At 51.4% G+C, this 53,505-nt stretch carries 69 protein-coding genes, 2 tRNA genes and 4 rRNA genes (2 of these 75 running past the window's edge); 54 read left to right on the top strand and 21 right to left on the bottom strand.

Translation table 11 applies throughout. The annotated features are described in order from the left end of the window. From ACQG0S_RS20505 to bfr, 10 genes are all read left to right on the top strand, one after another. Positions 1-603 carry the 3' portion of a helix-turn-helix transcriptional regulator gene (locus ACQG0S_RS20505; RefSeq protein WP_003861697.1) on the top strand. It extends 120 nt beyond the left edge of the window, so 603 of the gene's 723 nt are visible here — the last part of the coding sequence; its start codon lies off the left edge, out of view; its stop codon occupies positions 601-603. Then, positions 603-989, top strand: coding sequence for a sulfurtransferase complex subunit TusD (gene tusD / locus ACQG0S_RS20500; protein ID WP_003861699.1), 387 nt, complete (start codon positions 603-605; stop codon positions 987-989). The genes ACQG0S_RS20505 and tusD overlap by 1 nt, the downstream gene beginning before the upstream one ends. Then, positions 989-1,348 (top strand): sulfurtransferase complex subunit TusC, encoded by a 360-nt coding sequence (gene tusC, locus ACQG0S_RS20495; RefSeq protein WP_023298759.1) that lies wholly within the window; start codon positions 989-991, stop codon positions 1,346-1,348. Before tusD ends, tusC begins: the two co-directional genes overlap by 1 nt. Before the next feature lie 7 nt (positions 1,349-1,355). After that, positions 1,356-1,643, top strand: coding sequence for a sulfurtransferase complex subunit TusB (gene tusB, locus ACQG0S_RS20490; RefSeq protein WP_022649592.1), 288 nt, complete (start codon positions 1,356-1,358; stop codon positions 1,641-1,643). A 124-nt stretch (positions 1,644-1,767) separates the two neighbouring features. Continuing rightward, on the top strand, positions 1,768-2,142 hold the full coding sequence (gene rpsL / locus ACQG0S_RS20485) for a 30S ribosomal protein S12 (protein WP_000246815.1): 375 nt from the start codon (positions 1,768-1,770) through the stop codon (positions 2,140-2,142). A 96-nt stretch (positions 2,143-2,238) separates the two neighbouring features. Next, positions 2,239-2,709: a 30S ribosomal protein S7 gene (rpsG, locus tag ACQG0S_RS20480; protein WP_003861706.1), complete on the top strand. Its 471-nt coding sequence runs from the start codon at positions 2,239-2,241 to the stop codon at positions 2,707-2,709. A gap of 96 nt (positions 2,710-2,805) precedes the next feature. After that, positions 2,806-4,920 (top strand): elongation factor G, encoded by a 2,115-nt coding sequence (gene fusA, locus ACQG0S_RS20475; protein WP_022649591.1) that lies wholly within the window; start codon positions 2,806-2,808, stop codon positions 4,918-4,920. 69 nt (positions 4,921-4,989) lie between these two features. Next, a complete protein-coding gene (gene tuf / locus ACQG0S_RS20470; RefSeq protein ID WP_017693880.1) occupies positions 4,990-6,174 on the top strand; it encodes an elongation factor Tu in 1,185 nt (394 codons plus the stop codon). 177 nt (positions 6,175-6,351) lie between these two features. Beyond that, positions 6,352-6,546 carry a bacterioferritin-associated ferredoxin gene (gene bfd, locus ACQG0S_RS20465; RefSeq protein ID WP_003863268.1) on the top strand — a complete coding sequence of 65 codons (195 nt, stop codon included), beginning with the start codon at positions 6,352-6,354 and terminating at the stop codon, positions 6,544-6,546. 72 nt (positions 6,547-6,618) lie between these two features. Continuing rightward, positions 6,619-7,095, top strand: coding sequence for a bacterioferritin (gene bfr, locus ACQG0S_RS20460; protein WP_003863270.1), 477 nt, complete (start codon positions 6,619-6,621; stop codon positions 7,093-7,095). Here bfr and ACQG0S_RS20455 read toward each other — a convergent pair. Continuing rightward, on the bottom strand, positions 7,079-7,552 hold the full coding sequence (locus tag ACQG0S_RS20455; RefSeq protein ID WP_048966381.1) for a prepilin peptidase: 474 nt from the start codon (positions 7,550-7,552) through the stop codon (positions 7,079-7,081). The genes bfr and ACQG0S_RS20455 overlap by 17 nt on opposite strands. 380 nt (positions 7,553-7,932) lie before the next feature. Between ACQG0S_RS20455 and rpsJ the strand changes: the two genes are divergently transcribed. The 31 genes from rpsJ (at position 7,933) to ACQG0S_RS20300 (ending at position 22,762) form a co-directional block, all read left to right on the top strand. Continuing rightward, positions 7,933-8,244, top strand: coding sequence for a 30S ribosomal protein S10 (rpsJ, locus tag ACQG0S_RS20450; protein ID WP_001181005.1), 312 nt, complete (start codon positions 7,933-7,935; stop codon positions 8,242-8,244). 32 nt (positions 8,245-8,276) lie between these two features. After that, the gene (gene rplC, locus ACQG0S_RS20445) at positions 8,277-8,906 is read left to right on the top strand and encodes a 50S ribosomal protein L3 (RefSeq protein ID WP_006178923.1); all 630 of its coding nucleotides are present in this window, start codon (positions 8,277-8,279) and stop codon (positions 8,904-8,906) included. A gap of 10 nt (positions 8,907-8,916) precedes the next feature. Further along, a complete protein-coding gene (rplD, locus tag ACQG0S_RS20440; RefSeq protein ID WP_000424395.1) occupies positions 8,917-9,522 on the top strand; it encodes a 50S ribosomal protein L4 in 606 nt (201 codons plus the stop codon). Continuing rightward, positions 9,519-9,821 (top strand): 50S ribosomal protein L23, encoded by a 303-nt coding sequence (gene rplW, locus ACQG0S_RS20435; RefSeq protein WP_000617546.1) that lies wholly within the window; start codon positions 9,519-9,521, stop codon positions 9,819-9,821. The genes rplD and rplW overlap by 4 nt, the downstream gene beginning before the upstream one ends. Before the next feature lie 17 nt (positions 9,822-9,838). Beyond that, positions 9,839-10,660 (top strand): 50S ribosomal protein L2, encoded by an 822-nt coding sequence (rplB, locus tag ACQG0S_RS20430; protein WP_000301859.1) that lies wholly within the window; start codon positions 9,839-9,841, stop codon positions 10,658-10,660. Positions 10,661-10,676: 16 nt separating this feature from the next. Continuing rightward, positions 10,677-10,955, top strand: a complete 279-nt coding sequence (rpsS, locus tag ACQG0S_RS20425; RefSeq protein WP_001138117.1) for a 30S ribosomal protein S19 — start codon at positions 10,677-10,679, stop codon at positions 10,953-10,955. A gap of 14 nt (positions 10,956-10,969) precedes the next feature. Next, positions 10,970-11,302 (top strand): 50S ribosomal protein L22, encoded by a 333-nt coding sequence (gene rplV, locus ACQG0S_RS20420; protein ID WP_002919773.1) that lies wholly within the window; start codon positions 10,970-10,972, stop codon positions 11,300-11,302. Between the two features lie 17 nt (positions 11,303-11,319). Beyond that, positions 11,320-12,021: a 30S ribosomal protein S3 gene (rpsC, locus tag ACQG0S_RS20415; RefSeq protein WP_000529945.1), complete on the top strand. Its 702-nt coding sequence runs from the start codon at positions 11,320-11,322 to the stop codon at positions 12,019-12,021. Positions 12,022-12,033: 12 nt separating this feature from the next. Continuing rightward, on the top strand, positions 12,034-12,444 hold the full coding sequence (rplP, locus tag ACQG0S_RS20410) for a 50S ribosomal protein L16 (RefSeq protein ID WP_002919759.1): 411 nt from the start codon (positions 12,034-12,036) through the stop codon (positions 12,442-12,444). Further along, positions 12,444-12,635, top strand: a complete 192-nt coding sequence (rpmC, locus tag ACQG0S_RS20405; protein ID WP_003863282.1) for a 50S ribosomal protein L29 — start codon at positions 12,444-12,446, stop codon at positions 12,633-12,635. Before rplP ends, rpmC begins: the two co-directional genes overlap by 1 nt. Then, complete coding sequence (gene rpsQ / locus ACQG0S_RS20400) at positions 12,635-12,889, top strand: 30S ribosomal protein S17 (protein ID WP_002438707.1); 255 nt, start codon at positions 12,635-12,637, stop codon at positions 12,887-12,889. The genes rpmC and rpsQ overlap by 1 nt, the downstream gene beginning before the upstream one ends. A 166-nt stretch (positions 12,890-13,055) precedes the next feature. Beyond that, a complete protein-coding gene (gene rplN / locus ACQG0S_RS20395) occupies positions 13,056-13,427 on the top strand; it encodes a 50S ribosomal protein L14 (RefSeq protein WP_002919748.1) in 372 nt (123 codons plus the stop codon). Positions 13,428-13,437: 10 nt separating this feature from the next. Further along, the gene (rplX, locus tag ACQG0S_RS20390; protein WP_003863287.1) at positions 13,438-13,752 is read left to right on the top strand and encodes a 50S ribosomal protein L24; all 315 of its coding nucleotides are present in this window, start codon (positions 13,438-13,440) and stop codon (positions 13,750-13,752) included. 14 nt (positions 13,753-13,766) lie between these two features. Beyond that, positions 13,767-14,306: a 50S ribosomal protein L5 gene (gene rplE / locus ACQG0S_RS20385; RefSeq protein WP_022649589.1), complete on the top strand. Its 540-nt coding sequence runs from the start codon at positions 13,767-13,769 to the stop codon at positions 14,304-14,306. 14 nt (positions 14,307-14,320) lie between these two features. Further along, a complete protein-coding gene (rpsN, locus tag ACQG0S_RS20380; protein WP_003863291.1) occupies positions 14,321-14,626 on the top strand; it encodes a 30S ribosomal protein S14 in 306 nt (101 codons plus the stop codon). Positions 14,627-14,656: 30 nt separating this feature from the next. Next, a complete protein-coding gene (gene rpsH, locus ACQG0S_RS20375; protein ID WP_006178918.1) occupies positions 14,657-15,049 on the top strand; it encodes a 30S ribosomal protein S8 in 393 nt (130 codons plus the stop codon). Positions 15,050-15,061: 12 nt separating this feature from the next. After that, the gene (rplF, locus tag ACQG0S_RS20370) at positions 15,062-15,595 is read left to right on the top strand and encodes a 50S ribosomal protein L6 (protein ID WP_003863296.1); all 534 of its coding nucleotides are present in this window, start codon (positions 15,062-15,064) and stop codon (positions 15,593-15,595) included. Between the two features lie 9 nt (positions 15,596-15,604). Next, on the top strand, positions 15,605-15,958 hold the full coding sequence (gene rplR / locus ACQG0S_RS20365) for a 50S ribosomal protein L18 (RefSeq protein WP_003863297.1): 354 nt from the start codon (positions 15,605-15,607) through the stop codon (positions 15,956-15,958). Between the two features lie 14 nt (positions 15,959-15,972). Then, complete coding sequence (gene rpsE, locus ACQG0S_RS20360; RefSeq protein ID WP_003863299.1) at positions 15,973-16,473, top strand: 30S ribosomal protein S5; 501 nt, start codon at positions 15,973-15,975, stop codon at positions 16,471-16,473. 6 nt (positions 16,474-16,479) lie between these two features. After that, a complete protein-coding gene (rpmD, locus tag ACQG0S_RS20355) occupies positions 16,480-16,659 on the top strand; it encodes a 50S ribosomal protein L30 (protein WP_003863301.1) in 180 nt (59 codons plus the stop codon). A gap of 3 nt (positions 16,660-16,662) precedes the next feature. Beyond that, entirely contained in the window at positions 16,663-17,097 is a 435-nt protein-coding gene (rplO, locus tag ACQG0S_RS20350; RefSeq protein WP_014885468.1) for a 50S ribosomal protein L15, read from the top strand. Between the two features lie 7 nt (positions 17,098-17,104). Continuing rightward, positions 17,105-18,436 carry a preprotein translocase subunit SecY gene (secY, locus tag ACQG0S_RS20345; RefSeq protein ID WP_003863305.1) on the top strand — a complete coding sequence of 444 codons (1,332 nt, stop codon included), beginning with the start codon at positions 17,105-17,107 and terminating at the stop codon, positions 18,434-18,436. Positions 18,437-18,467: 31 nt separating this feature from the next. After that, complete coding sequence (gene rpmJ / locus ACQG0S_RS20340) at positions 18,468-18,584, top strand: 50S ribosomal protein L36 (RefSeq protein ID WP_000868187.1); 117 nt, start codon at positions 18,468-18,470, stop codon at positions 18,582-18,584. Between the two features lie 146 nt (positions 18,585-18,730). Further along, entirely contained in the window at positions 18,731-19,087 is a 357-nt protein-coding gene (gene rpsM, locus ACQG0S_RS20335) for a 30S ribosomal protein S13 (RefSeq protein ID WP_003863308.1), read from the top strand. Between the two features lie 16 nt (positions 19,088-19,103). After that, the gene (gene rpsK, locus ACQG0S_RS20330; RefSeq protein WP_003863312.1) at positions 19,104-19,493 is read left to right on the top strand and encodes a 30S ribosomal protein S11; all 390 of its coding nucleotides are present in this window, start codon (positions 19,104-19,106) and stop codon (positions 19,491-19,493) included. Between the two features lie 32 nt (positions 19,494-19,525). Then, a complete protein-coding gene (gene rpsD, locus ACQG0S_RS20325) occupies positions 19,526-20,146 on the top strand; it encodes a 30S ribosomal protein S4 (protein WP_003863314.1) in 621 nt (206 codons plus the stop codon). Positions 20,147-20,171: 25 nt separating this feature from the next. After that, positions 20,172-21,161: a DNA-directed RNA polymerase subunit alpha gene (locus ACQG0S_RS20320; RefSeq protein WP_002919219.1), complete on the top strand. Its 990-nt coding sequence runs from the start codon at positions 20,172-20,174 to the stop codon at positions 21,159-21,161. A 40-nt stretch (positions 21,162-21,201) separates the two neighbouring features. Then, positions 21,202-21,585, top strand: coding sequence for a 50S ribosomal protein L17 (gene rplQ / locus ACQG0S_RS20315; protein WP_001216368.1), 384 nt, complete (start codon positions 21,202-21,204; stop codon positions 21,583-21,585). A gap of 107 nt (positions 21,586-21,692) precedes the next feature. Then, positions 21,693-22,061: a DUF1992 domain-containing protein gene (locus tag ACQG0S_RS20310; protein ID WP_032626763.1), complete on the top strand. Its 369-nt coding sequence runs from the start codon at positions 21,693-21,695 to the stop codon at positions 22,059-22,061. A 2-nt stretch (positions 22,062-22,063) separates the two neighbouring features. Next, positions 22,064-22,489, top strand: coding sequence for a Zn(2+)-responsive transcriptional regulator (gene zntR / locus ACQG0S_RS20305; RefSeq protein WP_003863328.1), 426 nt, complete (start codon positions 22,064-22,066; stop codon positions 22,487-22,489). 57 nt (positions 22,490-22,546) lie between these two features. Then, a complete protein-coding gene (locus ACQG0S_RS20300; protein WP_022649585.1) occupies positions 22,547-22,762 on the top strand; it encodes an alternative ribosome-rescue factor A in 216 nt (71 codons plus the stop codon). Here ACQG0S_RS20300 and mscL read toward each other — a convergent pair whose 3' ends face one another. The 5 genes from mscL to def form a co-directional block, all read right to left on the bottom strand. Continuing rightward, positions 22,763-23,176 carry a large-conductance mechanosensitive channel protein MscL gene (mscL, locus tag ACQG0S_RS20295; RefSeq protein ID WP_003863335.1) on the bottom strand — a complete coding sequence of 138 codons (414 nt, stop codon included), beginning with the start codon at positions 23,174-23,176 and terminating at the stop codon, positions 22,763-22,765. A 146-nt stretch (positions 23,177-23,322) separates the two neighbouring features. Then, positions 23,323-24,699, bottom strand: coding sequence for a Trk system potassium transporter TrkA (trkA, locus tag ACQG0S_RS20290; RefSeq protein ID WP_003863337.1), 1,377 nt, complete (start codon positions 24,697-24,699; stop codon positions 23,323-23,325). 22 nt (positions 24,700-24,721) lie between these two features. After that, complete coding sequence (rsmB, locus tag ACQG0S_RS20285; protein WP_026080642.1) at positions 24,722-26,008, bottom strand: 16S rRNA (cytosine(967)-C(5))-methyltransferase RsmB; 1,287 nt, start codon at positions 26,006-26,008, stop codon at positions 24,722-24,724. A gap of 52 nt (positions 26,009-26,060) precedes the next feature. Beyond that, positions 26,061-27,008: a methionyl-tRNA formyltransferase gene (gene fmt / locus ACQG0S_RS20280; protein ID WP_048966152.1), complete on the bottom strand. Its 948-nt coding sequence runs from the start codon at positions 27,006-27,008 to the stop codon at positions 26,061-26,063. A 23-nt stretch (positions 27,009-27,031) separates the two neighbouring features. Next, a complete protein-coding gene (def, locus tag ACQG0S_RS20275; RefSeq protein WP_006812188.1) occupies positions 27,032-27,541 on the bottom strand; it encodes a peptide deformylase in 510 nt (169 codons plus the stop codon). A 127-nt stretch (positions 27,542-27,668) separates the two neighbouring features. Between def and dprA the strand changes: the two genes are divergently transcribed. The 6 genes from dprA to ACQG0S_RS20245 are packed head-to-tail and all read left to right on the top strand — an operon-like array spanning position 27,669 to position 31,452. After that, entirely contained in the window at positions 27,669-28,793 is a 1,125-nt protein-coding gene (gene dprA / locus ACQG0S_RS20270; protein ID WP_032626756.1) for a DNA-protecting protein DprA, read from the top strand. Further along, positions 28,765-29,238 (top strand): DUF494 family protein Smg, encoded by a 474-nt coding sequence (gene smg, locus ACQG0S_RS20265; RefSeq protein WP_000460665.1) that lies wholly within the window; start codon positions 28,765-28,767, stop codon positions 29,236-29,238. The genes dprA and smg overlap by 29 nt, the downstream gene beginning before the upstream one ends. A 26-nt stretch (positions 29,239-29,264) precedes the next feature. Further along, positions 29,265-29,819 (top strand): DNA topoisomerase family protein, encoded by a 555-nt coding sequence (locus ACQG0S_RS20260; protein ID WP_023298754.1) that lies wholly within the window; start codon positions 29,265-29,267, stop codon positions 29,817-29,819. Further along, entirely contained in the window at positions 29,812-30,384 is a 573-nt protein-coding gene (tsaC, locus tag ACQG0S_RS20255; protein WP_022649580.1) for an L-threonylcarbamoyladenylate synthase type 1 TsaC, read from the top strand. Before ACQG0S_RS20260 ends, tsaC begins: the two co-directional genes overlap by 8 nt. Positions 30,385-30,388: 4 nt before the next feature. After that, positions 30,389-31,207: a shikimate dehydrogenase gene (gene aroE / locus ACQG0S_RS20250; protein WP_023307090.1), complete on the top strand. Its 819-nt coding sequence runs from the start codon at positions 30,389-30,391 to the stop codon at positions 31,205-31,207. Continuing rightward, the gene (locus tag ACQG0S_RS20245) at positions 31,204-31,452 is read left to right on the top strand and encodes a DUF1488 domain-containing protein (protein ID WP_032626752.1); all 249 of its coding nucleotides are present in this window, start codon (positions 31,204-31,206) and stop codon (positions 31,450-31,452) included. Before aroE ends, ACQG0S_RS20245 begins: the two co-directional genes overlap by 4 nt. On the opposite strand, the gene ACQG0S_RS20240 is transcribed toward ACQG0S_RS20245, so the two are convergent. Next, entirely contained in the window at positions 31,428-31,982 is a 555-nt protein-coding gene (locus ACQG0S_RS20240; RefSeq protein ID WP_032626749.1) for a gamma carbonic anhydrase family protein, read from the bottom strand. The genes ACQG0S_RS20245 and ACQG0S_RS20240 overlap by 25 nt on opposite strands. A gap of 474 nt (positions 31,983-32,456) precedes the next feature. On the opposite strand from ACQG0S_RS20240, the gene ACQG0S_RS20235 reads away from it, so the two are divergent. From ACQG0S_RS20235 to rrf (ACQG0S_RS20210), 6 genes are all read left to right on the top strand, one after another. Then, positions 32,457-33,998, top strand: a 16S ribosomal RNA gene (locus tag ACQG0S_RS20235). 84 nt (positions 33,999-34,082) lie between these two features. Further along, positions 34,083-34,158, top strand: a tRNA-Glu gene (locus ACQG0S_RS20230). 184 nt (positions 34,159-34,342) lie between these two features. Next, a 23S ribosomal RNA gene (locus ACQG0S_RS20225) occupies positions 34,343-37,248 on the top strand. A 72-nt stretch (positions 37,249-37,320) separates the two neighbouring features. Next, positions 37,321-37,436, top strand: a 5S ribosomal RNA gene (gene rrf / locus ACQG0S_RS20220). Positions 37,437-37,450: 14 nt separating this feature from the next. Continuing rightward, positions 37,451-37,526: transfer RNA gene (locus ACQG0S_RS20215), tRNA-Thr, on the top strand. A gap of 43 nt (positions 37,527-37,569) precedes the next feature. Next, positions 37,570-37,685 (top strand): 5S ribosomal RNA (gene rrf / locus ACQG0S_RS20210). Together the 16S, 23S and 5S rRNA genes with 2 tRNA genes alongside form the textbook arrangement of a ribosomal RNA operon. A 348-nt stretch (positions 37,686-38,033) precedes the next feature. Here the strand turns inward: rrf (ACQG0S_RS20210) and ACQG0S_RS20205 are convergent. The 3 genes from ACQG0S_RS20205 to ACQG0S_RS20195 form a co-directional block, all read right to left on the bottom strand. Next, the gene (locus ACQG0S_RS20205) at positions 38,034-38,255 is read right to left on the bottom strand and encodes a lipoprotein (RefSeq protein ID WP_003860364.1); all 222 of its coding nucleotides are present in this window, start codon (positions 38,253-38,255) and stop codon (positions 38,034-38,036) included. A gap of 247 nt (positions 38,256-38,502) precedes the next feature. After that, entirely contained in the window at positions 38,503-41,616 is a 3,114-nt protein-coding gene (locus ACQG0S_RS20200) for an efflux RND transporter permease subunit (protein ID WP_022649576.1), read from the bottom strand. 11 nt (positions 41,617-41,627) lie between these two features. Continuing rightward, complete coding sequence (locus ACQG0S_RS20195; RefSeq protein ID WP_048966792.1) at positions 41,628-42,767, bottom strand: efflux RND transporter periplasmic adaptor subunit; 1,140 nt, start codon at positions 42,765-42,767, stop codon at positions 41,628-41,630. 396 nt (positions 42,768-43,163) lie between these two features. On the opposite strand from ACQG0S_RS20195, the gene envR reads away from it, so the two are divergent. Then, positions 43,164-43,811 carry an acrEF/envCD operon transcriptional regulator gene (gene envR / locus ACQG0S_RS20190; protein WP_048966791.1) on the top strand — a complete coding sequence of 216 codons (648 nt, stop codon included), beginning with the start codon at positions 43,164-43,166 and terminating at the stop codon, positions 43,809-43,811. Here envR and ACQG0S_RS20185 read toward each other — a convergent pair. The 11 genes from ACQG0S_RS20185 to aroQ form a co-directional block, all read right to left on the bottom strand. After that, a complete protein-coding gene (locus tag ACQG0S_RS20185; protein ID WP_426750729.1) occupies positions 43,806-45,890 on the bottom strand; it encodes a putative bifunctional diguanylate cyclase/phosphodiesterase in 2,085 nt (694 codons plus the stop codon). The genes envR and ACQG0S_RS20185 overlap by 6 nt on opposite strands. 139 nt (positions 45,891-46,029) lie before the next feature. After that, complete coding sequence (locus ACQG0S_RS20180) at positions 46,030-46,194, bottom strand: DUF2556 family protein (RefSeq protein ID WP_003860373.1); 165 nt, start codon at positions 46,192-46,194, stop codon at positions 46,030-46,032. A gap of 178 nt (positions 46,195-46,372) precedes the next feature. After that, positions 46,373-46,669: a DNA-binding transcriptional regulator Fis gene (fis, locus tag ACQG0S_RS20175; RefSeq protein ID WP_000462905.1), complete on the bottom strand. Its 297-nt coding sequence runs from the start codon at positions 46,667-46,669 to the stop codon at positions 46,373-46,375. Between the two features lie 23 nt (positions 46,670-46,692). Next, positions 46,693-47,658, bottom strand: coding sequence for a tRNA dihydrouridine synthase DusB (gene dusB / locus ACQG0S_RS20170; protein WP_426750727.1), 966 nt, complete (start codon positions 47,656-47,658; stop codon positions 46,693-46,695). 329 nt (positions 47,659-47,987) lie between these two features. Beyond that, positions 47,988-48,728: a carbonic anhydrase gene (locus ACQG0S_RS20165; protein ID WP_048966789.1), complete on the bottom strand. Its 741-nt coding sequence runs from the start codon at positions 48,726-48,728 to the stop codon at positions 47,988-47,990. A gap of 137 nt (positions 48,729-48,865) precedes the next feature. Continuing rightward, positions 48,866-49,747 (bottom strand): 50S ribosomal protein L11 methyltransferase, encoded by an 882-nt coding sequence (gene prmA / locus ACQG0S_RS20160; RefSeq protein ID WP_022649571.1) that lies wholly within the window; start codon positions 49,745-49,747, stop codon positions 48,866-48,868. 11 nt (positions 49,748-49,758) lie between these two features. Then, positions 49,759-51,210 (bottom strand): sodium/pantothenate symporter, encoded by a 1,452-nt coding sequence (gene panF / locus ACQG0S_RS20155; RefSeq protein ID WP_022649570.1) that lies wholly within the window; start codon positions 51,208-51,210, stop codon positions 49,759-49,761. Then, positions 51,200-51,442, bottom strand: coding sequence for a YhdT family protein (locus ACQG0S_RS20150; RefSeq protein ID WP_022649569.1), 243 nt, complete (start codon positions 51,440-51,442; stop codon positions 51,200-51,202). Before ACQG0S_RS20150 ends, panF begins: the two co-directional genes overlap by 11 nt. Before the next feature lie 108 nt (positions 51,443-51,550). After that, a complete protein-coding gene (gene accC / locus ACQG0S_RS20145; RefSeq protein ID WP_003860388.1) occupies positions 51,551-52,900 on the bottom strand; it encodes an acetyl-CoA carboxylase biotin carboxylase subunit in 1,350 nt (449 codons plus the stop codon). Positions 52,901-52,910: 10 nt separating this feature from the next. Beyond that, complete coding sequence (accB, locus tag ACQG0S_RS20140) at positions 52,911-53,372, bottom strand: acetyl-CoA carboxylase biotin carboxyl carrier protein (protein WP_010436174.1); 462 nt, start codon at positions 53,370-53,372, stop codon at positions 52,911-52,913. 21 nt (positions 53,373-53,393) lie between these two features. Continuing rightward, positions 53,394-53,505, bottom strand: partial view of a type II 3-dehydroquinate dehydratase gene (gene aroQ / locus ACQG0S_RS20135; protein ID WP_022649568.1) — the final stretch only. The gene runs 341 nt beyond the window's last position; 112 of the gene's 453 nt are visible here — the last part of the coding sequence; the start codon falls outside the window, past its right edge; it ends in the stop codon at positions 53,394-53,396.

Below are 53,505 nucleotides of genomic sequence, written 5' to 3'. Positions count from 1 at the left end.
ATGCTCATTGGTTCCCACTGCGAAATCGTATTGCATTCCCTGCAAGATCTTAAGTGTTCCGCTATCCGCATTGCGAATGGTGAGCACACTGGCCGTAAAATTGGTTCGCCAATCACCGACCTTGCATTGCGTATGTTGCATGACATGACCGGCGCGGACAGCAGCGTCTCAAAATGCTATTTCACCCGCGCCAAAAGCGGCGTGCTGATGAAATCAGAAACGATCGCGATTCGAAACCGCGAACACCGGGTGATCGGTCTGCTGTGCATCAACATGAACCTTGATGTGCCATTCTCGCAAATCATGAGCACTTTCATTCCGCCAGAAACGCCGGACGTGGGCTCATCGGTGAACTTTGCCTCTTCTGTTGAGGATCTCGTGACACAGACGCTGGAGTTCACCATTGAAGAGGTGAATGCCGATCGCAACGTATCCAACAACGCCAAGAATCGTCAGATCGTCCTGAACCTCTATGAGAAAGGGATTTTTGATATCAAAGATGCCATCAACCAGGTGGCCGATCGCCTGAATATCTCCAAACACACGGTTTACCTCTATATTCGCCAGTTCAAAAGCGGCGACTTCCTGGGGCAAGACAAGTAATGCGTTTTGCGTTAATGGTGACGGGCCCGGCGTACGGTACCCAGCAGGCCAGCAGCGCGCTACAGTTTGCCCATGCGCTGCTTGATGCCGGTCATGAACTGGCAAGCGTCTTCTTCTATCGTGAAGGGGTCTATAACGCGAACCAGTTTACGTCCCCGGCGAGCGATGAGTTTGACCTTGTGCGCGCCTGGCAAAAATTAAACGAAACGCAGGGCGTCGACCTGCATATCTGCGTCGCGGCGGCACTGCGTCGCGGCGTGACGGATGCGACTGAAGCCGAACGCCTTGGTCTGGCAGGGGCTAACCTGCAACCGGGCTTTTCGCTCAGCGGATTAGGCGCATTAGCACAGGCGGCGTTGACCTGCGACAGAGTGGTGCAATTTTGATGAAGCGCGTAGCGTTTGTTTTTACTTCTGCCCCGCATGGCAGCGCTTCAGGCCGGGAAGGGCTGGATGCATTGCTCGCGACCTCGGCTTTAACCGAAGATATTGGCGTCTTCTTTTTAGGCGATGGCGTATTCCAGCTTCTGGCAGGCCAACAACCGCAGGCCATTCTTGCGCGCGACTACATTGCGACCTTTAAAGTTCTGCCGCTCTATGACATTGAAACCTTCTATGTGTGCGCCGACTCGCTGGCCGCTCGTGGGTTAAATGAGAAAATACCGTTCGTGCTGGACGTGACGATCCTGACATCTTCTGCGCTGCGCGAACAACTTTCTCACTACGATACCGTTCTGACTTTCTGAGGCTATCATGCTCCATACCCTGAGCCGTTCACCGTGGCAATGCGATATCGACACGTTACTGAGCATGCTGCGCGAAGGCGATGATCTGCTGCTGATTCAGGATGGCGTGCTCGCGGCGCTTGATGGCAGCCGTTTTGTTGAAATCCTCGCTAATGCCCCCATAACAGTCTCTGCGCTTAAAGAGGATCTGGATGCGCGGGGTCTTTCTGGTCAAATTTCAGCCAAAATTGACGTGGTTGGCTATACTGATTTCGTCAATCTTACTGTGACGCACGCCAGTCAAATGAACTGGTGATTTGAGATCGCTGTATATTTCTTGACACCTTTTCGACGTAGCCCTAAAATTTCGCGTCCTCATATTGTATGAGGTCGTTTTATTACGTGTTTACGAAGCAAAAGCTAAAACCAGGAGCTATTTAATGGCAACAGTTAACCAGCTGGTACGCAAACCACGTGCACGCAAAGTTGCAAAAAGCAACGTGCCTGCGCTGGAAGCCTGCCCGCAGAAACGTGGCGTATGTACTCGTGTATATACCACCACTCCTAAAAAACCAAACTCCGCACTGCGTAAAGTATGCCGTGTGCGTTTGACTAACGGTTTCGAAGTGACTTCCTACATCGGTGGTGAAGGTCACAACCTTCAGGAGCACTCCGTGATCCTGATCCGTGGCGGTCGTGTTAAAGACCTTCCGGGTGTTCGTTACCACACCGTTCGTGGTGCGCTGGACTGCTCAGGTGTTAAAGACCGTAAGCAGGCTCGCTCCAAGTACGGCGTGAAGCGTCCTAAGGCTTAATGGTTCTCCGTTAAGTAAGGCCAAACTGATTTATCTTAATGTCAAACTAAACTCGTAGAGTTTTGGACAATCCTGAATTAACAACGGAGTAATCCCATGCCACGTCGTCGCGTCATTGGTCAGCGTAAAATTCTTCCAGATCCGAAATTCGGATCAGAACTGCTGGCAAAATTTGTAAATATCCTGATGGTAGATGGTAAAAAATCTACTGCAGAAGCAATCGTATACAGCGCGCTGGAGACCCTGGCTCAGCGTTCTGGTAAAAATGAACTGGAAGCTTTCGAAGTCGCTCTCGACAACGTGCGCCCGACTGTAGAAGTTAAGTCTCGCCGCGTTGGTGGTTCTACTTATCAGGTTCCAGTTGAAGTTCGTCCGGTTCGTCGTAATGCTCTGGCAATGCGTTGGATCGTTGAAGCTGCTCGTAAACGCGGTGATAAATCCATGGCTCTGCGTCTGGCGAACGAACTTTCTGATGCTGCAGAAAACAAAGGTACTGCAGTTAAGAAACGTGAAGACGTTCACCGTATGGCAGAAGCCAACAAGGCGTTCGCACACTACCGTTGGTAATCCCTTCGGAGTCGTAGTCACCAGGCGGGCGCTTCAGAGAAGCCGCCCGCTCTGGGTAACTTAACTGAACGCCTAAAGATATAAACGAGGAATCAAATGGCTCGTACAACACCCATCGCACGCTACCGTAACATCGGTATCAGTGCGCACATCGACGCCGGTAAAACCACTACTACCGAACGTATTCTGTTCTACACCGGTGTAAACCATAAAATCGGTGAAGTTCATGACGGCGCAGCCACCATGGACTGGATGGAACAGGAGCAGGAGCGTGGTATTACTATCACCTCCGCAGCGACTACTGCTTTCTGGTCAGGTATGGCTAAGCAGTACGAACCGCATCGCGTAAACATCATCGACACCCCAGGGCACGTTGACTTCACCATCGAAGTAGAACGTTCCATGCGTGTTCTTGACGGCGCGGTAATGGTTTATTGCGCAGTTGGTGGTGTTCAGCCACAGTCTGAAACCGTATGGCGTCAGGCTAACAAATATAAAGTTCCACGCATCGCGTTCGTTAACAAAATGGACCGTATGGGTGCTAACTTCCTGAAAGTTGTTGGCCAGATCAAAACCCGTCTGGGCGCGAACCCTGTTCCGCTTCAGTTGGCAATTGGTGCTGAAGAAGGCTTCACCGGTGTTATCGACCTGGTGAAAATGAAAGCCATCAACTGGAACGAAGCAGATGCGGGCGTTACCTTCGAATACGAAGATATCCCGGCAGAGATGCAGGACCTGGCTGACGAATGGCACCAGAACCTGATCGAATCCGCAGCAGAAGCTTCTGAAGAGCTGATGGAGAAATACCTGGGTGGTGAAGAACTGACTGAGCAAGAGATCAAATCTGCTCTGCGTCAGCGTGTTCTGAACAACGAAATCATCCTGGTAACCTGTGGTTCTGCGTTCAAGAACAAAGGTGTTCAGGCAATGCTGGATGCGGTAGTTGACTACCTGCCATCCCCGGTTGACGTTCCTGCGATCAACGGCATCCTGGACGACGGTAAAGATACTCCGGCTGAGCGTCACGCAAGTGATGACGAGCCGTTCTCTGCGCTGGCGTTCAAAATTGCTACCGACCCATTCGTGGGTAACCTGACCTTCTTCCGCGTTTACTCTGGTGTGGTTAACTCCGGTGACACCATCCTGAACTCCGTGAAATCGGCGCGTGAACGTTTTGGCCGTATCGTACAGATGCACGCTAACAAACGTGAAGAGATCAAAGAAGTTCGTGCGGGCGACATCGCTGCTGCTATCGGTCTGAAAGACGTGACTACTGGTGACACCCTGTGTGACCCGGATCACCCGATCATTCTGGAGCGTATGGAATTCCCTGAGCCGGTAATCTCCATCGCGGTTGAACCAAAAACCAAAGCTGACCAGGAAAAAATGGGTCTGGCTCTGGGCCGTCTGGCGAAAGAAGACCCATCATTCCGCGTATGGACTGATGAAGAATCTAACCAGACCATCATCGCTGGTATGGGTGAACTGCACCTGGACATCATCGTTGACCGTATGAAGCGTGAATTCAACGTTGAAGCGAACGTGGGTAAACCTCAGGTTGCTTACCGCGAAGCGATTCGCGCGAAAGTTACCGATGTTGAAGGTAAACACGCTAAGCAGTCTGGTGGTCGCGGTCAGTACGGTCACGTTGTGATCGACATGTACCCACTGGAGCCGGGCTCTAACCCTAAAGGTTACGAGTTCATCAACGACATCAAAGGTGGTGTAATTCCTGGCGAATACATCCCTGCCGTTGATAAAGGTATCCAGGAGCAGCTGAAAGCTGGTCCTCTGGCTGGTTACCCGGTTGTAGACATGGGTGTTCGTCTGCACTTCGGTTCTTACCACGACGTTGACTCCTCTGAACTGGCGTTTAAACTGGCTGCGTCTATTGCCTTTAAAGAAGGCTTTAAGAAAGCAAAACCAGTTCTGCTTGAGCCAATCATGAAGGTTGAAGTAGAAACTCCGGAAGAGAACACCGGTGACGTTATCGGTGACTTGAGCCGTCGTCGCGGTATGCTGCGTGGTCAGGAATCCGAAGTAACTGGCGTTAAGATCCACGCTGAAGTTCCGCTGTCTGAAATGTTCGGATATGCAACTCAGCTGCGTTCTCTGACCAAAGGTCGTGCATCATACACTATGGAATTCCTGAAGTATGATGATGCGCCGAACAACGTTGCTCAGGCCGTTATCGAAGCCCGTGGTAAGTAATCCACAGGATTAAAACCTAAGTCCCGTGCTCTCTCCGAAGGGGAGAGCACTATAGTAAGGAATATAGCCGTGTCTAAAGAAAAATTTGAACGTACAAAACCGCACGTCAACGTTGGTACTATCGGCCACGTTGACCATGGTAAAACTACCCTGACTGCTGCAATCACTACCGTACTGGCTAAAACCTACGGCGGTGCTGCTCGTGCTTTCGACCAGATCGATAACGCACCAGAAGAAAAAGCTCGTGGTATCACCATCAACACCTCTCACGTTGAGTATGACACCCCGACTCGCCACTACGCACACGTAGACTGCCCAGGCCACGCCGACTATGTTAAAAACATGATCACCGGTGCTGCGCAGATGGACGGCGCGATCCTGGTTGTTGCTGCGACTGACGGCCCTATGCCTCAGACTCGTGAGCACATCCTGCTGGGTCGTCAGGTAGGCGTTCCTTTCATCATCGTGTTCCTGAACAAATGCGACATGGTTGATGACGAAGAGCTGCTGGAACTGGTAGAGATGGAAGTTCGTGAACTGCTGTCTCAGTACGATTTCCCAGGCGACGATACCCCAATCGTTCGTGGTTCCGCGCTGAAAGCGCTGGAAGGCGAAGCAGAGTGGGAAGAGAAAATCATCGAACTGGCTGGCTACCTGGATTCTTACATCCCAGAACCAGAGCGTGCGATTGACAAGCCATTCCTGCTGCCAATTGAAGACGTATTCTCCATCTCCGGTCGTGGTACCGTTGTTACCGGTCGTGTAGAGCGCGGTATCATCAAAGTTGGTGAAGAAGTTGAAATCGTTGGTATCAAAGAGACTGCGAAGTCTACCTGTACTGGCGTTGAAATGTTCCGCAAACTGCTGGACGAAGGCCGTGCTGGTGAGAACGTTGGTGTTCTGCTGCGTGGTATCAAACGTGAAGAAATCGAACGTGGTCAGGTTCTGGCGAAGCCAGGCTCAATCAAGCCACACACCAAGTTCGAATCTGAAGTGTACATTCTGTCCAAAGACGAAGGCGGCCGTCATACTCCGTTCTTCAAAGGCTACCGTCCACAGTTCTACTTCCGTACAACTGACGTGACCGGTACCATCGAACTGCCAGAAGGCGTAGAGATGGTAATGCCAGGCGACAACATCAAGATGGTTGTGACTCTGATCCACCCAATCGCGATGGACGACGGTCTGCGTTTCGCAATCCGTGAAGGCGGCCGTACCGTTGGCGCGGGCGTTGTTGCTAAAGTTCTGGGCTAATTAATTATCCCTGAAATAAAAAGGACGCTTCGGCGTCCTTTTTTGTTTTCTGCCGTTGGGCATTGTCATAAAAATTCGCATTTTTTGCTTTCTCCCGCCACGTATTCCGACGCCCGTGCTATTGTAATCATAACCATTCTCACTTACACTTTGCGCATATTTTGAACGGGAGTCTTTATGTACGTTTGTTTATGTAATGGTGTAAGCGACAAAAAAATTCGTCAGGCCGTTCGCCAGTTTCAACCACAATCTTTCCAGCAGCTTCGTAAGTTTGTTCCGGTGGGAAATCAATGCGGTAAATGCGTTCGCGCAGCGCGTGAGATCATGCAGGACGAACTGATGCAGATCCCGGAATTCAAAGAGATCGCGTAAGCCTCCATCTTTTTTTTGACATCCCCGTAGCCCGATCTACGCTTCAATGAGTGGAAGCGGAGGGACTATATAATGAAAGGTGATGTTAAAATCATAAGTTATCTCAATAAATTATTGGGAAATGAGCTTGTCGCAATCAATCAGTATTTTCTCCATGCAAGAATGTTCAAAAACTGGGGACTGACTCGCCTCAACGATGTTGAATACCATGAGTCCATTGATGAAATGAAACACGCCGATAAATATATTGAGCGTATTTTATTCCTCGAAGGCATTCCTAACCTACAGGATCTCGGAAAACTGGGCATCGGAGAAGATGTTGAAGAGATGCTGCGTTCTGATCTCCGGCTAGAGCTGGAGGGTGCAAAAGACCTGCGTGAAGCCATTGCCTATGCGGACAGCGTACATGACTACGTCAGCCGGGATATGATGATCCAGATCCTGGCCGATGAAGAAGGGCACATCGACTGGCTTGAGACCGAACTGGATCTCATTAGCAAAATTGGCCTACAGAACTACCTTCAGTCTCAGATCAAAGTGGAAAGTTAATCAGGCTTTCCCAGCCAACGCATAAACCCGCTGCCGCCAGAAATGGCCCAAAAGGCAGTGGGTTTTTTAATGCCTGCTTATCAGGGTTGAACAACGAGAAACCAACCAGATACAGCAGAGCCATTAACGCGGCCACTAATGCCAGTACTGGCAGTACACACCAGCCATGCCATGCTCCCAGCGCCGCAAGATATTTTATGTCGCCATACCCCATCCCTTCACGTCGGCAGATGAGTCGATATCCCCAATAGATAACGGCGAATCCGGCGTATCCTGCCGTCGCACCCACTACCGCGCTCGGCAAAAAATCAGGATGAAGACAAAGCTGGTAGAGCAGGCCCGTCCATAGCAGCGGGCAAAGGAATTTATCGGGAAGCAGCCCCGTGCGAATATCGGTGCGTACAAGCAAGGCCGATAACGCAAAATAGATCAGCAGAAAGGGGAGGGACATTAGCATAGCGAGAGCCTCAAAATGGTTTGAGCGCATACTCGTAACAATCTGCATGCCCGGCAATGTGTAAAAACAACAATTGCATAGCGGCTTCAGACAAAGAGTTGAGAAGGGATACTTTGCATAAAAAATTGCGAGGCCTTACGCAGAGTACGACTTTGGCGCTTAATTTCTAAACGGCACTTGCGTCTTTCGCTGATTTACGTATAATGCGCGGGCTTGTCGTAATTGACGGCGGGTTCAATCTGAACCAGAGTAGCTCACTTTGTTACTCAACAATGCTCCCAATTGGGGAGCTACGTAAGAACGGTTACACTCTCCCATCAATCGTAATGGGTTTGAGGAGTAATCATTTTCGTTTATAAAATAATTGGAGCTCTGGTCTCATGCAGAACCAAAGAATCCGTATCCGCCTTAAAGCGTTTGATCATCGTCTGATCGATCAATCAACCGCGGAAATCGTCGAGACTGCTAAGCGCACTGGTGCGCAAGTCCGTGGTCCGATCCCGCTGCCGACCCGCAAAGAGCGCTTTACCGTTCTGATCTCTCCGCACGTTAACAAAGATGCGCGTGATCAGTACGAGATCCGCACTCACAAGCGTCTGGTTGACATCGTTGAGCCAACTGAGAAAACCGTTGATGCTCTGATGCGTCTGGATCTGGCTGCCGGTGTAGACGTGCAGATCAGCCTGGGTTAATCAGGTCATCGAGCGATTGAGAGGTTGATACAATGATTGGTTTAGTCGGTAAAAAAGTGGGCATGACCCGCATCTTCACTGAAGATGGCGTTTCAATCCCAGTAACCGTAATCGAAGTTGAAGCAAACCGCGTTACCCAGGTTAAAGATCTGGCTAACGATGGCTACCGCGCTGTTCAGGTGACCACTGGTGCTAAAAAAGCTAACCGTGTAACCAAACCAGAAGCGGGTCACTTCGCTAAAGCTGGCGTAGAAGCTGGCCGTGGTCTGTGGGAATTCCGTCTTGCTGAAGGCGAAGAGTTCACCGTAGGTCAGGACATTAGCGTTGAGCTGTTTGCTGACGTTAAAAAAGTTGACGTAACCGGTACCTCTAAAGGTAAAGGTTTTGCTGGTACCGTTAAGCGCTGGAACTTCCGTACCCAGGACGCTACTCACGGTAACTCCTTGTCTCACCGCGTTCCGGGTTCTATCGGTCAGAACCAGACTCCGGGCAAAGTGTTCAAAGGCAAGAAAATGGCAGGTCAGCTGGGCAACGAACGTGTAACCGTTCAGAGCCTGGACGTAGTACGTGTTGACGCTGAGCGCAACCTGCTGCTGGTTAAAGGTGCGGTCCCGGGTGCAACCGGTAGCGACCTGATCGTTAAACCAGCTGTGAAGGCGTAAGGGGATAGCAATGGAATTAGTATTGAAAGACGCGCAGAGCGCGCTGACTGTTTCCGAAACTACCTTCGGTCGTGATTTCAACGAAGCGCTGGTTCACCAGGTTGTTGTTGCTTATGCAGCTGGTGCTCGTCAGGGTACTCGTGCTCAGAAGACTCGTGCTGAAGTAACTGGTTCAGGCAAAAAGCCATGGCGCCAGAAAGGTACCGGCCGTGCGCGTTCAGGTTCTATCAAGAGCCCGATCTGGCGTTCAGGTGGCGTGACCTTCGCTGCGCGTCCACAGGACCACAGTCAAAAAGTTAACAAAAAGATGTACCGCGGCGCGCTGAAAAGCATCCTGTCCGAACTGGTACGTCAGGATCGTCTGATCGTTGTCGAGAAGTTCTCTGTTGAAGCGCCTAAAACTAAGCTGCTGGCACAGAAACTGAAAGACATGGCTCTGGAAGATGTGCTGATCATCACCGGTGAGCTGGACGAGAACCTGTTCCTGGCCGCGCGTAACCTGCACAAGGTTGACGTACGCGACGCGACTGGTATCGACCCGGTTAGCCTGATCGCCTTCGACAAAGTCGTAATGACTGCTGATGCTGTTAAGCAAGTTGAGGAGATGCTGGCATGATTCGTGAAGAACGTCTGCTGAAGGTGCTGCGCGCACCGCACGTTTCTGAAAAAGCGTCTACTGCGATGGAAAAAACAAACACCATCGTTCTCAAAGTTGCTAAAGACGCGACCAAAGCAGAGATCAAAGCTGCTGTGCAGAAACTGTTTGAAGTCGAAGTCGAAGTCGTTAACACCCTGGTAGTTAAAGGGAAAGTTAAACGTCACGGACAGCGTATCGGTCGTCGTAGCGACTGGAAAAAAGCTTACGTCACCCTGAAAGAAGGCCAGAACCTGGACTTCGTTGGCGGCGCTGAGTAAGTCGGAGGAGTAATACAATGGCAGTTGTTAAATGTAAACCGACATCTCCGGGTCGTCGCCACGTAGTTAAAGTGGTTAACCCTGAGCTGCACAAGGGCAAACCTTTTGCTCCGTTGCTGGAAAAAAACAGCAAATCCGGTGGTCGTAACAACAATGGCCGTATCACCACTCGTCACATCGGTGGTGGCCACAAGCAGGCTTATCGTATTGTTGACTTCAAACGCAACAAAGACGGTATCCCAGCAGTTGTTGAGCGTCTTGAGTACGATCCGAACCGTTCCGCGAACATCGCGCTGGTTCTGTACAAAGATGGCGAACGCCGTTACATCCTGGCCCCTAAAGGCCTGAAAGCTGGCGACCAGATTCAGTCTGGCGTTGATGCTGCAATCAAAGCAGGCAACACCCTGCCGATGCGCAATATCCCGGTTGGTTCTACCGTTCATAACGTAGAAATGAAACCAGGTAAAGGCGGTCAGCTGGCGCGTTCCGCGGGTACTTACGTTCAGATCGTTGCGCGTGACGGTGCTTATGTCACCCTGCGTCTGCGTTCTGGTGAAATGCGTAAAGTCGAAGCAGACTGCCGCGCTACTCTGGGCGAAGTTGGCAATGCTGAGCATATGCTGCGCGTTCTGGGTAAAGCTGGTGCTGCACGCTGGCGTGGTGTTCGTCCTACCGTTCGCGGTACTGCGATGAACCCAGTCGATCACCCACATGGTGGTGGTGAAGGTCGTAACTTTGGTAAGCACCCGGTAACTCCGTGGGGCGTTCAGACCAAAGGTAAGAAGACCCGCAGCAACAAGCGTACTGATAAATTTATCGTACGTCGCCGTAGCAAATAATTTTAGAGGATAAGCCATGCCACGTTCTCTCAAGAAAGGTCCTTTTATTGACCTGCACTTGCTGAAGAAGGTAGAGAAAGCGGTGGAAAGCGGAGACAAGAAGCCCCTGCGCACTTGGTCCCGTCGTTCAACGATCTTTCCTAACATGATCGGTTTGACCATCGCTGTCCATAATGGTCGTCAGCACGTTCCAGTCTTTGTTACCGACGAAATGGTTGGTCACAAACTGGGTGAATTCGCACCGACTCGTACTTATCGCGGCCACGCTGCTGATAAAAAAGCGAAGAAGAAATAAGGTAGGAGGAAGAGATGGAAACTTTAGCTCAACATCGCCATGCTCGTTCTTCTGCACAGAAGGTTCGCCTTGTTGCTGACCTGATTCGCGGTAAGAAAGTGTCGCAGGCCCTGGACATCCTGACCTATACCAACAAGAAAGCTGCGGTATTGGTCAAGAAAGTACTGGAATCTGCCATTGCTAACGCTGAACACAACGATGGCGCTGACATCGACGATCTGAAAGTCGCGAAAATTTTCGTAGATGAAGGCCCAAGCATGAAGCGCATTATGCCGCGTGCGAAAGGTCGTGCAGATCGCATCCTGAAGCGCACCAGCCACATTACTGTGGTTGTGTCCGATCGCTGAGACTCTGGAGACTAGCAATGGGTCAGAAAGTACATCCTAATGGTATTCGCCTGGGTATTGTAAAACCATGGAACTCTACCTGGTTTGCGAACACCAAAGAATTCGCTGACAACCTGGACAGCGATTTTAAAGTACGTCAGTACCTGACTAAGGAACTGGCTAAAGCGTCTGTATCTCGTATCGTTATCGAGCGTCCAGCTAAGAGCATCCGTGTGACTATTCACACTGCTCGCCCTGGCATCGTTATCGGTAAGAAAGGCGAAGACGTAGAAAAACTGCGCAAGGTCGTAGCGGATATCGCTGGCGTTCCTGCACAGATCAATATCGCTGAAGTTCGTAAGCCTGAACTGGACGCTAAATTGGTTGCTGACAGCATCACTTCTCAGCTGGAACGTCGTGTTATGTTCCGTCGTGCTATGAAGCGTGCTGTACAGAACGCAATGCGTCTGGGCGCTAAGGGTATCAAAGTTGAAGTTAGCGGCCGTCTGGGCGGCGCGGAAATCGCACGTACCGAATGGTACCGCGAAGGTCGCGTACCGCTGCACACTCTGCGTGCTGACATCGACTACAACACCTCTGAAGCGCACACCACTTACGGTGTAATCGGCGTTAAGGTATGGATCTTCAAAGGTGAGATCCTGGGTGGTATGGCTGCTGTTGAACAACCGGAAAAACCGGCTGCTCAACCTAAAAAGCAGCAGCGTAAAGGCCGTAAATAAGGAGCGTCGCTGATGTTACAACCAAAGCGTACAAAATTCCGTAAAGTGCACAAAGGCCGCAACCGTGGTCTGGCGCAGGGTACGGATGTTAGCTTCGGCACTTTCGGTCTGAAAGCTGTTGGCCGTGGTCGTCTGACTGCACGTCAGATCGAAGCAGCACGTCGTGCAATGACCCGTGCAGTTAAGCGTCAAGGTAAGATCTGGATCCGTGTATTCCCGGACAAACCGATCACCGAGAAGCCACTGGAAGTTCGTATGGGTAAAGGTAAAGGTAACGTGGAGTACTGGGTTGCCTTGATCCAACCGGGCAAAGTCCTTTATGAAATGGACGGTGTTCCGGAAGAGCTGGCCCGTGAAGCCTTCGGCCTGGCAGCAGCGAAACTGCCTATCAAAACCACCTTTGTAACTAAGACGGTGATGTAATGAAAGCAAAAGAGCTGCGTGAAAAAAGCGTTGAAGAGCTGAACGCTGAGCTGCTGAACCTGCTGCGTGAGCAGTTCAACCTGCGTATGCAGGCTGCAAGTGGCCAGCTGCAACAGACTCACCTGCTGAAGCAAGTGCGTCGCAATGTTGCGCGCGTTAAGACTTTACTGACTCAGAAGGCGGGTGCGTAATGACCGATAAAATCCGTACTCTGCAAGGTCGTGTTGTTAGCGATAAAATGGAGAAATCCATTGTTGTAGCTATCGAACGTTTTGTGAAACACCCGATCTACGGTAAATTCATCAAGCGTACGACCAAACTGCACGTACATGACGAGAACAACGAATGTGGTATCGGCGACAAGGTTGAAATCCGTGAATGCCGTCCACTGTCCAAGACTAAGTCCTGGACGCTGGTTCGCGTTGTAGAGAAAGCGGTTCTGTAATAGAGTACGCATTCTCAATACGAATAAACGGCTCAGCAATGAGCCGTTTATTTTTTCTACCCATATTGCAGAAGCGGTGTTATAATGCCGCGCCCTCGATATGGGGCTTTTTAACGGCTCTGATTTTAGAGTCTCAGGTAGTAGTTGACATTAGCGGAGCACTAAAATGATCCAAGAACAGACTATGCTGAACGTCGCCGACAACTCCGGTGCACGTCGCGTAATGTGTATCAAGGTTCTGGGTGGCTCGCACCGTCGCTACGCAGGCGTAGGCGACATCATCAAGATCACCATCAAGGAAGCAATTCCACGTGGTAAGGTCAAAAAAGGTGATGTGCTGAAGGCGGTAGTGGTGCGCACCAAGAAGGGTGTTCGTCGCCCTGACGGTTCTGTCATTCGCTTCGATGGTAATGCATGCGTTATTTTAAACAATAACAGCGAGCAGCCTATCGGCACGCGTATCTTTGGGCCGGTAACTCGTGAACTTCGTACTGAGAAGTTCATGAAAATTATCTCTCTGGCACCAGAAGTACTCTAAGGAGCGAATCATGGCAGCGAAAATCCGTCGTGATGACGAAGTTATCGTGTTAACCGGTAAAGATAAAGGTAAACGCGGTAAAGTAAAAAATGTTCTGTCTTCCGGCAAACTCGTCGTTGAAGGTATCAACCTGGTTAAGAAACATCAGAAGCCGGTTCCGGCCCTGAACCAACCAGGCGGCATCGTTGAAAAAGAAGCTGCTATTCAGGTTTCTAACGTTGCAATCTTCAATGCGGCTACCGGTAAGGCTGACCGTGTAGGCTTTAGATTCGAAGACGGCAAAAAAGTCCGTTTCTTCAAGTCTAACAGCGAAACTATCAAGTAATTTGGAGTAGTACGATGGCGAAACTGCATGATTACTACAAAGACGAAGTAGTTAACAAACTCATGACTGAGTTTAGCTACAATTCTGTCATGCAAGTCCCTCGGGTCGAGAAGATCACCCTGAACATGGGTGTTGGTGAAGCGATCGCTGACAAAAAACTGCTGGATAACGCAGCAGCTGACCTGACAGCAATCTCCGGTCAAAAACCGCTGATCACCAAAGCACGCAAATCTGTTGCAGGCTTCAAAATCCGTCAGGGCTATCCGATCGGCTGTAAAGTAACTCTGCGTGGCGAACGCATGTGGGAGTTCCTTGAGCGCCTGATCACTATTGCTGTTCCACGTATCCGTGACTTCCGTGGCTTGTCCGCTAAGTCTTTCGACGGTCGTGGTAACTACAGCATGGGTGTCCGTGAGCAGATCATCTTCCCAGAAATCGACTACGATAAAGTCGACCGCGTGCGTGGTTTGGATATTACCATTACCACTACTGCGAAATCTGATGAAGAAGGCCGTGCTCTGCTGGCTGCCTTTGACTTCCCGTTCCGCAAGTAAGGTAGGGTTACTGAATGGCTAAGCAATCAATGAAAGCACGCGAAGTAAAGCGCGTAGCTTTAGCTGATAAATTCTTCGCTAAACGCGCTGAACTGAAAGCGATCATTTCTGATGTGAACGCTTCCGACGAAGATCGTTGGAATGCGGTTCTCAAGCTGCAGTCTCTGCCGCGTGATTCCAGCCCGTCTCGTCAGCGTAACCGCTGTCGTCAAACAGGTCGTCCACATGGTTATGTGGGCAAGTTTGGGTTGAGCCGTATCAAACTGCGTGAAGCCGCCATGCGCGGTGAAGTACCAGGCTTGAAAAAGGCTAGCTGGTAATTACCAATTGAATCACGGGAGTAAAGACAGATGAGCATGCAAGATCCGATCGCGGATATGCTGACCCGTATCCGTAACGGTCAGGCCGCGAACAAAGTTGCGGTCACCATGCCTTCCGCCAAGCTGAAAGTGGCAATTGCCAACGTGCTGAAGGAAGAAGGTTTTATCGAAGATTTTAAAGTTGAAGGCGACACCAAGCCGGAACTGGAACTTACTCTCAAGTATTTCCAGGGTAAAGCTGTTGTAGAAAGCATTCAGCGTGTCAGCCGCCCAGGCCTGCGCATCTATAAGAAAAAAGATGAGCTGCCAAAAGTAATGGCTGGTCTTGGTATCGCAGTTGTTTCTACCTCTAAAGGTGTTATGACTGATCGTGCAGCGCGCCAGGCTGGTCTTGGTGGCGAAATTATCTGCTACGTAGCCTAATCGGAGGAAAGAATGTCTCGTGTTGCTAAAGCACCGGTCGTTATTCCTGCCGGCGTTGATGTCAAAATCGACGGTCAGGTTATTACGATCAAAGGTAAAAACGGCGAGCTGACTCGTACCCTCAACAAAGCTGTTGAAGTTAAACATGCAGATAACGCTCTGACCTTCGGTCCACGTGATGGTTTCGTGGATGGATGGGCTCAGGCTGGTACCGCGCGTGCCCTGCTGAACTCAATGGTTGTTGGTGTTACCGAAGGCTTCACTAAAAAGCTTCAGCTGGTTGGTGTAGGTTATCGTGCAGCTATCAAAGGGAATGCAGTAGGCCTGTCTCTGGGCTTCTCACACCCTGTTGAGCATCCGCTGCCGGCCGGAATCACTGCAGAATGCCCGACTCAGACTGAAATCGTGCTGAAAGGCGCTGATAAACAGCTGATCGGTCAGGTTGCAGCAGATCTGCGCGCCTACCGTCGTCCTGAGCCTTATAAAGGCAAGGGTGTTCGTTACGCCGACGAAGTCGTGCGTACCAAAGAGGCTAAGAAGAAGTAAGGTAACACTATGGATAAGAAATCTGCTCGTATCCGTCGTGCGACCCGCGCACGCCGCAAGCTCAAAGAGCTGGGTGCAACTCGCCTGGTGGTACATCGTACCCCGCGTCATATTTACGCACAGGTAATTGCACCGAACGGTTCTGAAGTTCTGGTAGCTGCTTCTACTGTAGAAAAAGCTATCTCAGAACAATTGAAGTATACCGGTAACAAAGACGCCGCTGCAGCTGTAGGTAAAGCTGTTGCAGAACGCGCTCTGGAAAAAGGCATCAGCAATGTTTCCTTTGACCGTTCCGGGTTCCAATATCATGGTCGTGTCCAGGCACTGGCAGATGCTGCCCGTGAAGCTGGCCTTCAGTTCTAAGGTAGAGGTGTAAGATGGCTCACATCGAAAAACAGGCTGGCGAACTGCAGGAAAAGCTGATCGCGGTAAACCGCGTATCTAAAACCGTTAAAGGTGGTCGTATTTTCTCCTTCACAGCTCTGACTGTAGTGGGTGATGGTAACGGTCGCGTTGGTTTTGGTTACGGTAAAGCGCGTGAAGTTCCAGCAGCGATCCAGAAAGCGATGGAAAAAGCCCGTCGCAATATGATTAACGTCGCGCTGAACAACGGTACCCTGCAACACCCAGTTAAAGGTGTTCACACGGGTTCTCGTGTATTCATGCAGCCAGCTTCCGAAGGTACCGGTATCATCGCCGGTGGTGCAATGCGCGCCGTTCTGGAAGTTGCTGGAGTTCATAACGTTCTGGCTAAAGCATATGGTTCCACCAACCCGATCAACGTGGTTCGTGCAACTATTGATGGCCTGGAAAATATGAATTCTCCAGAAATGGTCGCTGCCAAGCGTGGTAAATCCGTTGAAGAAATTCTGGGGTAATTGACCATGGCAAAGACTATTAAAATCACTCAAACCCGCAGTGCAATCGGTCGTCTGCCGAAACACAAGGCAACGCTGCTTGGCCTGGGTCTGCGTCGTATTGGTCATACCGTTGAGCGCGAGGATACTCCTGCTGTTCGTGGTATGGTCAACGCGGTTTACTTCATGGTTAAAGTTGAGGAGTAAGAGATGCGTTTAAATACTCTGTCTCCGGCCGAAGGCTCTAAAAAGGCGGGTAAACGCCTGGGTCGTGGTATCGGTTCTGGCCTCGGCAAAACCGGTGGTCGTGGTCACAAAGGTCAGAACTCTCGTTCTGGCGGTGGCGTACGTCGCGGTTTCGAGGGTGGCCAGATGCCACTGTACCGTCGTCTGCCGAAGTTCGGCTTCACCTCTCGCAAAGCAGCGATTACAGCGGAAATCCGTCTGTCTGACCTGGCGAAAGTTGAAGGCGGCGTTGTAGACCTGAATACGCTGAAAGCGGCTAACATTATCGGCATCCAGATCGAGTTCGCGAAAGTGATCCTGTCTGGTGAAGTTTCTACTCCGGTAACTGTTCGTGGCCTGCGTGTTACTAAAGGTGCTCGTGCTGCTATCGAAGCTGCTGGCGGTAAAATTGAGGAATAAGTAGCAGATGGCTAAGCAACCGGGATTAGATTTTCAAAGTGCCAAAGGTGGATTTGGCGAGCTGAAACGCAGACTGCTGTTTGTAATCGGCGCGCTGATTGTGTTCCGTATTGGCTCTTTTATTCCGATCCCTGGTATTGATGCCGCTGTACTTGCCAAACTGCTTGAGCAACAGCGAGGCACCATCATTGAAATGTTCAACATGTTCTCTGGTGGTGCTCTCAGCCGTGCTTCTATTTTCGCACTGGGTATTATGCCGTACATTTCGGCATCGATTATTATCCAACTGCTGACGGTCGTTCATCCGGCCCTGGCAGAGTTGAAGAAAGAAGGGGAGTCTGGACGTCGTAAGATTAGCCAGTACACCCGTTACGGCACTCTGGTGCTGGCAATATTCCAGTCGATCGGTATTGCTACCGGTCTTCCGAATATGCCTGGTATGCAGGGCCTGGTATTAAACCCAGGCTTTGCATTCTATTTCACCGCTGTTGTAAGTCTGGTCACAGGGACCATGTTCCTGATGTGGCTCGGCGAACAGATTACTGAACGAGGTATCGGTAACGGTATCTCAATCATTATCTTCGCCGGTATCGTTGCGGGTCTCCCGCCGGCCATCGCCCATACTATCGAGCAAGCGCGTCAAGGCGACCTGCACTTCCTCCTGTTGCTGTTGGTTGCAGTATTAGTATTTGCAGTGACGTTCTTTGTTGTCTTCGTTGAACGTGGTCAACGCCGCATTGTGGTGAACTACGCTAAACGTCAGCAGGGTCGTCGTGTCTATGCTGCACAGAGCACACATTTACCGCTGAAAGTGAATATGGCGGGGGTTATCCCGGCTATCTTCGCTTCCAGTATTATTCTGTTCCCGGCAACCATCGCGTCATGGTTCGGGGGCGGTACTGGTTGGAACTGGCTGACAACAATTTCGCTGTATTTGCAGCCTGGGCAACCACTTTATGTGTTACTCTATGCGTCTGCGATCATCTTCTTCTGTTTCTTCTACACGGCGTTGGTCTTCAACCCGCGTGAAACAGCAGATAACCTGAAGAAGTCCGGTGCATTTGTACCAGGAATTCGTCCGGGAGAGCAAACGGCGAAGTATATCGATAAAGTAATGACTCGCCTGACTTTGGTTGGTGCGCTTTATATTACTTTTATCTGCCTGATCCCGGAGTTCATGCGTGATGCAATGAAAGTACCGTTCTACTTCGGTGGGACCTCACTGCTTATCGTTGTTGTCGTGATTATGGACTTTATGGCTCAAGTGCAAACTCTGATGATGTCCAGTCAGTATGAGTCTGCATTGAAGAAGGCGAACCTGAAAGGCTACGGCCGCTAAATGGTCGTCTGAGAAGTTACGGAGAGTAAAAATGAAAGTTCGTGCTTCCGTCAAGAAATTATGCCGTAACTGCAAAATCGTTAAGCGTGATGGTGTCATCCGTGTGATTTGCAGTGCCGAGCCGAAGCATAAACAGCGCCAAGGCTGATTATTTCGCATATTTTTCTTGCAAAGTTGGGTTGAGCTGGCTAGATTAGCCAGCCAATCTTTTGTATGTCTGTACGTTTCCATTTGAGTATCCTGAAAACGGGCTTTTCAGCATGGTGCGTACATATTAAATAGTAGGAGTGCATAGTGGCCCGTATAGCAGGCATTAACATTCCTGATCAGAAACATGCTGTGATCGCATTAACTTCGATCTACGGCGTCGGCAAGACCCGTTCCAAAGCCATTCTGGCTGCAGCGGGTATCGCTGAAGATGTTAAGATCAGTGAGCTGTCTGAAGAACAAATCGACACGCTGCGTGACGAAGTTGCCAAATTTGTCGTTGAAGGTGATCTGCGCCGTGAAATCAGCATGAGCATCAAGCGCCTGATGGATCTTGGTTGCTATCGCGGTTTGCGTCATCGTCGTGGTCTGCCAGTGCGCGGTCAGCGTACTAAGACCAACGCACGTACCCGTAAGGGTCCGCGCAAACCGATCAAGAAATAATCGGGGTGATTGAATAATGGCAAAGGCACCAGTTCGTGCACGTAAACGTGTAAGAAAACAAGTCTCTGACGGCGTGGCTCATATCCATGCTTCTTTCAACAACACCATCGTTACTATTACTGATCGTCAGGGTAACGCATTGGGTTGGGCAACAGCCGGTGGTTCCGGTTTCCGTGGTTCTCGCAAATCCACTCCGTTCGCAGCTCAGGTTGCAGCAGAGCGTTGCGCTGAAGCCGTAAAAGAATACGGCATCAAGAATCTGGAAGTTATGGTTAAAGGTCCGGGTCCGGGTCGTGAATCTACTGTTCGCGCTCTGAACGCCGCTGGTTTCCGCATCACGAATATTACTGATGTGACTCCGATCCCTCATAACGGTTGTCGTCCGCCGAAAAAACGTCGCGTATAACGCTCGTTTTTTAGGTTAGTTGGAGATAGAAAATGGCAAGATATTTGGGTCCTAAGCTCAAGCTGAGCCGTCGTGAGGGCACCGACTTATTCCTTAAGTCTGGCGTTCGCGCGATCGATACCAAGTGTAAAATTGAACAAGCTCCTGGCCAGCACGGTGCGCGTAAACCGCGTCTGTCTGACTATGGTGTGCAGTTGCGTGAAAAGCAAAAAGTTCGCCGTATCTACGGTGTGCTGGAGCGTCAGTTCCGTAACTACTATAAAGAAGCAGCACGTCTGAAAGGCAACACAGGTGAAAACCTGCTGGCTCTGCTGGAAGGTCGTCTGGACAACGTTGTATACCGTATGGGCTTCGGCGCGACTCGTGCTGAATCACGCCAGTTGGTTAGCCATAAAGCAATCATGGTAAACGGTCGTGTTGTTAACATCGCTTCTTATCAGGTTAAAGCGAATGACGTTGTTAGCATTCGTGAGAAAGCGAAAAAGCAATCTCGCGTGAAAGCCGCTCTGGAGCTGGCTGAGCAGCGTGAAAAGCCAACCTGGCTGGAAGTTGATGCTGGCAAGATGGAAGGTACGTTCAAGCGTCAGCCTGAGCGTTCTGATCTGTCTGCGGACATTAACGAACACCTGATCGTCGAGCTTTACTCCAAGTAAAGCTTAGTACCAAAGAGAGGACACAATGCAGGGTTCTGTGACAGAGTTTCTAAAACCGCGCCTGGTAGATATCGAGCAAGTGAGTTCGACGCACGCCAAGGTGACCCTTGAGCCTTTAGAGCGTGGCTTTGGCCATACTCTGGGTAACGCACTGCGCCGTATTCTGCTCTCATCGATGCCGGGTTGCGCGGTGACCGAGGTTGAGATTGATGGTGTACTTCATGAGTACAGCACCAAAGAAGGCGTTCAGGAAGATATCCTTGAAATCCTGCTCAACCTGAAAGGGCTGGCGGTGAGAGTTCAGGGTAAAGATGAAGTTATTCTTACTCTGAATAAATCTGGCATTGGCCCTGTGACTGCAGCCGACATCACCCACGACGGTGATGTTGAAATCGTCAAGCCGCAGCACGTGATCTGCCACCTGACCGATGAGAACGCAGCTATTAGCATGCGTATCAAAGTTCAGCGCGGTCGTGGTTATGTGCCGGCTTCTGCCCGAATTCATTCGGAAGAAGATGAGCGCCCAATCGGCCGTCTGCTGGTCGACGCATGCTACAGCCCTGTAGAGCGTATTGCCTACAATGTTGAAGCAGCGCGTGTAGAACAGCGTACCGACCTGGACAAGCTGGTCATCGAAATGGAAACCAATGGCACAATCGATCCTGAAGAGGCGATTCGTCGTGCGGCAACCATCCTGGCAGAACAACTGGAAGCTTTCGTTGACTTACGTGATGTACGTCAGCCGGAAGTGAAAGAAGAGAAACCAGAATTCGATCCGATCCTGCTGCGCCCTGTTGACGATCTGGAATTGACTGTCCGCTCTGCTAACTGCCTCAAGGCAGAAGCTATCCACTATATCGGTGATCTGGTACAGCGTACCGAGGTTGAGTTGCTGAAAACGCCGAACCTGGGTAAAAAATCTCTTACCGAGATTAAAGACGTGCTGGCTTCACGTGGTCTGTCTCTGGGCATGCGCCTGGAAAACTGGCCACCAGCAAGCATTGCTGACGAGTAACCGGATCACAGGTTAAGGTTTTACTGAGAAGGATAAGGTCATGCGCCATCGTAAGAGTGGTCGTCAACTGAACCGCAACAGCAGCCATCGCCAGGCTATGTTCCGCAACATGGCAGGTTCACTGGTTCGTCATGAAATCATCAAGACGACCCTGCCTAAAGCGAAAGAGCTGCGTCGCGTAGTTGAGCCGCTGATTACTCTTGCCAAGACTGACAGCGTTGCTAATCGTCGTCTGGCATTCGCCCGTACTCGTGATAACGAGATCGTGGCAAAACTGTTTAACGAACTGGGCCCGCGTTTCGCGAGCCGTGCCGGTGGTTACACTCGCATTCTGAAGTGTGGCTTCCGTGCAGGCGACAACGCGCCGATGGCTTACATCGAGCTGGTTGATCGTTCAGAGAAAGCAGAAGCTGCTGCAGAGTAATCTGTAGTAACGTAAAAAAACCCGCCTCGGCGGGTTTTTTTATATCCGCAGAATCTCCACTTATCTACAATGTCTGTATCTTTTCTGCTCATCCCCTGGAGTTCATTATGTGGTTGCTCGATCAGTGGGCTGAACGCCATATTAGCGATGCCCAAAACAAAGGCGAGTTTGAAAATCTCCCCGGTAGCGGTGAGCCACTGGTGCTGGACGATAATTCACACATTCCCCCTGAATTACGGGCCGGTTATCGCTTACTGAAAAACGCAGGTTGTTTACCCCCTGAACTTCAGCAACGCAATGAAGCCGTCGAGCTTGCCGATCTGCTTAAAGGCATTCATAAGAATGACCCGCGGTACTCCGAAATCAGCCGTCGATTAGCGCTCATCGAAATAAAACTGCGCCAGACGGGAATGAATACTGACTTTTTGCATGGTGAGTACAGTGAAAGGTTAATGCAAAAAATAAACAAGGAGTAGCCATGTACCGCATAGGTGAACTTGCGAAGCTTGCTAACGTAACGCCGGATACTATCCGCTACTACGAAAAGCAGCAGATGATCGATCATGAGGTCAGAACAGAAGGTGGATTTCGCCTTTATACGGATAACGACTTGCAACGCCTTCGTTTTATCCGCTATGCCCGGCAACTCGGCTTCACGCTGGAGTCGATCCGTGAACTGCTGTCGATCCGTATCGATCCTGAACATCATACGTGTCAGGAATCTAAAAGCATCGTTCAGGCCCGGCTGGATGAAGTTGAAGGACGAATTCAGGAGCTGCAGGCCATGCAACGATCTCTACAAAGGCTGAATGACGCGTGCTGCGGTACTGCTCACAGCAGTGTTTATTGCTCAATACTGGAAGCCCTTGAACAGGGCGCCAGTAGTGAAACTCAGGGTTGTTGATTTTTTATCAGCCACGGACTAGACTCCCGCCGACATTAACTATGCTCAGGAGAAATGATGAGCCGCTATCAGCATACTAAGGGACAAATTAAGGATAACGCCATTGAAGCATTGCTTCACGACCCGCTTTTTAGACAGCGTGTTGAGAAGAACAAGAAGGGAAAAGGGAGTTATTTGCGTAAAGGTAAACATGCACAACGTGGTAACTGGGAGGCCAGTGGCAAGCAAGCTAATCGCTTTTTTACCACTGGCCTTTCTGTTTCTCTCGCCTGATTAAACGCGGTTATTCTGCTCTTTTAACAGATCGCGAATTTCAGTCAGTAAGACTTCTTCTTTAGTTGGTGCTGGCGGGGCAGCAGCCGGTTCTTCTTTTTTACGGTTAAGTCTGTTGATAAGTTTGATCGCCATGAAAATGGCAAATGCCACGATCACGAAATCAAATACGTTCTGAATGAATACGCCGTAGTGCATTACAACCGCAGGGATATCGCCCTGAGCTTCCCGAAGGGTGAAGGCGAATTGTTTGAAATCAATGCCTCCAATCAACAGTCCTAACGGCGGCATAATAATGTCGGCGACTAATGATGAAACGATCTTACCGAACGCCGCACCAATAATGACACCCACAGCCAAATCCACCACATTCCCGCGCATCGCAAATTCGCGAAATTCTTTAATAAAACTCATTATGTTCTCCTTGTGCCAGCTGACGCCTATAAGTTTAACAAATGATTAGCTAATTGCCATTGGGGATAAATAATCGTTATGAAAAATAAAAGGCATGAAAATTAGAAGGTTAATATTTGGGTGCCCTCGTCTGAGCACCCAAATCATTACAGGAAGAACGGGCTTGGCTGGAATAAACGCTCGACGTCGGTAATAAATTTTTTATCGGTCAGGAACATAATAACGTGGTCACCCTGCTCAATACGTAAATTATCATTGGCGATCATCACATCATTACCTCGCACTACTGCGCCGATAATGGTGCCTGGTGGAAGTTTAATTTCATCGATTGCGCGACCAACAACGCGTGACGTCGTTTCATCCCCGTGAGCGACGGCTTCAATGGCTTCAGCAACACCACGACGAAGAGATGACACGCCGACAATATCCGCTTTACGCACATGGCTTAGCAGGGCAGAGATGGTGGCTTGCTGGGGTGAAATAGCAATATCAATTACGCTACCCTGTACCAGATCGACATAAGCCTTACGCTGGATAAGCACCATAACTTTTTTCGCCCCCATACGTTTAGCGAGCATGGCGGACATAATATTCGCTTCGTCGTCGTTGGTGACGGCAATAAAAAGATCAACCTGATCGATATGCTCTTCGGCCAGCAATTCCTGATCCGAAGCATCGCCATAAAACACGATGGTATTCTGAAGTTTTTCAGCCAGCTCTGACGCGCGTTGTTGATCCCGTTCGATCAGCTTCACGCTGTAGTCTTTTTCCAGCCGTCTCGCCAGACCTGCGCCAATATTACCGCCGCCAACCAGCATAATACGTTTATACGGTTTTTCGAGACGCTGTAGTTCACTCATCACCGCACGGATATGCTGAGAAGCCGCAATAAAGAAGACTTCATCCCCGGCTTCTACAATGGTGGAACCTTGCGGACGAATAGGTCTGTCGTGACGGAAAATCGCCGCAACACGCGTATCGATATGTGGCATATGCTCGCGCATTGTCGACAGGGCATTACCTATCAGCGGGCCCCCGTAATAAGCCTTCACGACCGCCAGGCTTACTTTCCCTTCAGCAAAGTTCACAACCTGCAACGCGCCCGGGTACTCAATCAGACGATAAATACTGTCGATAACCAGCTGTTCAGGCGCAATAAGATGGTCGATAGGTACTGCTTCGGAATTAAACAGCTTTTCCGCATCCCGGACATAGTCCGGGGAGCGAATGCGGGCGATGCGGTTTGGGGTGTTGAAAAGCGAGTAGGCCACCTGACATGCAACCATGTTGGTTTCATCAGAACTGGTTACTGCAACCAGCATGTCGGCATCGTCCGCGCCCGCTTCCCGAAGCACACGTGGATGAGAGCCGTGCCCCTGAACAACGCGGAGGTCGAACTTGTCCTGCAAAACGCGCAGGCGATCGCCATTGGTATCCACAATGGTGATATCGTTGTTTTCGCCCACGAGATTTTCCGCCAGCGTTCCGCCAACTTGCCCTGCGCCCAGAATGATAATTTTCATCTTTCGTGACCTGTTCTCAACATCACTCTTTGATTAGCTTAGCGTAAAAGAAGCCATCACCCTCTTCTGCGCCCGGCAGGTTTTGCAGACCCGGGTGCTCAGGCGTTCCCGTATCGTGCAGCGTAGCGTCCGGGGTGCGTTTCAGGAAAGCCGCAATTTGCTGACTGTTCTCTTCCGGGAGAACAGAGCAGGTTGCATACACCAGGGTTCCGCCGGGTTTGAGATGCGGCCAGATGGCATCCAGAATTTCGGATTGCAACTGGGCAAGCTCCTTGATATCACGATCGCGACGCAGCCATTTGATATCGGGATGACGACGAATCACGCCGGTTGCTGAGCAGGGGGCGTCCAGCAAAATGCGATCGAACCGGGTATCACCACACCAGTCAGCGGGTTTGCGTCCATCGCCTTGCTTAACCTGTGCTTTCATACCCAGACGCTTAAGGTTGTCATAGACGCGTGAAAGGCGCTGCTCATCAACATCCACGGCCATCACGCTGGCCTGCGGCGCCACTTCCAGGATGTGCGTTGTTTTCCCCCCTGGCGCCGCACAGAGATCGAGGATCTGCTCCCCGTCTTTCGGCTCAAGCCAGGTCATGCAGCCCTGAGCAGATGCGTCCTGTACCGTTACCCAGCCCTCTTCAAAACCGGGTAATGCATGTACCGGTGCAGGGGAGGCTAAACGAACCGCATCAGGATAAGCAGCGTGTGTGAAGCCGCTCATTCCGGCCTCTTCCAGCAGGGCCAGCCATGCGTCGCGTGTATGATGGTTACGATTGACGCGTAACCACATCGGCGGACGTTGATTATTGGCATCCACAATGTCTTGCCATTGTTGTGGGTAGGCTTTTTTAAGGCGATTCAGCAGCCATTCAGGGTGAAGGAAGCGCGCTTCGCTTTGCGCAAATTCTGCCAGCAGTTCGTCCTGCTGACGCTGGAACTGACGCAGCACGCCGTTGATCAATCCTTTTAGCTGAGGACGTTTAATCGCAACGGCACCCTCCACTGTCTCGGCCAGCGCAGCATGAGGTGGAATGCGGGTATGAAGAAGCTGGTAGAAACCGACCATGATCAAATAATGCACGGTACGCTGCTTGCCGCTCATCGGGCGTGACATCAGCTTGTTAATCAACCACTCAAGCTGAGAGAGGGTGCGCAACACGCCAAAGCACAGCTCCTGAAGCAGGGCTTTGTCTTTATCGGAAACCTTTTGTTGCAGTGGAGGCAGGACATTACTCAGTGACTGGCCCTGCTCGATAACCTGCTCAACGGCCTGAGCCGCCATAGTGCGTAGATTTTGTCTTTTCATAACCGTAAAAATAAAAATGCCCGGAAACACCGGGCCTTAAGAATAAATTTGTTCAGGCAAGGCGATTGCCAGGGATGAACCATTCACGACGAGAATTTAATAGATCCTGCGCGCTCATTGCCTTTTTACCGGCCGGTTGCAGCGATTCAAGATTCAGTACCCCTTCTCCGGTCGCAACCTGGATACCGTTTTTGCTGGCGTCGATAATCGTACCGGGCTCTGCCGATGCATTGCCGTTAATAACTGAAGCTTTCCAGACTTTCACTGGCTGCTCATCAATCATCAACCAGCTCATCGGCCATGGATTAAAGGCGCGGATGCAGCGTTCGAGTTGAGCTGCTGACAGGGACCAGTCGATCCGGGCTTCTTCTTTACTCAGTTTCTCAGCATAGGTCACCTGTGCCTCATCCTGCACTTCAGGTGTCGCTGTATTGTCAGCAAGCTGTTGCAGCGTCTCAATCAGCCCCTGCGGGCCGAGATCCGCCAGCTTGTCATACAGCGTGGCGCTGGTATCTTCTGCGGTGATGGGACACGCCAGTTTATACAGCATGTCGCCCGTGTCTAAACCTACGTCCATCTTCATGATTGTCACGCCAGTTTCAGCATCGCCTGCCCACAGAGCACGCTGAATAGGAGCTGCACCACGCCAGCGTGGGAGCAAAGAACCATGAACGTTCACACAGCCCAGGCGGGGCATATCGAGTACCGCTTTCGGCAGAATGAGGCCGTAAGCCACAACTACCATCACGTCCGCGTTCAGGTCTGCCACTAACTTCTGGTTTTCCTCAGGTCGTAATGACGCAGGCTGGAAAACCGGTAAACCATGTGTTTCTGCCAGTACCTTAACCGGGCCAGGCATCAGTTTTTTACCGCGGCCAGCCGGACGGTCCGGCTGAGTAAATACGCCAACAATCTGATGGCCAGACGTTAACAGCGCGTCGAGATGACGCGCTGCAAAATCAGGGGTACCCGCGAAGATTATACGTAGTGATGTAGACACGTTATTCCTTGTATCCGGGGGCGTTAAGCGCGAGAACGCAAACGATCCAGTTTCTCAACTTTCTGACGAATACGCTGTTGCTTCAGAGGTGAGAGGTAATCGATAAACAGTTTACCGACCAGGTGATCCATCTCATGCTGAATGCAAATTGCCAGCAGATCGTCGGCTTCCAGCTCAAACGGATTGCCGTCACGATCCAGTGCGCGGATTTTAACTTTTTCGGCACGTGGCACCAAAGCGCGCTGTTCAGGGATAGACAGACAGCCTTCCTCAATACCTGTTTCGCCGCTTTTTTCCAGCAGCTCAGGGTTGATCAGCACCAGGCGCTCATCACGATTTTCAGAAACGTCGATCACAATAATACGTTTGTGAATGTCTACCTGGGTCGCGGCAAGGCCAATGCCTTCTTCAGCGTACATGGTATCGAACATATCATCGACGATACGCTGAATTTCTGCATTCACTTCTTTAACCGGTTCCGCGACGATGCGAAGGCGCTCGTCAGGAATATGTAACACTTGCAAAACTGCCATAAATTTCCAGAGTCGTGTTCAGGAGTTGATAAGAATATTACTTCTATTCTAGACAAATCCCCGGTCGATTGACAGCATCAGTGACCAATCGCAAAGATTGCTGAGGCTGCTTATGGCAGGGAAAAGGATGACGTCCACAGAGATATGGTTACGGCTTATAAACATCGGGTCGTTATACGGTGATGCGATGCTGGAGATTGCGCAGAGGCTGCTTCGCCAGGCAACCGTCGATGCTGAAGCTGTCAACGCGTCAGGGCTTTCGCCCAAACATGCCGTAAAGTTTTTTTCGTTCAGTGAGAGTGAGCTTGAACGTAGTCTGGAATGGCTGGAACACGCCGACAACCACCTTCTCACGGCGGATGATCCTCGCTTCCCGCCATTGTTGCGTTCTATCCCTGATTTTCCCGGGGCGCTATTTGTGCGAGGCCGCGTTGACGTGCTTAATAGCATGCAGCTTGCGGTTGTGGGCAGCCGTGCGCCCTCGTGGTATGGCGAGCGTTGGGGGAAAATGCTGAGCGAACAGCTGTCCCAATGTGGCTTTACGATCACCAGTGGTCTGGCTTGCGGCATCGACGGTGTAGCACATCATGCGGCGTTGTCTGCAAAAGGGCGAAGTGTCGCCGTGCTTGGCAATGGTCTTTTTAGTCTCTATCCGCGTCGTCATCATATTCTGGCTGAGCAACTTATTGCTTCAGAGGGGGCAATAGTGTCTGAGTTTTCACTCTCAACACCGCCCAGACCGGGTAACTTTCCACGGCGTAACCGGATCATTAGTGGGTTAAGCCAGGGCGTGCTGGTGGTCGAAGCTGCGATTCGGAGTGGGTCGCTGGTTACCGCAAGGTGCGCACTGGAGCAGGGGCGTGAAGTTTTTGCGCTGCCCGGCCCGTTGGGGAACCCCGGCTGCGAAGGCCCTCACTGGCTGATAAAACAGGGGGCGACGCTGGTGACCTGCAAAGAAGATATCCTTGAAAATTTGCAGTATGGACTGCATTGGTTGCAGGATGATCTCCAAAAGCGACATATTTCATCGGATCAGGAGGCAGTAGCATTGCCATTTCCCAAGCTCCTGGCTAACGTAGGAGATGAGGTAACACCTGTTGACGTTGTCGCTGAACGTGCCGGCCAACCTGTGCCAGTAACGGTAGCACAGCTACTCGAACTGGAGTTAGCAGGGTGGATCGCAGCTGTACCCGGCGGCTATGTCCGATTAAGGAGGGCATGCCATGTTCGACGTACTGATGTATTTGTTTGAGACTTACATCCACAACGAAGCAGAAATGCAGGTGGATCAGGACAAATTAACACGGGATCTGACCGACGCAGGTTTTGAGCGGGAAGATATATATAATGCGTTGATGTGGCTGGATAAGTTGGCTGATTATCAGGACGGCCTCGCCGAACCGATGCAGCTTGCTTCTGACCCATTGTCTGTGCGCATCTATACAGCTGAAGAGTGTGAAAGGCTGGATGCCAGCTGCCGGGGATTCATTTTATTCCTCGAGCAGATTCAGGTGCTAAACCTCGAAACGAGAGAGATGGTGATAGAGCGCGTCATGGCGCTGGATACTGCTGAGTTTGAATTGGAAGATCTGAAATGGGTGATCCTGATGGTTCTGTTCAACATTCCAGGCTGTGAAAATGCCTATCAGCAAATGGAAGAATTACTCTTTGAAGTGAATGAAGGTATGCTGCATTAATTCTATGTGCAGCAACAAGAGTTGTTATGGCCAAATCAGCACTCTTCACGGTGCATAAAAACGAGCCCTGCCCACAGTGCGGGGCAGAACTTGTTATTCGGTCCGGGAAACACGGTCCGTTTCTCGGTTGTTCACACTATCCGGAATGTGATTATGTCCGTCCCCTGAAAAGCCAGGCGGATGGACATATCGTCAAAATTCTGGAGGGACAGCTTTGTCCTCTCTGTGGCGGTGAACTGGCGCTGCGGCAGGGGCGGTTCGGGATGTTTATCGGATGCAGCCGCTACCCGGAGTGTGAACATACGGAACAAATTGATAAGCCAGATGAAACAGCAATTGCCTGCCCTCAGTGCCAGCGTGGCCAATTGGTGCAGCGGCGCTCTCGTTATGGCAAGACCTTCCATTCGTGCGATCGCTATCCTGAATGCCAGTTCGTCATCAATTTCAAACCAGTAGCGGGCGTCTGCTCTCATTGCGATTATCCGTTACTTATAGAGAAGAAAACCGCGCAAGGCTTGAAACGCTTTTGCGCCAGTAAACAATGTGGAAAGCCGGTTTCGGCGGATCAAATCAGTGAATAATAACCTGCCATCAGGCTCCATCGCGCAGGCGGTGGAAATCCTGAAAAAAGAAGAAGTCATCGCCTATCCAACAGAAGCCGTTTTCGGGGTCGGGTGTGATCCTGACAGCGAAGTCGCCGTTAACCGTCTGCTGGCGCTAAAACAGCGGCCTGTCGAAAAAGGATTGATTTTGATCGCTGCGAACTACGAGCAGCTTAAGCCTTATATTGATGATTCCATGCTGACACCTGCACAGCGGGAAACCATTTTCTCTGCGTGGCCTGGTCCCGTGACGTTTGTTTTTCCTGCACAGCCGACAACGCCGCGCTGGTTAACCGGGCGTTTCGATTCACTCGCGGTACGTGTCACCGACCATCCGCTGGTGGTGGAGTTATGCCAGGCATTTGGTAAACCTCTGGTTTCAACCAGCGCCAACCTGACCGGGCTTCCCCCTTGTCGGACAACCGAAGAAGTTCTGGCGCAGTTCGGGAATGATTTCCCTGTTGCCGTGGGTGAAACCGGTGGTCGTCTTAACCCGTCAGAAATTCGCGATGCCTTGACCGGCGAACGTTTTCGCCAGGGATAATGTGATGGAAACCTATGCTGTTTTTGGTAACCCGATCGCGCACAGCAAGTCGCCTCTGATCCATCGGCTGTTTGCGGAGCAATTGCATATAGATCACCCATATGGTCGGGTTCTTGCGCCTGTTGATGCATTTATACCGACGCTGAATAGCTTTTTTGATGCGGGTGGTAAAGGTGCGAACGTCACGGTGCCTTTTAAAGAAGAGGCTTTCGGGCGCGCGGATGAACTGACCGAACGTGCGTCGCTCGCTGGCGCCGTCAATACTCTTAAGCGGCTTGAAGATGGTCGCCTTCTGGGCGATAACACCGATGGGATTGGTTTACTCAGCGATCTGGAGCGATTGTCGTTTATTAAACCAGGCTTTCGGATCCTGCTGATCGGCGCGGGTGGCGCCTCGCGCGGCGTATTGCTTCCTCTTCTTTCGCTGGATTGTGCGGTGACAATCACCAACCGTACTTTCTCCAGAGCAGAAGAGCTGGCGGCGTTGTTCGCACACACAGGCAGCGTAGCTGCGGTAGCACCTGACGATCTCGCGCGTCACGAATTTGATCTTGTGATTAATGCCACCTCAAGCGGTATTAATGGAGAGATCCCGGCGATTCCTGCATCCCTGATTCATTCCCACATCTACGCCTATGACATGTTTTATCAAAAAGGGAAAACGCCCTTTCTGACCTGGTGCGAGCAACAGGGGGCAAAACACGTGGCTGATGGTCTGGGAATGCTGGTGGGGCAGGCGGCTCATGCGGTGCTACTCTGGCATGGCCTGTTACCCGCTGTAGAACCGGTGATTGAAAAGCTCAAACAGGAACTGACGGCGTGAATCAGGCGATTCATTTTCCCGACAGAGAAATCTGGGATGAAAACAAGCAAGCGGTTTGTTTCCCGGTGCTGGTGCATGGTATGCAGCTTACCTGTGCGATTAAAGGGGAAACGTTGCTTCAGCGCTTTGGGGGGGCAGATCCGTTAGCGGTCTTTTGCGAAAATCGCTGGGACCTGGAAGAGGATGCCAGCGATTTGATCCGCGATCAGCAGGAAGACGATCAGGGTTGGGTCTGGTTATCCTGATCCAGATAGTCATTTTTCCATTTAACGTAATTGTTCGCTGAGTATTTCAATCCTTCGATCTCCGTCTCTTTTAGGGGGCGGATCTGTTTAACCGGGCTGCCTAAATAGAGATACCCACTTTCAAGACGCTTGTTTTGCGGAACAAGACTCCCTGCGCCAATCATTACGTCATCTTCTACAATGACGCCATCCAGCAAAATCGATCCCATCCCAACGAGAACCCTGTTACCGATCGTGCAGCCGTGGAGCATCACTTTATGGCCGACGGTAACATCTTCCCCAATAATGAGCGGGTTGCCCTCAGGGTTATAAGATGACTTATGAGTCACATGCAACACGCTGCCGTCCTGAATATTGGTGCGTGCACCGATTGCAACGTAGTTAACATCGCCCCGGATCGCGACAAGTGGCCAGATGCTGACATCATCGGCCATGCGAACATCACCAATGACCACGCTGCTGGCATCGATCATCACGCGATCGCCTTTTTGGGGGAACAGATGTTTATAAGGACGTAATACTGCAAACATATCTACCTCGATACAGATGAGCGTTATTAAAGAAGACTTTGATCGTATTCCTGGAGCGAGGCAAGGCAAAATGCGTCAATTTTTAAGCGGATCGGGTGGGTTTTCAGCGAAAAGCACGGAAAATCATCAGTTGGAAAAAAAGATCTAAAAAATACTTGTGCTAAAAACTGGGATCCCTATAATGCGCCTCCATCGACACGGCAGATGTGAATCACTTCACAGACAACCCGGTCGGTTGAAGAGAAAAAATCCTGAAATAACGGGTTGACTCTGAAAGAGGAAAGCGTAATATACGCCACCTCGCGACAGAGCGCTGAAGCGCGTCGCAACTGCTCTTTAACAATTTATCAGACAATCTGTGTGGGCACTCAAAGTGACATGGATTCTTAACGTCCTCGGACGAAAAATGAATACCAAGTCTCTGAGTGAACATACGTAATTCATTACGAAGTTTAATTCACGAGCATCAAACTTAAATTGAAGAGTTTGATCATGGCTCAGATTGAACGCTGGCGGCAGGCCTAACACATGCAAGTCGAACGGTAACAGGAAGCAGCTTGCTGCTTCGCTGACGAGTGGCGGACGGGTGAGTAATGTCTGGGAAACTGCCTGATGGAGGGGGATAACTACTGGAAACGGTAGCTAATACCGCATAACGTCGCAAGACCAAAGAGGGGGACCTTCGGGCCTCTTGCCATCGGATGTGCCCAGATGGGATTAGCTAGTAGGTGGGGTAACGGCTCACCTAGGCGACGATCCCTAGCTGGTCTGAGAGGATGACCAGCCACACTGGAACTGAGACACGGTCCAGACTCCTACGGGAGGCAGCAGTGGGGAATATTGCACAATGGGCGCAAGCCTGATGCAGCCATGCCGCGTGTATGAAGAAGGCCTTCGGGTTGTAAAGTACTTTCAGCGGGGAGGAAGGCGACAGGGTTAATAACCCTGTCGATTGACGTTACCCGCAGAAGAAGCACCGGCTAACTCCGTGCCAGCAGCCGCGGTAATACGGAGGGTGCAAGCGTTAATCGGAATTACTGGGCGTAAAGCGCACGCAGGCGGTCTGTCAAGTCGGATGTGAAATCCCCGGGCTCAACCTGGGAACTGCATTCGAAACTGGCAGGCTAGAGTCTTGTAGAGGGGGGTAGAATTCCAGGTGTAGCGGTGAAATGCGTAGAGATCTGGAGGAATACCGGTGGCGAAGGCGGCCCCCTGGACAAAGACTGACGCTCAGGTGCGAAAGCGTGGGGAGCAAACAGGATTAGATACCCTGGTAGTCCACGCCGTAAACGATGTCGACTTGGAGGTTGTGCCCTTGAGGCGTGGCTTCCGGAGCTAACGCGTTAAGTCGACCGCCTGGGGAGTACGGCCGCAAGGTTAAAACTCAAATGAATTGACGGGGGCCCGCACAAGCGGTGGAGCATGTGGTTTAATTCGATGCAACGCGAAGAACCTTACCTACTCTTGACATCCAGAGAACTTTCCAGAGATGGATTGGTGCCTTCGGGAACTCTGAGACAGGTGCTGCATGGCTGTCGTCAGCTCGTGTTGTGAAATGTTGGGTTAAGTCCCGCAACGAGCGCAACCCTTATCCTTTGTTGCCAGCGGTTAGGCCGGGAACTCAAAGGAGACTGCCAGTGATAAACTGGAGGAAGGTGGGGATGACGTCAAGTCATCATGGCCCTTACGAGTAGGGCTACACACGTGCTACAATGGCGCATACAAAGAGAAGCGACCTCGCGAGAGCAAGCGGACCTCATAAAGTGCGTCGTAGTCCGGATTGGAGTCTGCAACTCGACTCCATGAAGTCGGAATCGCTAGTAATCGTGGATCAGAATGCCACGGTGAATACGTTCCCGGGCCTTGTACACACCGCCCGTCACACCATGGGAGTGGGTTGCAAAAGAAGTAGGTAGCTTAACCTTCGGGAGGGCGCTTACCACTTTGTGATTCATGACTGGGGTGAAGTCGTAACAAGGTAACCGTAGGGGAACCTGCGGTTGGATCACCTCCTTACCTTAAAGAACCTGCCTTTGTAGTGTCCACACAGATTGTCTGATGAAAAGTAAATAGCAAGGCGTCTTGCGATTGAGACTGTACGTCCCCTTCGTCTAGAGGCCCAGGACACCGCCCTTTCACGGCGGTAACAGGGGTTCGAATCCCCTAGGGGACGCCACTTGCTGGTTCGTGAGTGAAAGTCACCTGCCGTCATATCTCAAAACTGACTTGCGAGTCATGTTTGAGATATTTGCTCTTTAAAAATCTGGATCAAGCTGAAAATTGAAACGACACATCTTTAATGGTGTGTTCGAGTCTCTCAAATTTTCGCAATCATGAAGTGAAACATCTTCGGGTTGTGAGGTTAAGCGACTAAGCGTACACGGTGGATGCCCTGGCAGTCAGAGGCGATGAAGGACGTGCTAATCTGCGAAAAGCGCCGGCGAGGTGATATGAACCTTTGACCCGGCGATGTCCGAATGGGGAAACCCAGTGCAATCCGTTGCACTATCGTTAACTGAATACATAGGTTAACGAGGCGAACCGGGGGAACTGAAACATCTAAGTACCCCGAGGAAAAGAAATCAACCGAGATTCCCCCAGTAGCGGCGAGCGAACGGGGAGCAGCCCGGAGTCTGAATCAGCTTGTGTGTTAGTGGAACGGTCTGGAAAGTCCGACGGTACAGGGTGATAGTCCCGTACACGAAAATGCACAGGTTGTGAACTCGAAGAGTAGGGCGGGACACGTGGTATCCTGTCTGAATATGGGGGGACCATCCTCCAAGGCTAAATACTCCTGACTGACCGATAGTGAACCAGTACCGTGAGGGAAAGGCGAAAAGAACCCCGGCGAGGGGAGTGAAAAAGAACCTGAAACCGTGTACGTACAAGCAGTGGGAGCCTCTTTATGGGGTGACTGCGTACCTTTTGTATAATGGGTCAGCGACTTATATTCTGTAGCAAGGTTAACCGTATAGGGGAGCCGAAGGGAAACCGAGTCTTAACTGGGCGTTAAGTTGCAGGGTATAGACCCGAAACCCGGTGATCTAGCCATGGGCAGGTTGAAGGTTGGGTAACACTAACTGGAGGACCGAACCGACTAATGTTGAAAAATTAGCGGATGACCTGTGGCTGGGGGTGAAAGGCCAATCAAACCGGGAGATAGCTGGTTCTCCCCGAAAGCTATTTAGGTAGCGCCTCGTGAACTCATCTTCGGGGGTAGAGCACTGTTTCGGCTAGGGGGCCATCCCGGCTTACCAACCCGATGCAAACTACGAATACCGAAGAATGTTATCACGGGAGACACACGGCGGGTGCTAACGTCCGTCGTGAAGAGGGAAACAACCCAGACCGCCAGCTAAGGTCCCAAAGTCATGGTTAAGTGGGAAACGATGTGGGAAGGCACAGACAGCCAGGATGTTGGCTTAGAAGCAGCCATCATTTAAAGAAAGCGTAATAGCTCACTGGTCGAGTCGGCCTGCGCGGAAGATGTAACGGGGCTAAACCATGCACCGAAGCTGCGGCAGCGACGCTTAGGCGTTGTTGGGTAGGGGAGCGTTCTGTAAGCCGTTGAAGGTGTGCTGTGAGGCATGCTGGAGGTATCAGAAGTGCGAATGCTGACATAAGTAACGATAAAGCGGGTGAAAAGCCCGCTCGCCGGAAGACCAAGGGTTCCTGTCCAACGTTAATCGGGGCAGGGTGAGTCGACCCCTAAGGCGAGGCCGAAAGGCGTAGTCGATGGGAAACAGGTTAATATTCCTGTACTTGGTGTTACTGCGAAGGGGGGACGGAGAAGGCTATGTCAGCCGGGCGACGGTTGTCCCGGTTTAAGCATGTAGGCGGAGGTTCCAGGTAAATCCGGTACCTTGTTAACGCTGAGGTGTGATGACGAGGCACTACGGTGCTGAAGTGATAAATGCCCTGCTTCCAGGAAAAGCCTCTAAGCATCAGGTAACACGAAATCGTACCCCAAACCGACACAGGTGGTCAGGTAGAGAATACCAAGGCGCTTGAGAGAACTCGGGTGAAGGAACTAGGCAAAATGGTGCCGTAACTTCGGGAGAAGGCACGCTGATGTGTAGGTGAAGTCCCTGCGGACGGAGCTGAAATCAGTCGAAGATACCAGCTGGCTGCAACTGTTTATTAAAAACACAGCACTGTGCAAACACGAAAGTGGACGTATACGGTGTGACGCCTGCCCGGTGCCGGAAGGTTAATTGATGGGGTTAGCGGCAACGCGAAGCTCTTGATCGAAGCCCCGGTAAACGGCGGCCGTAACTATAACGGTCCTAAGGTAGCGAAATTCCTTGTCGGGTAAGTTCCGACCTGCACGAATGGCGTAATGATGGCCAGGCTGTCTCCACCCGAGACTCAGTGAAATTGAACTCGCTGTGAAGATGCAGTGTACCCGCGGCAAGACGGAAAGACCCCGTGAACCTTTACTATAGCTTGACACTGAACACTGGTCCTTGATGTGTAGGATAGGTGGGAGGCTTAGAAGCGTGGACGCCAGTCTGCGTGGAGCCAACCTTGAAATACCACCCTTTAATGGCTGGTGTTCTAACGTAGACCCGTAATCCGGGTTGCGGACAGTGTCTGGTGGGTAGTTTGACTGGGGCGGTCTCCTCCCAAAGAGTAACGGAGGAGCACGAAGGTTGGCTAATCCTGGTCGGACATCAGGAGGTTAGTGCAATGGCATAAGCCAGCTTGACTGCGAGCGTGACGGCGCGAGCAGGTGCGAAAGCAGGTCATAGTGATCCGGTGGTTCTGAATGGAAGGGCCATCGCTCAACGGATAAAAGGTACTCCGGGGATAACAGGCTGATACCGCCCAAGAGTTCATATCGACGGCGGTGTTTGGCACCTCGATGTCGGCTCATCACATCCTGGGGCTGAAGTAGGTCCCAAGGGTATGGCTGTTCGCCATTTAAAGTGGTACGCGAGCTGGGTTTAGAACGTCGTGAGACAGTTCGGTCCCTATCTGCCGTGGGCGCTGGAGAATTGAGGGGGGCTGCTCCTAGTACGAGAGGACCGGAGTGGACGCATCACTGGTGTTCGGGTTGTCATGCCAATGGCACTGCCCGGTAGCTAAATGCGGAAAAGATAAGTGCTGAAAGCATCTAAGCACGAAACTTGCCCCGAGATGAGTTCTCCCTGAGACCTTGAGTCTCCTGAAGGAACGTTGAAGACTACGACGTTGATAGGTCGGGTGTGTAAGCGCAGCGATGCGTTGAGCTAACCGATACTAATGAACCGTGAGGCTTAACCTTACAACGCCGAAGCTGTTTTGGCGAACGAGAGACAGACACGATTTTCAGCCTGATACAGATTAACAGAATTTGCCTGGCGGCTTTAGCGCGGTGGTCCCACCTGACCCCATGCCGAACTCAGAAGTGAAACGCCGTAGCGCCGATGGTAGTGTGGGGTCTCCCCATGTGAGAGTAGGGAACTGCCAGGCATCAAATTTAGCGTGCTGATATGGCTCAGTTGGTAGAGCGCACCCTTGGTAAGGGTGAGGTCCCCAGTTCGACTCTGGGTATCAGCACCACTTTATACTTAGGTTAAAGTTCGGCAAGAAGTAAAAGAATTTGTCTGGCGGCTTTAGCGCGGTGGTCCCACCTGACCCCATGCCGAACTCAGAAGTGAAACGCCGTAGCGCCGATGGTAGTGTGGGGTCTCCCCATGTGAGAGTAGGGAACTGCCAGACATCAAACAAGTAGAAAGGCCATCCGAAAGGATGGCCTTTTTGCGTTATGCCCTCAGCTAAACCAATTTCCTTATCAGATATTCCAACGAGTGCCGTTAATACCTTACTTGACGTATTAAAGCGTCTTAACCCAGCTATAAATGAATTCACGGAATGCATAATGCTTACTCGCAGCAGCGTTAAATCAATTCAGTGATTCAGACTGAGGTTGTATAGGTAAGGAAATAGGGCTATAAAAAAAACAGGATACTGAATCTAAAAATTATCTGATGATATCTGAGAGGGGAAATATACATCCCTTTGATTAGATAAAATAAAAGCGCGGCGATGGCCGCGCTTTTAAAAGTATTATTTAGTCAGGGCGACAATACCGAGAGTCAGGCCAGCTATTGCTGCGGCGCCACCGGCAATCGCACCTGCTGTTTCCCAGTTATCCTGGGTAGTCCCCTTCATACAGGTATTGGTGTGAACCAGTCGCCCCTGATCGTCGTATACCGGTACACAGGGAGAGTCGTGCGCGCAACCAGCAAGCAGCGCAGCGAGAAGTGCAACGGAAAGGAATCTTTTCATGATGTTACCTCAATATGATCGCTTATTCGCTAAAGAGCCGATGCGGCAATTTACGAATTGATGATTATTTTACCACCGCACTAATACCATACAGCACGGGGAATAATCTCAAATTGTGTGAATTGTAAAAATCATGGATAAAAAAGAGGGGCGTTGATTATTTATGGAGGAAATGTGAAGAGATGTCTTTTTATTAGAATGCTGACAGGAAATAAAAAAGGCACCAGAGGTGCCTTTATGATTTTCATTAATCCTTATGCTTTGTAAACCGTCTCCGGACAACAACGAAGAAAACAGGAACAAAGAAAATAGCCAGCAGAGTGGCTGACAGCATCCCGCCCATCACGCCCGTCCCGACAGCGTTTTGTGCCCCACTACCTGCGCCACTACTGATGACCAGAGGCATAACACCAAGAATAAATGCCAGGGAGGTCATCAGGATAGGGCGCAGACGCATACGTGAGGCTTCCAGCGTGGCTTCAATAATCCCTTTGCCTTCTTTATCCATAAGATCCTTGGCGAACTCAACGATCAGTATGGCGTTTTTGGCTGATAAACCAATTGTCGTAAGCAGACCAACCTGGAAGTAAACGTCATTGTTCAGCCCACGTATTGATGCAGCCAGAAGCGCGCCGATCACCCCCAGGGGGACAACCAGCATGACCGAGAATGGAATTGACCAGCTTTCATAGAGAGCCGCCAGACACAGGAACACCACAATCAGTGAAATGGCATACAGTGCTGGAGCCTGATTTCCGGAAAGACGTTCCTGATAAGACATCCCCGTCCAGTCGTAGCCAATTCCGGAAGGCAGTTTCGACGCAAGGCTTTCCATCATCTCCATTGCCTCACCGGTACTTTTGCCTGGCGCAGACTCACCGAGGATCTCCATTGATGGCATCCCATTGTAACGTTCCAGACGAGGTGAGCCGTACACCCAGTGAGAGCTGCTAAAGGCAGAGAAAGGCACCATTTCGCCGTTAGCACTACGCACATACAGGTCGTTAATATCTCCTGGTAACATACGGAAGCGAGCATCAGCCTGGACATAAACTTTTTTCACGCGTCCATGATCGATAAAGTCGTTCACATAAGTGCCACCCAATGCTGTTGAGATGGTCTGATTGACATCAGATATGCTCACACCCAGCGCCTGGGCCTTCTCCTGGTCGACATCCAGTTTGTACTGTGGCGTATCTTCCAGTCCGTTAGGACGCACGCGGACCAGTAAGTCAGGATGTTCCCTTACCATGCCAAGCAGTTGGTTACGTGCCTGCGTGAGCTGCGTATGTCCCAGGTTTGCCTGGTCAATCAGTTCAAAGTCAAAGCCTGTTGCGGTACCCAGTTCAATAATGGCAGGGAGGTTAAACGGAAATACAAGACCATCTTTGATCTGGCTAAACGCTTTCGTTGCGCGGCTGACAATCGCCTCAACGCCGTTTTCCTTGCCCGGGCGTTCTTCCCATGGCTTCAGGCTGACGAAAGCGATACCGGAGTTCTGCCCCTGCCCGCTAAAGCTAAATCCGTTTACGGTAAAGACCGATTCAACGTTCGCTTTCTCTTTCGTCAGATAATAGTCCTGAACCTGATCGAGTACCTGCTGGGTACGCATCTGCGTCGCCCCTGCCGGCAGCTGAACCATCGTCATAAACACCCCCTGATCCTCTTCCGGCAGGAAGGAGGAAGGCAGGCGCAGGAACAGTACTGCCATGCCGCCGACGATGATGACGTAAACCAGCAGATAGCGTCCGGTCTTACGTAAAATGCCGCTCACGCTGTTGCTGTAGTGCTCCACGCTCTTATCAAAAAGCGCGTTAAACCAGCCGAAGAATCCACCTTTCTTTTCATGATGGTCGCTGGAAACCGGTTTGAGCAGCGTTGCACATAAAGCAGGCGTTAATATCAACGCCACCAGCACCGATAAGGCCATCGCGGAGACAATGGTCAGCGAGAACTGGCGATAGATAGCCCCGGTTGAACCTCCAAAAAATGCCATCGGAATAAACACCGCTGAAAGCACCATGGCAATGCCCACCAGAGCGCCCTGGATTTGCTCCATCGACTTCTGGGTCGCCTCTTTTGGCGGCAGCTTGTCCTCAACCATGACGCGTTCTACGTTCTCAACCACCACGATGGCATCATCGACGAGCAAACCTATCGCCAATACCATCCCGAACATCGTCAGGGTGTTAATGGAGAAACCAAACGCAGCCAGTACCGCGAAGGTACCCAGTAGCACCACGGGCACGGCAATAGTCGGAATAAGGGTTGCCCGCAGGTTTTGCAGGAACAAGTACATCACCAGGAACACGAGAACGATCGCTTCAAACAGCGTCTTCACCACTTCATGGATTGAGATCTTCACGAAAGGTGTGGTGTCGTACGGATAAACGACTTTCAGGCCCTGAGGGAAGAAGGGCTGCAACTGCGCCAGTTTACTCTTAATGGCGGCAGCGGTATCCAGCGCGTTTGCGCCAGTCGCCAGCTTGATCCCGAGCCCCGTTGCTGCCTGGCCATTGATTTTGGTGACCATGTTGTAGTTTTCGCCACCCAGCTCAATGCGGGCCACATCTTTCAGGTGGACCATTGAACCGTCCTGGTTCACCTTCAGCGTCACACGGCCAAACTCCTCCGGCGATTTCAGGCGCGTTTGAGCAATAATTGAGGCGTTCAGTTGCTGCCCTGGTACGGACGGCGTACCTCCCAACTGGCCCGCAGCAATCTGGTCGTTCTGCGTTTTCAGTTGGTTAATGACATCCAACGGCGTGAGCTGATATTTATTCATCGCGTTGCTGTCCAGCCAGATGCGCATTGCATACTGCGCACCGAACAGCTGCACATCACCGACGCCGGAAGTACGGCTGATCGCATCTTTTACGTTAGAAGCGACATAGTCGGAGATATCATCCTGAGTGAGGTTTTTATTATCCGACACAAATCCCGCGACCAGCAGGAAGCTGCTGCTGGATTTTTCCACGCCGATCCCCTGTTGCTGTACTTCTTGCGGTAGCAGCGGCATAGCGAGCTGGAGTTTGTTCTGAACCTGCACCTGCGCGATATCAGGATCCGTACCCGACTCGAACGTCAGGGTGATGGTGACGTTACCGGCAGAATCACTGGTGGACGACATGTACATCAGATTGTCGATTCCGTTCATGTTCTGTTCGATAACCTGCGTCACGGTATCCTGGACCGTCTGGGCATCAGCGCCAGGGTAGGTCGCTGTCACCGCAACTGCTGGCGGCGCAATGGTTGGATATTGCGCCACCGGCAGTTTTAAAATGGCCAGCCCGCCCGCAATCATCAGAATGATGGAGAGCACCCAGGCGAAAACAGGCCGTTGAATAAAGAAATTAGCCATCTCGTTATCCCTTAACTGGCTGGAGTCGCGGCGGTATCAGGAATAGCCACGACGGTGACGCCAGGGCGAACTTTTTGCAGGCCGCTGATAATGACGCGGTCGCCATTTTTCAGACCTTCCGTGATCAACCACCGATCGCCAATCGCCTGCGGTGCAACGACAGTGCGAGATTCCACCTGGTTTTTATCGTTTACCACAAGCACGGTTGCATCACCGCGAGGTGTACGGGTTACCCCCTGCTGGGGAACAAGGATGGCATCAGGCTGTGTGCCTTCGTCAATGCGTGCACGGACAAACATACCCGGTAACAGCATATGCTGAGGGTTAGGGAAGAGAGCGCGAAGGGTGATTGAGCCGGTACTTTCATCTACCGTGACATCAGAGAACTGGAGCGTTCCTTTCAGCGGATAAGGCTGGCCATTTTCCATCAGCAACTCAACGCTGCTGGTGTCTCCCTTTTGCAGGCTCGTCTGCTGCTTCAGACGCATAAAATCGCTGCTGGATTGCGTTACATCGACATAAATGGGATCGAGCTGCTGAACTGTCGCCAGTGCGGTTGACTGACCATTAGTGACTAACGCCCCTTCAGTGACGCTGGATTTGCCAATGCGCCCGTTGATTGGCGATGTGACTTTCGTATAAGCAAGATTGATCCGCGCGCTCTCAACGCCAGCTTTCGCGGCAACGACGCTTGCATCCGCCTGCTGGGCGGTTGCCACCGCCTGATCATACTCCTGCTTGCTCACATATTGCGTACCGACCAGCGGAAGGTAACGTTTTACCGTCAGATGGGCTATGTTTGCCGCCGCCTGCGCTTTTACCAGTTCACCTTTCGCATTGTCGTAGGCTGCCTGATAGGTGGCCGGATCGATCTGATAAAGTGATTCACCCGCTTTGACGTCGCTGCCTTCGGTAAAATTACGGTGCAGAATGATACCACTTACCTGGGGACGAACCTCCGCTACACGATAAGCGTCAGTTCTGCCTGGCAATTCCGTCGTTACGGCCAGTGGCGCGCTTTTGACTATATGAACACTGACCTGAGGAGCTTGCCCATGCTGCTGTGGGTTTTTTTGTCCATCGCACCCGGCGAGCAGTGCAGCACAGACAATGAAACCGGATAAGGGTAAGCGTCTGAAGTGATTCGTCATTACTGTTCCTTAAACTACCCTTGAACCGATATATGCCATAAGTCGGTGAAAGGGTGTGAGGCAAAAAAAGAAATGTAGCTGCGTATAATAATGAGGGTATTCAAGGTTTTTTAATTTATAAGTGCTGATGGAGGCAATAAAAAGCAAAATCAGATTCTGAACCAGTGTATTCGAAATCCGGCTTCTGTCAGGATAATCAACGGAATACTTATGAGTAAATACAAACTATTTATTTAATGAATTTGATTCGCTCAATTTATTCGTATGAATTATAAATTAAATGAATTGACTTTTTTTGTGCAAAACTAAAACGGGTTATGGTGAATACTTTGACTTACACGACCCTTTAATAACGTTTGATGTCGTATCAACCGTATAAGTAATGAGTAGCAGGCTATGGCGCGTAAAAAGAAAGAAGAGGCTCAAAAGACCCGGCAGCAGCTGATTGAAGCCGCTATCGGGCTATTCGCGACACGTGGCGTGGCTAATACCACGCTTACCGACATCGCCGATGCTGCTCAACTTACTCGCGGGGCGGTTTACTGGCATTTTTCGAGTAAAGCGGAAATATTTAACGCCATCTGGGAACAGCAATTGCCGCTGCGTGAAATGATTCGTGACTGGTTAATACTTTCTGAAAAAGATGACCCTTTGTTAATGCTTCGTGAACAGTTTATTGTCGCGCTGCAATATATTGCGAGCGAGCCACGTCAGTATGCTCTTTTACAAATTCTGTATCATAAGTGTGAATTTCATGACGATGTGATTTCAGAATGTGAAATACGCAAGCGGATCGGTTTAAACGATACTTATCTTCGCAGGACGTTGAGACAATGCGTTGCGCGTAGCATTATTTCTTCCCAAACTAATATTGAACTGGCGCTGATTGTTTTCCACGCATTTTTTAGCGGAGTCATTAAAAACTGGTTAATGGATAGCAACAGTTTTAATCTGTACAAACAGGCGCCGGCGCTGGTGGATAATATTCTTGCGACACTAAATATCACTCGAGTGGCGCCAGTGTTCTACGATACAGCCTCATGATTGCATACGGGATGGTGACATCTCCCCGTGCTGGCACTGTTCCATAATAGCCTGCGCGGTAATCGGTTTGCCCAGCAGATAACCCTGTAGCGTATTGCATCCCAGTTCTGTCAGAAAGGTCTGCTGCGCTGCGGTTTCGACCCCTTCTGCCACGACCTTCAGATTCAGCGTTTTTGCCAGGGCAATAATCGCCGAGACGATCGTCGCATCTTCACTCTCTCCACTTAACTCTTTTACAAAAGCACGATCGATTTTCAACTCGCAGGCAGGGAGTCGCTTAAGATAAAGAAGGCTTGAATAACCTGTACCAAAATCGTCTATCGAGGCTTTTACGCCCGCATCCGTCAGCGCTGTCAGGACACGAACGCTTTCGTCCGGATTGCTCATCGCCGTGGTTTCGGTCACCTCCAGGATCAACATGCCGGGCGGTACGCTATGGCGCGTCAGACAATCGAGAACCGTTTTAACCAGCGACGGCTGTTCGAACTGCAACGTAGAAAGATTCACCGCCATTGACCAGTCCGTGTGGCCCTGAAGGTGCCATTCTCGCAGCTGGTGGCAGGCCTCGTCGATTACCCAGTTTCCAATTGGAATAATCAGCCCGGTTTTCTCTGCAAGCGGTAGAAACAGGTCGGGGGGCAGTAATCCCTGTTTGGGATGCTGCCAGCGTAACAGCGCTTCAAACCCGAGAACGGGCCCGGCAGGGGCGTGGAATTTAGGTTGATAAAGCAGACGTAACTCATCACGGTCGATGGCCTGCCACAGATCATTCATCAGCTGTAGATGCGTCTGCGCCAGCGTATTCATTGACGGCTGAAAGAAGTGATAACCGTTGCGACCCATATGTTTCGTGTGGTATATCGCAGCATCAGCGTTAAACATCAGTTCACGATCGGTTTTGCCATCGTGTGGATAGAGCGCAATGCCAATGCTCAGGGTGACCATCAGTTCGTAAGGATCGAGATGGAACGGGCTATCAATGACGCGTACCAGTGAATTTGCCAGTGAGGCAGCATCATCCGGGGTAGTGGTTTCGGCCAGCAGGACGAATTCATCCCCACCGATACGCGCCAGCGTGTACTGACCTTTCAACTGCAACAGCAAACGCTGAGTCACCGCAACCAGAAGATTGTCACCGACATCATGACCATAGGCATCGTTGACGGTTTTAAAGCCATCAAGATCCATAAACATCAGCGCGAAAGGGCTTCCTTCGCGATCGGCCTTGCTGATGGCCTGATCGAGGCGATCCTCAAGCAGAATACGATTGGGTAAGCGCGTCAGCGTATCATGCAACGCCAGCTGAGCGAGTTCACGGTTAGCTTCTGCCAGTGATGAGGCCAGCAGCGAGGTACGAGCCTGAAGGCGGGCATCGAACATCGATACCAGCAGCGTAATCCCCAGAATAGCGAGCGCGACCACGCTAACCAGTATCGCCAGCCAGCTCCCGTTAATACCATGATGATGGACCATCGTCGACATCGGAAATTGTGCTGCTTCCATGCCGGCGTAATGCATGCCAGCGATAGCGATGCCCATGGTGATCGCCGCCCCCAGACGCATCAACGCCATTCGTGCAGCTTCCTGACGTAAACGGAACGTCAGCCAAAGAGCGGCCAGTGAAGCGGCAAGGGCTATGCCCACAGAGATAGCCATCCACGTTTTATCCCAGACAATACCCGGTGTGACCTCCAGGGCAGCCATACCGGTGTAGTGCATGGCAACTATGCCTGTACCCATCACGACGGCGCCAGGCAGCAGTCGGCGCAAATGTAGCTGCTCGCCGCTAACGAGCCACAGGGCGAACATTGACGAGCTGATGGCGATAATCATCGAAAGCACGGTCAGGGTCGCGTTGTAACTCATGCTCATGGAAAGATCCATCGCCAGCATACCGATGAAATGCATCGCCCACACGCCAATCCCCATCGAAACACCGCCACCTGCCAGCCAGACGCGTGCAGCGACGCCCTGGCTTCCGGCAACGCGCGCAGCCATATTCAGCGCGGTATAGGCGGCAAGAATGGCGACAATAAAGGAGATGACGACGAGGATTTGGTTGTATTGGCTAACCAGCATGGTCTGTTCACTCGTTGTGAGACGTTAAGCAAGAGCGGTTGGAAAGGGCACAGACATTATCATCGTCAGGAAATGACGAAAAGTGATTTAAGCCCCTGTTTTTATTGGGTGATAACAGAGGGGCACAGGATGGAAGAGGCTAGTCCAGCTCTGAGCAGTTGACCAGTTTTAGCGGGTTCACGGAATTCATATTGCGACATTTATCGGTTTCGGTGCTCATCAGTTCAATCCACTGCATCAGCAGCGCATCGAAAATGAAAACAGAGACAGCAAAAACGACCAGCCACCAGTATTTACGAATCATGTGTCATTCCGCGAAAAGAGAGCCTGTAAGGTGGTGGAAATATACACGAAAAGCGGGCGTTGAAAAGTGGGGAAGGAGAAGGTTTACAAAGCGTTGACGGTCGCTCATCCGGGCAATAAAAAAGGCGCTTCCCCATGCCGAAGAGCGCCTTTTTAAACAAGCAGTTAGCTAATCGAAATTAGTTCATGCCGTATTTTTTCAATTTCTTACGCAGGGTACCACGGTTGATGCCCATCATCAGGGCAGCGCGGGTTTGATTACCACGGGTGTATTGCATCACCATGTCCAACAGTGGCTGTTCAACTTCAGCCAGTACCAGCTCATACAGGTCATTAACATCCTGACCGTTCAGTTGAGCAAAATAGTTCTTCAGTGCCTGTTTAACCGAGTCACGCAGGGGCTTTTGAGTCACCTGATCCTGAGAGTTAACGGTAGAAACGGTCAGTACGTCAGAATTTACGCGTTGTTCGAACATAGTTCTGTCAGCTCTTTATTTCATTACGCAAGATTTTCGAAGTATGCCTCCAACGCCTCCAGCTGTTCGCTGGCATCCTCAATGGCGTTGAATGTGCGCCGAAACTGGTCATTTGGAGCGTGCTCCTGGAGATACCAGGATACGTGTTTACGCGCAATTCGGTACCCTTTTGCCTGGCCGTAGTGGTCATGCAGTTCCCGAACATGCGAACAAAGCAAGCGCTTAACCTCTGCCAGAGGCAGCGGGGCAAGCAGCTCCCCAGTGTCCAGATAATGCTGGATTTCCCGAAAGATCCAGGGTCTTCCCTGAGCGGCACGTCCTATCATCAGAGCATCAGCTCCCGTATAGTCGAGCACAGCTCTGGCTTTAAGCGGGTCAGTTATGTCGCCATTCGCGATAATCGGAATGGAAACTTTCTGCTTAACTGCCCGAATGCTGTCGTATTCAGCTTCACCGTTGAACAAACAGGCGCGAGTGCGTCCATGAATGGTCAGGGCCTGAATGCCACAGTCTTCGGCCAGTTGGGCAATCTCTACACAGTTACGGTGTTCCGGCGACCAACCCGTGCGAATCTTCAACGTAACAGGAACGTCCACTGCGCTGACAACCGCCGTCAGGATTGACTTCACCTGGTCGGGGTATTGCAGAAGGGCTGAACCTGCAAGCTTGCGATTCACCTTTTTGGCCGGGCAACCCATATTGATATCAATAATCTGGGGGCCACTTTCCACGTTAATACGCGCGGCATCTGCCATCTCTTCAGGCACGCTTCCGGCAATTTGCACGGTGCGGATACCTGGCTCATCCACGTGCACCATCCGAAGGCGGGACTTGTCGCTTTCCCAAACCTGCGGGTTAGACGACATCATCTCGGAAACGGTTAATCCTGCTCCCATCTCGTAGCACAGCGTCCTGAACGGCCGGTCGGTAATACCTGCCATTGGGGCTGCGATCAGGCGATTTCTAAGCTGGTGGTGTCCGATGCGCATGAGTTAAGAAATGACCATACTGTGACTGCAAGGCGGCGTATATTACGCATTTTTTGCACGAGATGAAAGGCCAAACTTTGAACAATCCTCTGTTGTAGATCAAGGAATCGCCAGTCATTCTTTTCGGATAAGATTATTCGCTATTTAAATCATTGTGTTATGAAGAAATGAACATTTTGTGGGCGCTTACAATTTCCCGTAACTTCTCATCATTTCTGAATAAATGAATCAATTGGCCGGGATAATCTGCTGCGATATGCAGCAGATTATGGCGCTTCTTTGCGATCTGCGTCGCATTTCAGCACAGGATATCAGCGCAAAAAATCGGCTTATTCAACAACCAGACGGCCATGAAGCGGCTGAACCGGGCGGCTGTTTTCGTGGTGCATAGTGTGAGTTAATTTTTGCAGCTGTTCAGCAGAGACGGTCAGCGGATGCTTGAGCACCAACCATGTCACCCCTTCTGAGCACGGTGGTGTGGTCAGGGAGCCGCTAAAACGCCAGTAGGTTTTATCCGCAGGCAGTAATTTATTCATATCGAGGGTTGGCTTAATTGTAACGTTCTGGTCAACCTGCCCTGGCATCACGCCCCAGAGTTTATCCAGTGCAGCGTTTGCCGCGCCCTGATCGAACATAACGGCAACGACCGTCAGTTCGCCGTCAGCGTTTTTATGGACCAGATGCATTTCCATTGCGTATTTTTTACCGTGCACCGTGTTTTCGGATGGCGCATGGAAATGGAACTGCTGTAATGTCCAGGTCTGTTTATCAAGCGTGATGCTGTCGCGTGTATCGGCATTTTCACTCGCCTGGATAGTATGGCCGTTGTTTGTCAGGGTGACCGGGCCGTCGATATAGTGCGTTTCCAGCGGAGAGATGTGAGCTTTGACCGTATTATCAATGTTAACCGGCGACTGATACACCCCGCTTTTACACGTCATGTACGCCTCGTCCAGTTCGCCCCAGTGTTCCGGTGCGCCTTCTCCTTGATAGCTCCAGTGTGAGGCGTAAGTTGAAGCCGAAATCACGCTCAGCGCCAGCAGCGCTGCCTTGCCTGAAATGTGTTTCATCGTATTCTTCCTGTGAATTTTATTATCCAAATCAATTATTAACATTATGATTTGTGCGGTTATTTTATCGAAGAAAGGATGAAGGGGGGAGAAAAAACCGAAGGGAAAAGGCGTGGTCAGACGACCACGCCAAAGGCTTATTTTTTACGACCGGTGATGCGACACCACTCTTCTTTCTCGACAACCGGGTCGAGCGCAAAGAGATCGGCGTAGGCTTCACAGACGCTGTCTGCCTGGCTGGCAAGGATACCGGACAGGCCCAGCAGACCGCCTTCAACCGGCAGCACGCTGATTAACGGCGCCAGCTCGCGTAACGGGCCAGCCAGGATATTCGCGACCACCACATCGGCTTTCATGGCCTCTGGCTGTGCATCGGGCAGATACAGTTCAAGGCGATCGGAAACGCCATTACGCTCGGCGTTATCACGGCTGGCCTGAATCGCCTGCGGATCGATGTCGATCCCGATGGCTTTTGCCGCGCCCAGTTTCAGCGCCGCGATAGCGAGGATCCCGGATCCGCAACCGAAGTCGATCACGGTTTTGCCTTCCAGATCCAGGCCATCCAGCCATTGCAGGCACAAAGAGGTTGTCGGGTGGGTACCGGTGCCGAACGCCAGACCCGGATCCAGCATTACGTTGACCGCATTTTCATCGGGAACGTCGCGCCAGCTTGGGCAGATCCACAGACGCTGACCAAACTGCATTGGATGGAAGTTGTCCATCCACTCGCGTTCCCAGTCTTTGTCTTCCAGCTGTTCGATTTTATGCGCGAAACCCGCGCCCAGCAGCGGATGGTTTTCCAGAATCGCCACGACCTCTTTCATGTCGGTTTCTGCATCGAACAGGCCGATAACGTCCGTATCACCCCACAGGCGCGTTTCGCCTGGTAGCGGCTCAAAGACCGGCGTGTCATGCGTGTCCTGGAACGTGATAGAGACCGAACCGGCCTCCATCAGCGCATCACTCAGTTCTTCGGCGTTCGCGCCGGTTGTGTTCAGTTTCAATTGGATCCACGGCATGGCAAAACTCTTTATTTATCAGTAGAAATCAGGGTGGCGGGTGGAACGGGACGGCCAAAACGGTTACCCACCACAAACGCCAGTAAACTTAACAGTAACGAAGGCACGATCGGGTGAAAGCCAAGATACTGAATTTTCAACGTGGCGAGAACGGCATACAGGACGCCCCCGACAATCATGCCGCTTAATGCACCCGCGGCATTCGCGCGTTCCCAGTACAGCCCCAGCACCAGCGGCCACAGGAAAACGGCTTCCAGCCCGCCAAAGGCGAGCAGGTTCAACCAGATGATCATCTCCGGTGGACGCCACGCGGCCAGCAGCAGCAACGCCCCCAGCACCAGGGTAATCACCGCCGACATGCGCTTGAGGCGTCGCTCATTTTCGACCTGTTCAGGGCGCAAATTCAGATAGAGATCTTTAATGATCGTAGCGGAACTTTGCAGCAACTGAGCGTTGATGGTCGACATAATGGCCGCCATGGGTGCGGCGAGAAAAATTCCGGCGGCAAACGGCGGAAGTACTTTCACCATCAGGGTTGGAATGACCAGATCCGGTACGGTAAGGTCAGGGATCACCGCGCGTCCCAGCGCGCCCGCCAGGTGCATACCAAACATCAGGATTGCCACCACAATTGTCCCGATAATAATCCCGCGGTGTACCGCTTTGCTGTCTTTATATGAGATGCAGCGCACGGCGGTATGCGGCAGGCCAATCACGCCAAAGCACACCAGCACCCAGAACGAGGTCATAAAGGTTGGAGAGAGGATGTCATCCGCCCCCTGCGGCGAGACCAGTTTCGGATCGATCGCTTCCAGGGTTTCAACCGCATGGCTCAGGCCCCCTGCGGCATGCACGATACCCACCAGCAGAACGAGAGTGCCAATAAGCATCACCATTCCCTGCATCGTGTCGTTCAGAACGCTGGCACGGAACCCGCCAAACGCGGTGTACAGCGCGATACTCACACCGAAAATGACCAGACCCGTCTCGTAGGGGATCCCGGCTGCCGTTTCCAGCAGACGTGCGCCGCCGATAAACTGCACCGTCATCGCACCAATAAACGCCACCAGCAGACTCAGGCTTGCCAGCCATACCAGCAAGCGACTCTGATAGCGGGCAAACAGCATATCGTTCAGCGTCACGGCATTGTAGCGACGGGCCAGAATGGCAAACTTTTTACCCAGTATGCCCAGAGAGAGCCAGATGGCAGGCAACTGGATCATGGCCAGCAGTACCCAGCCCAGTCCGTACTTATAAGCGGCGCCCGGGCCACCGATAAACGAGCTGGCGCTGATGTAAGTAGCGGTCAGCGTCATGGCCAGCACGACGCCACCCATTGAGCGGCTCCCGAGGAAATACTCGTTCAGAAAGGTGCCGGTCGAACGTTTACGCATCGCATAAACCGACAGGCCAAACACCAGGAACAGGTAAGCGACAAGCGGCAGAATGACTTCAAGCTGCATCATCGTCCTCCAGGGAGATATCGCGATAGATGAATTTCACCATCGCCCAGCACAGCACAATAAACACCAGCGGCAGCAGCAGGCAGGCCATTTCAAACCAGTGCGGGAGGCCGGTAATGCCAATCGCTGAATCAGGTAAGTAAGCAGTTACTAACCATGCAGCGAGATAGAGAAGGGTCAGCCACAGCGCCCAGCGCGCTTCTTTATGGGCCTGAACAAAACGTTTGTCCATTTTTTGTCCCTTGTGGATGAAGAAAGCGGGGATTGTACATGATGGGGCTTTGCGATCCCCAGAAATAAAAAAGGCCGGATAATCCGGCCTTTTAACAACACTGGTCTCTTACTTCTCGTTCAGACCGAGTTTTTTCTCCAGGTAGTGGATGTTAGTACCACCATTCTGGAAGTGCTCGTCGCTCATGATGCGCATCTGGAGATCTACGTTGGTTTTGATCCCGTCGATGATCAGCTCCTGAAGGGCGTTCTTCATGCGGGCAATGGCCACGTCACGGTTTTCGCCGTAGCAGATCAGCTTACCGATCATTGAGTCATAATACGGCGGTACGGTGTAACCGGCGTAAATATGGGACTCCCAGCGCACACCAAAGCCACCCGGCGCGTGGAAACGCGTGATTTTACCCGGGCTTGGCAGGAAGGTGTTCGGGTCTTCGGCGTTGATACGGCACTCTACCGCATGGCCTTTAACCACAACTTCTTCCTGTTTGATGGACAGCGGCTGACCGGCTGCGATACGCAGCTGTTCTTTGATCAGGTCAACGCCGGTGATCATTTCGGTAACCGGGTGTTCAACCTGAATACGGGTGTTCATCTCAATGAAGTAGAACTCGCCGTTTTCGAACAGGAACTCAAAGGTACCCGCCCCGCGATAGCCGATATCGACACACGCTTTGGCGCAACGCTCACCGATGTAGCGACGCAGTTCCGGCGTAATGCCCGGCGCTGGCGCTTCTTCGACGACTTTCTGGTGACGACGCTGCATGGAGCAGTCACGTTCAGCCAGATAGATCGCGTTGCCCTGACCGTCAGCCAGCACCTGAATTTCGATGTGGCGTGGGTTTTCCAGGTATTTTTCCATGTACACCATGTCATTGCTGAAAGCCGCTTTCGCTTCCGCTTTGGTCATGGAGATGGACTGCGCCAGTTCAGCATCGCTGCGTACAACGCGCATACCGCGACCGCCGCCGCCGCCAGACGCCTTGATGATAACCGGGTAGCCAATGCGTTTAGCATGGGCGCGGTTAGCATCCATATCGTCGGTCAGCGGGCCGTCAGAGCCCGGTACGGTTGGCACGCCGGCTTTTTTCATCGCGGTGATGGCAGACACTTTGTCACCCATCAGGCGAATGGTGTCGGCTTTCGGGCCAATGAAGATAAAGCCAGAGCGTTCAACCTGCTCAGCAAAGTTGGCGTTCTCAGAGAGGAAACCATAACCCGGGTGAATCGCGACCGCGCCAGTGATTTCGGCGGCGCTGATGATCGCCGGGATGTTCAGATAGCTTTTTACGGACGGAGCCGGACCGATACAGACCGTCTCATCCGCCAGCAATACGTGTTTTAAATCGCGATCCGCGCTTGAGTGCACGGCCACGGTCTTGATGCCCAGTTCTTTACAGGCACGAAGAATACGCAGTGCAATCTCGCCACGGTTGGCGATAACAATTTTATCCAGCATGTTCGCCTCGTTACTCGATGACGACCAGCGGCTCGTCAAATTCTACCGGCTGACCACTTTCGACCAGAATCGCTTTCACAGTACCTGATTTGTCTGCTTCGATCTGGTTCATCATTTTCATGGCTTCAACGATGCACAGGGTATCGCCTACGTTGACTTTCTGACCCACTTCGATGAACGCTTTCGCGTCCGGGCTCGGGGTGCGGTAGAAAGTACCAACCATTGGGGAACGTACGATGTGACCACTGATTTCTGCAGCTGCTGCAGGTGCGGCTTCTGCTGCTGGTGCAACGGCTGCGGAGAGCGCAGGCTGCTGCACTGGCGCAGCATAAGCTTGCTGCATTACCGGGAAGCTAGCGGCTGGGGCTGCACGGCTGATGCGTACAGACTCTTCGCCTTCAGAAATTTCCAGTTCGGAGATGCCTGATTCTTCAACCAGCTCGATCAGTTTTTTAATCTTACGAATATCCATGAGTGGGTTCCGTACTCTTGTTTAGTGTGATTGTGACAAGCGTTTTACCGCTGTCTGTAAAGCGTATGAATAGCCGTCTGCACCCAGCCCACATATCACGCCAGCGGCGATATCTGACAAGTAGGAATGGTGG

Origin of the sequence: Enterobacter cloacae complex sp. 418I7 (genome assembly GCF_050030705.1) — a bacterium.
GTDB lineage: Bacteria > Pseudomonadota > Gammaproteobacteria > Enterobacterales > Enterobacteriaceae > Enterobacter > Enterobacter intestinihominis.
This window is presented reverse-complemented; position numbering and strand designations above follow the sequence as displayed.

Coding starts and splice junctions, on each gene's coding strand:
- ACQG0S_RS20180 (WP_003860373.1), bottom strand. CDS start 46,194: ATGATTCGTAAATACTGGTGGCTGGTCGTTTTTGCTGTCTCTGTTTTC.
- trkA (WP_003863337.1), bottom strand. CDS start 24,699: ATGAAAATTATCATTCTGGGCGCAGGGCAAGTTGGCGGAACGCTGGCG.
- rplV (WP_002919773.1), top strand. CDS start 10,970: ATGGAAACTTTAGCTCAACATCGCCATGCTCGTTCTTCTGCACAGAAG.
- rpsD (WP_003863314.1), top strand. CDS start 19,526: ATGGCAAGATATTTGGGTCCTAAGCTCAAGCTGAGCCGTCGTGAGGGC.
- bfr (WP_003863270.1), top strand. CDS start 6,619: ATGAAAGGTGATGTTAAAATCATAAGTTATCTCAATAAATTATTGGGA.
- envR (WP_048966791.1), top strand. CDS start 43,164: ATGGCGCGTAAAAAGAAAGAAGAGGCTCAAAAGACCCGGCAGCAGCTG.
- rpsQ (WP_002438707.1), top strand. CDS start 12,635: ATGACCGATAAAATCCGTACTCTGCAAGGTCGTGTTGTTAGCGATAAA.
- rplR (WP_003863297.1), top strand. CDS start 15,605: ATGGATAAGAAATCTGCTCGTATCCGTCGTGCGACCCGCGCACGCCGC.
- ACQG0S_RS20200 (WP_022649576.1), bottom strand. CDS start 41,616: ATGGCTAATTTCTTTATTCAACGGCCTGTTTTCGCCTGGGTGCTCTCC.
- rsmB (WP_026080642.1), bottom strand. CDS start 26,008: ATGAAAAGACAAAATCTACGCACTATGGCGGCTCAGGCCGTTGAGCAG.
- rpmJ (WP_000868187.1), top strand. CDS start 18,468: ATGAAAGTTCGTGCTTCCGTCAAGAAATTATGCCGTAACTGCAAAATC.
- rpsK (WP_003863312.1), top strand. CDS start 19,104: ATGGCAAAGGCACCAGTTCGTGCACGTAAACGTGTAAGAAAACAAGTC.
- rplX (WP_003863287.1), top strand. CDS start 13,438: ATGGCAGCGAAAATCCGTCGTGATGACGAAGTTATCGTGTTAACCGGT.
- tusC (WP_023298759.1), top strand. CDS start 989: ATGAAGCGCGTAGCGTTTGTTTTTACTTCTGCCCCGCATGGCAGCGCT.
- dprA (WP_032626756.1), top strand. CDS start 27,669: ATGACGTCCACAGAGATATGGTTACGGCTTATAAACATCGGGTCGTTA.
- rpsE (WP_003863299.1), top strand. CDS start 15,973: ATGGCTCACATCGAAAAACAGGCTGGCGAACTGCAGGAAAAGCTGATC.
- ACQG0S_RS20320 (WP_002919219.1), top strand. CDS start 20,172: ATGCAGGGTTCTGTGACAGAGTTTCTAAAACCGCGCCTGGTAGATATC.
- rpsL (WP_000246815.1), top strand. CDS start 1,768: ATGGCAACAGTTAACCAGCTGGTACGCAAACCACGTGCACGCAAAGTT.
- rplE (WP_022649589.1), top strand. CDS start 13,767: ATGGCGAAACTGCATGATTACTACAAAGACGAAGTAGTTAACAAACTC.
- zntR (WP_003863328.1), top strand. CDS start 22,064: ATGTACCGCATAGGTGAACTTGCGAAGCTTGCTAACGTAACGCCGGAT.
- ACQG0S_RS20150 (WP_022649569.1), bottom strand. CDS start 51,442: ATGGACAAACGTTTTGTTCAGGCCCATAAAGAAGCGCGCTGGGCGCTG.
- rpsH (WP_006178918.1), top strand. CDS start 14,657: ATGAGCATGCAAGATCCGATCGCGGATATGCTGACCCGTATCCGTAAC.
- rpmC (WP_003863282.1), top strand. CDS start 12,444: ATGAAAGCAAAAGAGCTGCGTGAAAAAAGCGTTGAAGAGCTGAACGCT.
- ACQG0S_RS20455 (WP_048966381.1), bottom strand. CDS start 7,552: ATGCTAATGTCCCTCCCCTTTCTGCTGATCTATTTTGCGTTATCGGCC.
- ACQG0S_RS20260 (WP_023298754.1), top strand. CDS start 29,265: ATGGCCAAATCAGCACTCTTCACGGTGCATAAAAACGAGCCCTGCCCA.
- ACQG0S_RS20165 (WP_048966789.1), bottom strand. CDS start 48,728: ATGAAACACATTTCAGGCAAGGCAGCGCTGCTGGCGCTGAGCGTGATT.
- def (WP_006812188.1), bottom strand. CDS start 27,541: ATGGCAGTTTTGCAAGTGTTACATATTCCTGACGAGCGCCTTCGCATC.
- rpsG (WP_003861706.1), top strand. CDS start 2,239: ATGCCACGTCGTCGCGTCATTGGTCAGCGTAAAATTCTTCCAGATCCG.
- rplD (WP_000424395.1), top strand. CDS start 8,917: ATGGAATTAGTATTGAAAGACGCGCAGAGCGCGCTGACTGTTTCCGAA.
- rpsN (WP_003863291.1), top strand. CDS start 14,321: ATGGCTAAGCAATCAATGAAAGCACGCGAAGTAAAGCGCGTAGCTTTA.
- rpsS (WP_001138117.1), top strand. CDS start 10,677: ATGCCACGTTCTCTCAAGAAAGGTCCTTTTATTGACCTGCACTTGCTG.
- rplB (WP_000301859.1), top strand. CDS start 9,839: ATGGCAGTTGTTAAATGTAAACCGACATCTCCGGGTCGTCGCCACGTA.
- accC (WP_003860388.1), bottom strand. CDS start 52,900: ATGCTGGATAAAATTGTTATCGCCAACCGTGGCGAGATTGCACTGCGT.
- rpsJ (WP_001181005.1), top strand. CDS start 7,933: ATGCAGAACCAAAGAATCCGTATCCGCCTTAAAGCGTTTGATCATCGT.
- fis (WP_000462905.1), bottom strand. CDS start 46,669: ATGTTCGAACAACGCGTAAATTCTGACGTACTGACCGTTTCTACCGTT.
- ACQG0S_RS20240 (WP_032626749.1), bottom strand. CDS start 31,982: ATGTTTGCAGTATTACGTCCTTATAAACATCTGTTCCCCCAAAAAGGC.
- smg (WP_000460665.1), top strand. CDS start 28,765: ATGTTCGACGTACTGATGTATTTGTTTGAGACTTACATCCACAACGAA.
- prmA (WP_022649571.1), bottom strand. CDS start 49,747: ATGCCGTGGATCCAATTGAAACTGAACACAACCGGCGCGAACGCCGAA.
- bfd (WP_003863268.1), top strand. CDS start 6,352: ATGTACGTTTGTTTATGTAATGGTGTAAGCGACAAAAAAATTCGTCAG.
- tusD (WP_003861699.1), top strand. CDS start 603: ATGCGTTTTGCGTTAATGGTGACGGGCCCGGCGTACGGTACCCAGCAG.
- secY (WP_003863305.1), top strand. CDS start 17,105: ATGGCTAAGCAACCGGGATTAGATTTTCAAAGTGCCAAAGGTGGATTT.
- dusB (WP_426750727.1), bottom strand. CDS start 47,658: ATGCGCATCGGACACCACCAGCTTAGAAATCGCCTGATCGCAGCCCCA.
- rpsC (WP_000529945.1), top strand. CDS start 11,320: ATGGGTCAGAAAGTACATCCTAATGGTATTCGCCTGGGTATTGTAAAA.
- aroE (WP_023307090.1), top strand. CDS start 30,389: ATGGAAACCTATGCTGTTTTTGGTAACCCGATCGCGCACAGCAAGTCG.
- rplP (WP_002919759.1), top strand. CDS start 12,034: ATGTTACAACCAAAGCGTACAAAATTCCGTAAAGTGCACAAAGGCCGC.
- ACQG0S_RS20300 (WP_022649585.1), top strand. CDS start 22,547: ATGAGCCGCTATCAGCATACTAAGGGACAAATTAAGGATAACGCCATT.
- ACQG0S_RS20195 (WP_048966792.1), bottom strand. CDS start 42,767: ATGACGAATCACTTCAGACGCTTACCCTTATCCGGTTTCATTGTCTGT.
- rplW (WP_000617546.1), top strand. CDS start 9,519: ATGATTCGTGAAGAACGTCTGCTGAAGGTGCTGCGCGCACCGCACGTT.
- ACQG0S_RS20310 (WP_032626763.1), top strand. CDS start 21,693: ATGTGGTTGCTCGATCAGTGGGCTGAACGCCATATTAGCGATGCCCAA.
- mscL (WP_003863335.1), bottom strand. CDS start 23,176: ATGAGTTTTATTAAAGAATTTCGCGAATTTGCGATGCGCGGGAATGTG.
- ACQG0S_RS20185 (WP_426750729.1), bottom strand. CDS start 45,890: ATGCTGGTTAGCCAATACAACCAAATCCTCGTCGTCATCTCCTTTATT.
- rplQ (WP_001216368.1), top strand. CDS start 21,202: ATGCGCCATCGTAAGAGTGGTCGTCAACTGAACCGCAACAGCAGCCAT.
- panF (WP_022649570.1), bottom strand. CDS start 51,210: ATGCAGCTTGAAGTCATTCTGCCGCTTGTCGCTTACCTGTTCCTGGTG.
- tusB (WP_022649592.1), top strand. CDS start 1,356: ATGCTCCATACCCTGAGCCGTTCACCGTGGCAATGCGATATCGACACG.
- accB (WP_010436174.1), bottom strand. CDS start 53,372: ATGGATATTCGTAAGATTAAAAAACTGATCGAGCTGGTTGAAGAATCA.
- rplO (WP_014885468.1), top strand. CDS start 16,663: ATGCGTTTAAATACTCTGTCTCCGGCCGAAGGCTCTAAAAAGGCGGGT.
- rplC (WP_006178923.1), top strand. CDS start 8,277: ATGATTGGTTTAGTCGGTAAAAAAGTGGGCATGACCCGCATCTTCACT.
- rpmD (WP_003863301.1), top strand. CDS start 16,480: ATGGCAAAGACTATTAAAATCACTCAAACCCGCAGTGCAATCGGTCGT.
- fusA (WP_022649591.1), top strand. CDS start 2,806: ATGGCTCGTACAACACCCATCGCACGCTACCGTAACATCGGTATCAGT.
- rplN (WP_002919748.1), top strand. CDS start 13,056: ATGATCCAAGAACAGACTATGCTGAACGTCGCCGACAACTCCGGTGCA.
- ACQG0S_RS20205 (WP_003860364.1), bottom strand. CDS start 38,255: ATGAAAAGATTCCTTTCCGTTGCACTTCTCGCTGCGCTGCTTGCTGGT.
- rplF (WP_003863296.1), top strand. CDS start 15,062: ATGTCTCGTGTTGCTAAAGCACCGGTCGTTATTCCTGCCGGCGTTGAT.